Origin of the sequence: Streptomyces sp. NBC_00510, from assembly GCA_036013505.1 — a bacterium.
Classification (GTDB): domain Bacteria; phylum Actinomycetota; class Actinomycetes; order Streptomycetales; family Streptomycetaceae; genus Actinacidiphila.
In genome coordinates this window covers 8,093,691-8,147,534 of the sequence record CP107851.1, presented here as the reverse complement: position 1 = coordinate 8,147,534, position 53,844 = coordinate 8,093,691, and the positions used below count along the sequence as shown (strand labels likewise).

Annotated in this window: 62 protein-coding genes, 1 pseudogene and 1 riboswitch (1 of these 64 cut by a window edge); of the genes and pseudogenes, 38 read left to right on the top strand and 25 right to left on the bottom strand. The window is 73.8% G+C overall.

Annotated elements, in window-relative coordinates:
• Positions 1 to 19: 19 nt before the first annotated feature.
• From OG937_36890 to OG937_36880, 3 genes and pseudogenes are all read left to right on the top strand, one after another.
• Positions 20 to 2,098, top strand: coding sequence for an FUSC family protein (locus OG937_36890; protein WUD76882.1), 2,079 nt, complete (start codon positions 20 to 22; stop codon positions 2,096 to 2,098).
• 78 nt (positions 2,099 to 2,176) lie between these two features.
• Positions 2,177 to 2,359, top strand: a pseudogene (locus OG937_36885) (glucose-methanol-choline oxidoreductase).
• Positions 2,336 to 2,518: a GMC family oxidoreductase gene (locus tag OG937_36880; GenBank protein ID WUD79005.1), complete on the top strand. Its 183-nt coding sequence runs from the start codon at positions 2,336 to 2,338 to the stop codon at positions 2,516 to 2,518. The pseudogene OG937_36885 and the gene OG937_36880 overlap by 24 nt, the downstream one beginning before the upstream one ends.
• Before the next feature lie 12 nt (positions 2,519 to 2,530).
• Here the strand turns inward: OG937_36880 and OG937_36875 are convergent, their stop codons facing one another.
• Positions 2,531 to 3,754 (bottom strand): acyl-CoA dehydrogenase family protein, encoded by a 1,224-nt coding sequence (locus tag OG937_36875; GenBank protein WUD76881.1) that lies wholly within the window; start codon positions 3,752 to 3,754, stop codon positions 2,531 to 2,533.
• A 127-nt stretch (positions 3,755 to 3,881) separates the two neighbouring features.
• On the opposite strand from OG937_36875, the gene OG937_36870 reads away from it, so the two are divergent.
• On the top strand, positions 3,882 to 4,532 hold the full coding sequence (locus OG937_36870; GenBank protein WUD76880.1) for a TetR/AcrR family transcriptional regulator: 651 nt from the start codon (positions 3,882 to 3,884) through the stop codon (positions 4,530 to 4,532).
• Here OG937_36870 and def read toward each other — a convergent pair.
• Positions 4,529 to 5,077 carry a peptide deformylase gene (gene def / locus OG937_36865; protein ID WUD76879.1) on the bottom strand — a complete coding sequence of 183 codons (549 nt, stop codon included), beginning with the start codon at positions 5,075 to 5,077 and terminating at the stop codon, positions 4,529 to 4,531. The two genes, OG937_36870 and def, sit on opposite strands and share 4 nt — an antisense overlap.
• Before the next feature lie 163 nt (positions 5,078 to 5,240).
• Here def and OG937_36860 point away from each other — a divergent pair, with 163 nt between their 5' ends.
• The 6 genes from OG937_36860 (at position 5,241) to OG937_36835 (ending at position 10,881) form a co-directional block, all read left to right on the top strand.
• Positions 5,241 to 6,479, top strand: coding sequence for a MurT ligase domain-containing protein (locus OG937_36860; GenBank protein WUD76878.1), 1,239 nt, complete (start codon positions 5,241 to 5,243; stop codon positions 6,477 to 6,479).
• A 31-nt stretch (positions 6,480 to 6,510) separates the two neighbouring features.
• Positions 6,511 to 7,239, top strand: coding sequence for a glutamine amidotransferase (locus OG937_36855; GenBank protein ID WUD76877.1), 729 nt, complete (start codon positions 6,511 to 6,513; stop codon positions 7,237 to 7,239).
• A 187-nt stretch (positions 7,240 to 7,426) separates the two neighbouring features.
• The gene (locus tag OG937_36850; GenBank protein ID WUD76876.1) at positions 7,427 to 8,452 is read left to right on the top strand and encodes a 6-phosphofructokinase; all 1,026 of its coding nucleotides are present in this window, start codon (positions 7,427 to 7,429) and stop codon (positions 8,450 to 8,452) included.
• A gap of 140 nt (positions 8,453 to 8,592) precedes the next feature.
• Complete coding sequence (locus OG937_36845) at positions 8,593 to 9,546, top strand: cytochrome c oxidase assembly protein (GenBank protein ID WUD76875.1); 954 nt, start codon at positions 8,593 to 8,595, stop codon at positions 9,544 to 9,546.
• Between the two features lie 31 nt (positions 9,547 to 9,577).
• A complete protein-coding gene (locus OG937_36840) occupies positions 9,578 to 10,648 on the top strand; it encodes a hypothetical protein (GenBank protein ID WUD76874.1) in 1,071 nt (356 codons plus the stop codon).
• Positions 10,649 to 10,719: 71 nt separating this feature from the next.
• Positions 10,720 to 10,881, top strand: a complete 162-nt coding sequence (locus OG937_36835) for a hypothetical protein (GenBank protein WUD76873.1) — start codon at positions 10,720 to 10,722, stop codon at positions 10,879 to 10,881.
• A 24-nt stretch (positions 10,882 to 10,905) separates the two neighbouring features.
• Here the strand turns inward: OG937_36835 and OG937_36830 are convergent, their stop codons facing one another.
• The 5 genes from OG937_36830 to OG937_36810 form a co-directional block, all read right to left on the bottom strand.
• Positions 10,906 to 11,418, bottom strand: coding sequence for an SRPBCC family protein (locus OG937_36830; GenBank protein ID WUD76872.1), 513 nt, complete (start codon positions 11,416 to 11,418; stop codon positions 10,906 to 10,908).
• Positions 11,419 to 11,451: 33 nt separating this feature from the next.
• Positions 11,452 to 12,084, bottom strand: a complete 633-nt coding sequence (locus OG937_36825; protein ID WUD76871.1) for a TetR/AcrR family transcriptional regulator — start codon at positions 12,082 to 12,084, stop codon at positions 11,452 to 11,454.
• Entirely contained in the window at positions 12,084 to 12,827 is a 744-nt protein-coding gene (locus OG937_36820; protein WUD76870.1) for a hemerythrin domain-containing protein, read from the bottom strand. Before OG937_36820 ends, OG937_36825 begins: the two co-directional genes overlap by 1 nt.
• Before the next feature lie 73 nt (positions 12,828 to 12,900).
• Positions 12,901 to 13,305, bottom strand: a complete 405-nt coding sequence (locus OG937_36815; protein ID WUD76869.1) for a hypothetical protein — start codon at positions 13,303 to 13,305, stop codon at positions 12,901 to 12,903.
• A 98-nt stretch (positions 13,306 to 13,403) separates the two neighbouring features.
• Positions 13,404 to 14,111, bottom strand: coding sequence for a TetR/AcrR family transcriptional regulator (locus tag OG937_36810; protein ID WUD76868.1), 708 nt, complete (start codon positions 14,109 to 14,111; stop codon positions 13,404 to 13,406).
• 118 nt (positions 14,112 to 14,229) lie between these two features.
• Here OG937_36810 and OG937_36805 point away from each other — a divergent pair, with 118 nt between their 5' ends.
• A complete protein-coding gene (locus OG937_36805; protein WUD76867.1) occupies positions 14,230 to 15,675 on the top strand; it encodes an MFS transporter in 1,446 nt (481 codons plus the stop codon).
• Between the two features lie 22 nt (positions 15,676 to 15,697).
• On the opposite strand, the gene OG937_36800 is transcribed toward OG937_36805, so the two are convergent.
• A complete protein-coding gene (locus tag OG937_36800; GenBank protein ID WUD76866.1) occupies positions 15,698 to 16,888 on the bottom strand; it encodes a S1 family peptidase in 1,191 nt (396 codons plus the stop codon).
• Between the two features lie 244 nt (positions 16,889 to 17,132).
• On the opposite strand from OG937_36800, the gene OG937_36795 reads away from it, so the two are divergent.
• The 4 genes from OG937_36795 (at position 17,133) to OG937_36780 (ending at position 20,242) form a co-directional block, all read left to right on the top strand.
• Positions 17,133 to 17,849: a 1-acyl-sn-glycerol-3-phosphate acyltransferase gene (locus tag OG937_36795; GenBank protein ID WUD76865.1), complete on the top strand. Its 717-nt coding sequence runs from the start codon at positions 17,133 to 17,135 to the stop codon at positions 17,847 to 17,849.
• A gap of 93 nt (positions 17,850 to 17,942) precedes the next feature.
• Positions 17,943 to 19,013 carry an NAD-dependent epimerase/dehydratase family protein gene (locus tag OG937_36790; protein WUD76864.1) on the top strand — a complete coding sequence of 357 codons (1,071 nt, stop codon included), beginning with the start codon at positions 17,943 to 17,945 and terminating at the stop codon, positions 19,011 to 19,013.
• A 26-nt stretch (positions 19,014 to 19,039) separates the two neighbouring features.
• On the top strand, positions 19,040 to 19,870 hold the full coding sequence (locus tag OG937_36785; protein ID WUD76863.1) for a TIGR02452 family protein: 831 nt from the start codon (positions 19,040 to 19,042) through the stop codon (positions 19,868 to 19,870).
• A 9-nt stretch (positions 19,871 to 19,879) separates the two neighbouring features.
• Positions 19,880 to 20,242, top strand: coding sequence for a cupin domain-containing protein (locus tag OG937_36780; GenBank protein WUD76862.1), 363 nt, complete (start codon positions 19,880 to 19,882; stop codon positions 20,240 to 20,242).
• Between the two features lie 81 nt (positions 20,243 to 20,323).
• On the opposite strand, the gene OG937_36775 is transcribed toward OG937_36780, so the two are convergent.
• Positions 20,324 to 21,922, bottom strand: coding sequence for an alpha/beta hydrolase (locus OG937_36775; GenBank protein ID WUD79004.1), 1,599 nt, complete (start codon positions 21,920 to 21,922; stop codon positions 20,324 to 20,326).
• A gap of 106 nt (positions 21,923 to 22,028) precedes the next feature.
• The gene (locus OG937_36770) at positions 22,029 to 22,820 is read right to left on the bottom strand and encodes a hypothetical protein (protein WUD76861.1); all 792 of its coding nucleotides are present in this window, start codon (positions 22,818 to 22,820) and stop codon (positions 22,029 to 22,031) included.
• Between the two features lie 78 nt (positions 22,821 to 22,898).
• Between OG937_36770 and OG937_36765 the strand changes: the two genes are divergently transcribed.
• Complete coding sequence (locus OG937_36765) at positions 22,899 to 23,792, top strand: LysR family transcriptional regulator (GenBank protein WUD76860.1); 894 nt, start codon at positions 22,899 to 22,901, stop codon at positions 23,790 to 23,792.
• Between the two features lie 276 nt (positions 23,793 to 24,068).
• Entirely contained in the window at positions 24,069 to 24,380 is a 312-nt protein-coding gene (locus OG937_36760; protein ID WUD76859.1) for an antibiotic biosynthesis monooxygenase, read from the top strand.
• 60 nt (positions 24,381 to 24,440) lie between these two features.
• Here the strand turns inward: OG937_36760 and OG937_36755 are convergent, their stop codons facing one another.
• The 9 genes from OG937_36755 to OG937_36715 form a co-directional block, all read right to left on the bottom strand.
• On the bottom strand, positions 24,441 to 24,884 hold the full coding sequence (locus OG937_36755) for a type II toxin-antitoxin system PemK/MazF family toxin (protein WUD76858.1): 444 nt from the start codon (positions 24,882 to 24,884) through the stop codon (positions 24,441 to 24,443).
• Positions 24,881 to 25,684 carry an urease accessory protein UreD gene (locus OG937_36750; protein ID WUD76857.1) on the bottom strand — a complete coding sequence of 268 codons (804 nt, stop codon included), beginning with the start codon at positions 25,682 to 25,684 and terminating at the stop codon, positions 24,881 to 24,883. The genes OG937_36755 and OG937_36750 overlap by 4 nt, the downstream gene beginning before the upstream one ends.
• A complete protein-coding gene (gene ureG, locus OG937_36745) occupies positions 25,639 to 26,334 on the bottom strand; it encodes an urease accessory protein UreG (protein ID WUD76856.1) in 696 nt (231 codons plus the stop codon). The genes OG937_36750 and ureG overlap by 46 nt, the downstream gene beginning before the upstream one ends.
• An 11-nt stretch (positions 26,335 to 26,345) precedes the next feature.
• Complete coding sequence (locus OG937_36740) at positions 26,346 to 27,020, bottom strand: urease accessory protein UreF (GenBank protein ID WUD76855.1); 675 nt, start codon at positions 27,018 to 27,020, stop codon at positions 26,346 to 26,348.
• Between the two features lie 16 nt (positions 27,021 to 27,036).
• Positions 27,037 to 28,758, bottom strand: coding sequence for an urease subunit alpha (locus tag OG937_36735; GenBank protein ID WUD76854.1), 1,722 nt, complete (start codon positions 28,756 to 28,758; stop codon positions 27,037 to 27,039).
• On the bottom strand, positions 28,751 to 29,062 hold the full coding sequence (locus tag OG937_36730) for an urease subunit beta (protein ID WUD76853.1): 312 nt from the start codon (positions 29,060 to 29,062) through the stop codon (positions 28,751 to 28,753). The genes OG937_36735 and OG937_36730 overlap by 8 nt, the downstream gene beginning before the upstream one ends.
• A gap of 10 nt (positions 29,063 to 29,072) precedes the next feature.
• Complete coding sequence (locus tag OG937_36725) at positions 29,073 to 29,375, bottom strand: urease subunit gamma (protein WUD76852.1); 303 nt, start codon at positions 29,373 to 29,375, stop codon at positions 29,073 to 29,075.
• Between the two features lie 115 nt (positions 29,376 to 29,490).
• Entirely contained in the window at positions 29,491 to 29,670 is a 180-nt protein-coding gene (locus OG937_36720) for a hypothetical protein (GenBank protein WUD76851.1), read from the bottom strand.
• Between the two features lie 195 nt (positions 29,671 to 29,865).
• Positions 29,866 to 30,159 carry a type II toxin-antitoxin system Phd/YefM family antitoxin gene (locus OG937_36715; GenBank protein WUD76850.1) on the bottom strand — a complete coding sequence of 98 codons (294 nt, stop codon included), beginning with the start codon at positions 30,157 to 30,159 and terminating at the stop codon, positions 29,866 to 29,868.
• 84 nt (positions 30,160 to 30,243) lie between these two features.
• Here OG937_36715 and OG937_36710 point away from each other — a divergent pair, with 84 nt between their 5' ends.
• The 4 genes from OG937_36710 to OG937_36695 all read left to right on the top strand — a co-directional run bounded on the left by OG937_36710 (position 30,244) and on the right by OG937_36695 (position 32,904).
• The gene (locus OG937_36710) at positions 30,244 to 30,885 is read left to right on the top strand and encodes an ATP-dependent Clp protease proteolytic subunit (GenBank protein WUD76849.1); all 642 of its coding nucleotides are present in this window, start codon (positions 30,244 to 30,246) and stop codon (positions 30,883 to 30,885) included.
• Positions 30,886 to 30,891: 6 nt separating this feature from the next.
• Entirely contained in the window at positions 30,892 to 31,197 is a 306-nt protein-coding gene (locus OG937_36705; GenBank protein WUD76848.1) for a hypothetical protein, read from the top strand.
• A gap of 348 nt (positions 31,198 to 31,545) precedes the next feature.
• Positions 31,546 to 31,705: riboswitch (cyclic di-AMP (ydaO/yuaA leader) on the top strand.
• Positions 31,706 to 31,708: 3 nt separating this feature from the next.
• Complete coding sequence (locus tag OG937_36700) at positions 31,709 to 32,182, top strand: NlpC/P60 family protein (protein WUD76847.1); 474 nt, start codon at positions 31,709 to 31,711, stop codon at positions 32,180 to 32,182.
• Between the two features lie 77 nt (positions 32,183 to 32,259).
• Positions 32,260 to 32,904 (top strand): GNAT family N-acetyltransferase, encoded by a 645-nt coding sequence (locus OG937_36695; GenBank protein WUD76846.1) that lies wholly within the window; start codon positions 32,260 to 32,262, stop codon positions 32,902 to 32,904.
• Positions 32,905 to 32,916: 12 nt separating this feature from the next.
• Here the strand turns inward: OG937_36695 and OG937_36690 are convergent, their stop codons facing one another.
• Positions 32,917 to 33,351, bottom strand: a complete 435-nt coding sequence (locus OG937_36690) for an ATP-binding protein (GenBank protein ID WUD76845.1) — start codon at positions 33,349 to 33,351, stop codon at positions 32,917 to 32,919.
• Between the two features lie 288 nt (positions 33,352 to 33,639).
• On the opposite strand from OG937_36690, the gene OG937_36685 reads away from it, so the two are divergent.
• Together OG937_36685 and OG937_36680 are read left to right on the top strand one after the other, a co-directional pair.
• Positions 33,640 to 34,491: a helix-turn-helix domain-containing protein gene (locus OG937_36685; GenBank protein WUD76844.1), complete on the top strand. Its 852-nt coding sequence runs from the start codon at positions 33,640 to 33,642 to the stop codon at positions 34,489 to 34,491.
• Between the two features lie 15 nt (positions 34,492 to 34,506).
• On the top strand, positions 34,507 to 34,758 hold the full coding sequence (locus OG937_36680) for a DUF397 domain-containing protein (protein ID WUD76843.1): 252 nt from the start codon (positions 34,507 to 34,509) through the stop codon (positions 34,756 to 34,758).
• 2 nt (positions 34,759 to 34,760) lie between these two features.
• Here the strand turns inward: OG937_36680 and OG937_36675 are convergent, their stop codons facing one another.
• The gene (locus tag OG937_36675; protein ID WUD76842.1) at positions 34,761 to 35,909 is read right to left on the bottom strand and encodes an 8-amino-7-oxononanoate synthase; all 1,149 of its coding nucleotides are present in this window, start codon (positions 35,907 to 35,909) and stop codon (positions 34,761 to 34,763) included.
• Positions 35,910 to 36,056: 147 nt separating this feature from the next.
• On the opposite strand from OG937_36675, the gene bioB reads away from it, so the two are divergent.
• The 6 genes from bioB (at position 36,057) to OG937_36645 (ending at position 41,391) form a co-directional block, all read left to right on the top strand.
• Positions 36,057 to 37,292, top strand: coding sequence for a biotin synthase BioB (gene bioB, locus OG937_36670; GenBank protein WUD76841.1), 1,236 nt, complete (start codon positions 36,057 to 36,059; stop codon positions 37,290 to 37,292).
• Entirely contained in the window at positions 37,285 to 38,577 is a 1,293-nt protein-coding gene (locus tag OG937_36665; GenBank protein ID WUD76840.1) for an adenosylmethionine--8-amino-7-oxononanoate transaminase, read from the top strand. The genes bioB and OG937_36665 overlap by 8 nt, the downstream gene beginning before the upstream one ends.
• Positions 38,574 to 39,305: a dethiobiotin synthase gene (gene bioD, locus OG937_36660; GenBank protein ID WUD76839.1), complete on the top strand. Its 732-nt coding sequence runs from the start codon at positions 38,574 to 38,576 to the stop codon at positions 39,303 to 39,305. Before OG937_36665 ends, bioD begins: the two co-directional genes overlap by 4 nt.
• A 143-nt stretch (positions 39,306 to 39,448) precedes the next feature.
• Positions 39,449 to 40,126: a class I SAM-dependent methyltransferase gene (locus OG937_36655; GenBank protein ID WUD76838.1), complete on the top strand. Its 678-nt coding sequence runs from the start codon at positions 39,449 to 39,451 to the stop codon at positions 40,124 to 40,126.
• A gap of 46 nt (positions 40,127 to 40,172) precedes the next feature.
• On the top strand, positions 40,173 to 40,736 hold the full coding sequence (locus tag OG937_36650) for a TetR/AcrR family transcriptional regulator (GenBank protein ID WUD76837.1): 564 nt from the start codon (positions 40,173 to 40,175) through the stop codon (positions 40,734 to 40,736).
• A gap of 58 nt (positions 40,737 to 40,794) precedes the next feature.
• Positions 40,795 to 41,391, top strand: a complete 597-nt coding sequence (locus OG937_36645; protein WUD76836.1) for a DUF4865 family protein — start codon at positions 40,795 to 40,797, stop codon at positions 41,389 to 41,391.
• A gap of 4 nt (positions 41,392 to 41,395) precedes the next feature.
• Here OG937_36645 and OG937_36640 read toward each other — a convergent pair whose 3' ends face one another.
• The 3 genes from OG937_36640 to OG937_36630 form a co-directional block, all read right to left on the bottom strand.
• Positions 41,396 to 41,767 (bottom strand): fic family toxin-antitoxin system, toxin component, encoded by a 372-nt coding sequence (locus OG937_36640; protein ID WUD76835.1) that lies wholly within the window; start codon positions 41,765 to 41,767, stop codon positions 41,396 to 41,398.
• Positions 41,764 to 41,991 (bottom strand): toxin-antitoxin system HicB family antitoxin, encoded by a 228-nt coding sequence (locus OG937_36635; protein ID WUD76834.1) that lies wholly within the window; start codon positions 41,989 to 41,991, stop codon positions 41,764 to 41,766. The genes OG937_36640 and OG937_36635 overlap by 4 nt, the downstream gene beginning before the upstream one ends.
• 131 nt (positions 41,992 to 42,122) lie before the next feature.
• Positions 42,123 to 42,713, bottom strand: a complete 591-nt coding sequence (locus OG937_36630) for a hypothetical protein (GenBank protein ID WUD76833.1) — start codon at positions 42,711 to 42,713, stop codon at positions 42,123 to 42,125.
• Positions 42,714 to 42,955: 242 nt separating this feature from the next.
• On the opposite strand from OG937_36630, the gene OG937_36625 reads away from it, so the two are divergent.
• From OG937_36625 to mug, 9 genes are all read left to right on the top strand, one after another.
• A complete protein-coding gene (locus tag OG937_36625) occupies positions 42,956 to 43,741 on the top strand; it encodes an ABC transporter ATP-binding protein (GenBank protein WUD76832.1) in 786 nt (261 codons plus the stop codon).
• Between the two features lie 10 nt (positions 43,742 to 43,751).
• Complete coding sequence (locus OG937_36620) at positions 43,752 to 46,319, top strand: FtsX-like permease family protein (GenBank protein ID WUD76831.1); 2,568 nt, start codon at positions 43,752 to 43,754, stop codon at positions 46,317 to 46,319.
• Positions 46,320 to 46,378: 59 nt separating this feature from the next.
• The gene (locus OG937_36615) at positions 46,379 to 47,311 is read left to right on the top strand and encodes a TIGR03621 family F420-dependent LLM class oxidoreductase (GenBank protein ID WUD76830.1); all 933 of its coding nucleotides are present in this window, start codon (positions 46,379 to 46,381) and stop codon (positions 47,309 to 47,311) included.
• Positions 47,312 to 47,369: 58 nt separating this feature from the next.
• On the top strand, positions 47,370 to 47,801 hold the full coding sequence (locus OG937_36610; protein WUD76829.1) for a GNAT family N-acetyltransferase: 432 nt from the start codon (positions 47,370 to 47,372) through the stop codon (positions 47,799 to 47,801).
• A 180-nt stretch (positions 47,802 to 47,981) separates the two neighbouring features.
• On the top strand, positions 47,982 to 49,346 hold the full coding sequence (locus OG937_36605; GenBank protein WUD76828.1) for a hemolysin family protein: 1,365 nt from the start codon (positions 47,982 to 47,984) through the stop codon (positions 49,344 to 49,346).
• Positions 49,343 to 50,368 (top strand): hemolysin family protein, encoded by a 1,026-nt coding sequence (locus OG937_36600; protein WUD76827.1) that lies wholly within the window; start codon positions 49,343 to 49,345, stop codon positions 50,366 to 50,368. The genes OG937_36605 and OG937_36600 overlap by 4 nt, the downstream gene beginning before the upstream one ends.
• A 37-nt stretch (positions 50,369 to 50,405) precedes the next feature.
• Complete coding sequence (locus tag OG937_36595; protein WUD76826.1) at positions 50,406 to 51,176, top strand: SGNH/GDSL hydrolase family protein; 771 nt, start codon at positions 50,406 to 50,408, stop codon at positions 51,174 to 51,176.
• 224 nt (positions 51,177 to 51,400) lie between these two features.
• On the top strand, positions 51,401 to 52,834 hold the full coding sequence (gene purB / locus OG937_36590; protein WUD76825.1) for an adenylosuccinate lyase: 1,434 nt from the start codon (positions 51,401 to 51,403) through the stop codon (positions 52,832 to 52,834).
• A 68-nt stretch (positions 52,835 to 52,902) separates the two neighbouring features.
• The gene (gene mug, locus OG937_36585) at positions 52,903 to 53,391 is read left to right on the top strand and encodes a G/U mismatch-specific DNA glycosylase (protein WUD76824.1); all 489 of its coding nucleotides are present in this window, start codon (positions 52,903 to 52,905) and stop codon (positions 53,389 to 53,391) included.
• 212 nt (positions 53,392 to 53,603) lie between these two features.
• Here mug and OG937_36580 read toward each other — a convergent pair whose 3' ends face one another.
• Positions 53,604 to 53,844, bottom strand: partial view of an HAD family phosphatase gene (locus OG937_36580; protein ID WUD76823.1) — the 3' portion only. It continues 446 nt past the right edge of the window; only the last 241 of its 687 coding nucleotides appear in the window; its start codon lies beyond the right edge, outside the window; its stop codon occupies positions 53,604 to 53,606.

Below are 53,844 nucleotides of genomic sequence, written 5' to 3'. Positions count from 1 at the left end.
CCGTCCTATCCTCAGGCTCATGACCTGGTTGCGCGCCCTGCGCCGCAGTGCCCGCGAAGGGCTGCGGATCGAGCGCGCCGGGCTGGAACCGCTCGTCGCGCTGCGCGCCGCCGCGGGCGTCGCCATCGTCATCGGCCTCTCGCTGTGGCTGGCCGGCCCCTCGGTGGCCGCGTCCTCGGCCTTCGGCGCCTTCGCCTCCGGCATGGCCACCTTCCAGCGCAGTTGGCGGCCCCGGCCGGTGCTGGCGCTGGTCGCCGGTGCCGGTCTCGCCGTCAGCACCTTCCTGGGCTACCTGGCGGGCGCGCACTGGTGGGTGTTCGTGGTGCTGCTGGCGGTCTGGGCGTTCCTGGCGGGCATGGCCTGGGCGCTGGGGCCCACCGCGGGCATCGTCTCGTCCCTCACCGTCGCCGTCATGCTGGTCGTGATCACCCTGCCGACCTCCGTGCTGGGCGCCTTCGGCCACGCGCTGGTCATCGCGGCGGGCGGGGTCGTGCAGGCGGGGCTGATCGTGCTGTTCCCGGTGCGCCGCTGGGGCCGGCAGCGCGACGCGCTGGCCGACGCCTTCGCGGCGGAGGCGGACTACGCGCGCCGGCTGCGGCACGACCCGGTGGCGCCGTTCGACCCCCAGCCGCTGATGACCGCGCGCAACGCCGCCGTCATCACCGACCGGCAGGCGCGGCGGCGCCCGGCGGCGCTGCGCGGCAAGCGGGTGCTGGCCGAGCGCATCCGTCCCGTGCTGGCCTCGCTCGCCGATCCCGCGGTCGGCGCCGCCGTCGAGGGTCCGGAGCGCGACCGGGCCCGCGAGCTGCTGGCCGCGGCGGCCTCCGTGCTGGACGCGGTGGCGCGCGCGGTACGGGAGGCCCAGCCGGTGCGCGTACCACCGGAGGCGGACGCCGTGGTGCTCGTCGACCCCGTTCCGGAGGAGCGGCTGACCGGGCCCGCCCGGCGCACCGCGCTGCGGCTCGTCGCGCTGCTCAGCGAGGCGGTCTCCTCCGCCACCGGCCGCGGCGGCTCGGTGAGCAGCGACACCGCCCACCTGCGTCGCCCCGGCGTGGCCGAACTCCTGCCGCTCGCCACGCGCACCGTACGGGGCGAGGCCCGTTTCGACTCGCCCGTCTTCCGGCACGCCGTCCGGCTGGCCGCCGTCACCCCCGCGGGCTACGCCCTGGGCGTGGCCCTGCCGCTCGGGCACGGCTACTGGGCGCCCCTGACCTCGGTGCTGGTGATGCGGCCCGACTTCTCCCAGACGTACGGCCGCAGCGTGGCCCGCTTCATCGGCACCCTCGCGGGCGTCACCGTGGCGACCGCCGTGATGCAGTCCTTCGCCCCGGGGCCCTACCCCTGCGCCGTGCTGGCCGTGGTGTCGGTCGCCCTGATGTACGGCCTCCTGCGCACCGGCTACCTGGTCTCCCAGGTGGCCGCGTCGGCGTACGTGGTCTTCCTGCTCGGCATGGCCGGCTCCAGCTGGACGCAGACGGTGCCCGACCGCGTGCTCCTCACGCTGCTCGGCGGAATGCTGGCGATGGCCGCGTACGCGCTCTTCCCGGCCTGGGAGACACCCCGGCTGCGGAACCGGCTGGCCGACCGCATCAAGGCCACCGGGCGGTACGCCGCCGCCGCGATGGAGGCCCATGCCGCCCCCGCCCGGGGACGGCGCGAGGCCGTGCGCACGGCCCTGCTGGACGCCCGCGCGGCCGCGCTCGCCTGGGACCAGGCGGTCGCCCGCGCCGACGCCGAACCCGTCCGCGGCCGCGGCCTGTCCCGCCGCGCCGCCGACGGCGCCGACGCGGCCCTGTCGGCCATGGGCCGCGTCCCCATGCTCATGGAGGCCCACCTCCCGGCCCCCGACGCCGACCCGGTCCCGGACGCCGCCCCCTTCGCCCTGCACCTGCGCACGGCCACCGCGGACGCCGCCACCGCGGTCCGCGAACGGCGCCCCCCGGACTTCGCCCCCGTCCGCGCCACGCTCGACGCATGGCCCCCCTCGGACGCCGACCGCATCGTCCGCCGCAGCGCCGAACTGCTCATGGAAACCCTCGACGACCTCGAAACCGCCCTCCGCCCCCGCCCCCGCACCCGCCCCTCCCGCCGCCGCTGACGCCTCCCGGCGCGTTCCGGGTGAGCCGGTCCGGGGGCCGCGCCATCGGGTTCGGCCTGCTCACCCCCGTACAGCCGCCGCTCGGTACGCCTGGAGTCGCCCGACCCCTCGGTGCCGCCGGCGAACGACCCGGCGCTGCCGGCCGGCGAGCGGGACGTGGACCGCATGCCGACCGGGCTGCGCATCGCCCGTGCGGTCGGCGCAGCGGCTCCGCCGGCCCGCCGGTACGGCGGGGAGGTGTTGCCGGGGCCGGCCGTCCACGGGGCCGACGAGTTGCGGCGGTTCCTGCGGCGGCACGGTGTCGACCGGCTCCAAGTCGTCGACGCGTCCGTGAGGCCCGCCCCGCCCGCGGCGAACACCATCGCCGCCGTCCTCGCGATCGCCGAGCAGGCGGCCGGGTCGACCGGGACGGCGGCGTGAGCGCGCCGGGCGTCAGCGGATCGGCATGCCCGACAGGGTGCGGGCGATGACGAGGCGCTGGATCTCGCTCGTGCCCTCGAAGATGGTGTAGATGGCGGCGTCGCGGTGCATGCGCTCCACCGGGTACTCGCGGGTGAAGCCGTTGCCGCCGAGGATCTGGATGGCCTGGGCGGTGACCTTCTTCGCCGTCTCGCTCGCGTAGAGCTTGGACATCGAGCCCTCGGCGGAGGTGAAGGGCTTGCCCGAGATCGCCATCCAGGAGGCGCGCCAGACCAGCAGGCGGGCCGCGTCGATCTGGGTGCGCATGTCGGCCAACTGGAAGGCGACGCCCTGGTTGTCGATGATGGGGCGGCCGAACTGGGTGCGGGTCGTGGCGTAGTCGAGGGCGACCTCGTACGCGGCGCGGGCGGTGCCCACCGCCATCGCGCCGACGGCCGGGCGGGAGGCCTCGAACGTCGCCATGGCGGCGTTCTTCACGCGCTCGCCGCCCTTGGCCCGCTCGCGGGCCCTGGCGAGGCGCTCGTCGAGCTTCTCCTTGCCGCCGAGCAGGCAACTCCCGGGGATGCGGACGCCGTCCAGCACGACCTCGGCGGTGTGCGAGGCGCGGATGCCGTGCTTCTTGAACTTCTGCCCCTGGGAGAGTCCGGGGGTGCCCGGCGGCACGATGAAGGAGGCGTGGCCCTTGGAGCCGAGCTCCGGGTCGACGACGGCGACGACGACGTGGACGTTGGCTATGCCGCCGTTGGTCGCCCAGGTCTTGGTGCCGGTCAGCACCCACTCGTCCTTGGTCTCGTCGTACACGGCGGTGGTGCGCATCGAGCCGACGTCGGAACCCGCGTCGGGCTCGGAGGAGCAGAAGGCGGCGACCTTCACGTCGTTGACGTCGCCGTACATCTGGGGGATCCAGGTGCCGATCTGCTCCTCGGTGCCGTTGGCCAGGACGCCGACGGCGGCCAGGCCGGTGCCGACGATGGACAGGCCGATGCCCGCGTCGCCCCAGAAGAGCTCCTCCATGGCGATCGGGATGCCGAGGCCGGTCGGGTCGAAGTACTGCTGGGCGTAGAAGTCGAGCGAGTAGAGTCCGATCTTCGCGGCCTCCTGGATCACCGGCCAGGGGGTCTCCTCGCGCTCGTCCCACTCCGCCGCAGCCGGGCGCATGACGTCGGCCGCGAAGCCGTGGATCCAGTCGCGCACCGATTTCTGGTCGTCGTTGAGCTCGAGCGAGAAGTCGCCCATCGTCCCCTCCACGTGCTTGTTACTTGCGGTAACGCCAGTGTGTTACCGGCTGGTAAGGGATGTCAACCGGACGAGGGGTGTTACGTTGCGCAGGCGCGAGGAAATTCGAACGGGCGGGGAGGCTCGGGTGGACACCAGCCAGCGGCAGGAGCGGCGGACGCCATCCGCGGCGGAGGAGCGGCGCAGGGAGCTCCTCGAGGCCGCGGACCGCGTCGTGCTGCGGGACGGCCCCGAGGCGTCCATGAACGCCATCGCCGCCGAGGCGGGCATCACCAAGCCCATTCTGTACCGTCACTTCGGCGACAAGAGCGGGCTTTACCGAGCCCTGGCCAAGCGGCACACCGACGCCCTGCTCGCCAATCTGCGTGCCGCCCTCGACGCCCCCAACGAGCGCCGCGACCGCGTGGAGGCCACCCTCGACGCCTATCTCTCGGCCATCGAGGCCCGGCCGCAGGTCTACCGCTTCCTGATGCACCCCGCCGAGAGCACCGCGGACTCCGACCGCGGTTTCGACATCGGCCGCCACTCCGCCCCCGTGCTGCGCCGCATGGGCGAGGAACTGGCCGACGTCATCGCCGAGCGCCTCGACCTCGGCCCGGAGGGCCAGGTGGCGGCCCGGGTCTGGGGGCACGGCATCGTCGGCATGATGCACGCGGCCGGGGACTGGTGGCTGGGCGAACGTCCCGTCGCCCGTGACGTCCTCGTCCGCCACCTCGCGGACCTGCTCTGGGGCCGCCTCGCCGCCGTGGGCGACCGCCCGGGCGCGCCGCGTCTCTAGGCCCTGTCGGGCGCCCAGGGGGCCCGGCGGACGGCGCGCAGTGCGCGGCGGCGGCGCAGGCCGGTGAGCCGGTCGACGAAGAGGCCGCCGCCGAGGTGGTCGCACTCGTGCTGGAGGCAGCGGGCGAAGAAGCCGGTGCCCTCCACGCGCAGCGGCGCGCCGTCGGCGTCGACGCCCTCGACGGCGGTCTCGTCGTGCCGGGCGGTGCCCGCGTGGACGCCCGGCAGCGACAGGCAGCCCTCCTCGCCGGTCACCACGACCCCGTCGTTGTGCACGACGCGGGGGTTGACCACGTACCCGAGGTGCCGGACGTCCTCGTCGTCCGGGCAGTCGAAGACGAACACCCGCAGCGGCACGCCGATCTGGTTCGCGGCCAGCCCCACCCCGTCGTGCGCGTACATCGTGGCGAACAAGTCCTCGACGAGACGGGCGAGTTCGGCGTCGAAGACGGTCACGTCGCGGCAGGGCTCCCGGAGCCCGGGGTCACCCAGCAGCCGCATCGGGCGTACGGTCCCGGAGCTGCCGGGGATGGGGGCGTGTCGCATGCGGGCCAGCGTACGGGGGCGGCTCGTTTCAGCGCCGGTGGGGGAAGTGGATAGGCTGATCGGCGACCGATGCCTTCCGGCCGGTGCAACGGCCCGGGGCACGCACTCCGGCCCGACCGCCGGGGAGGTGCGCGGGGCCGGACGCGAGGAGGATGTGGAGACGATGGCAGGCAATGCGGAGCCACTGTCGCCGCGGGCGAAGCTGGCCGTGACGGCGGGCAAGGCCGCGGCGGCAGTGTCGCGTGCGGCGGGGCGCGGCAGCGGGTCGGTGATCGGCGGCCGGGTTGCCCTGAAACTCGACCCTGATCTGCTGGCCCGGCTGGCGACCCATCTCGACGTCGTGCTCGTTTCGGCCACCAACGGCAAGACCACCACGACGAGGCTGCTCGCCGAGGCGCTGCGTGCCAACGGCGAGGTCGTCTCCAACGCCCTGGGCGCCAACATGCCCGCCGGCATCACCTCGGCGCTCGCCGGCGGCTCCGAGGCCCGCTACGGCGTGATCGAGGTCGACGAGAAGTACCTGGCCGGCGTGGCCCGTGACGTCAAGCCCAAGGCCATCGCCCTGCTCAACCTCTCCCGGGACCAGCTGGACCGCGCCGCCGAGACCCGCATGCTCGCCGAGAAGTGGCGCGAGGGCCTGGCCGGCTCGGACGCCATCATCATCGCCAACGCCGACGACCCGCTGATCACCTGGGCCGCCTCCTCGTGCCCGACCGTCGTCTGGGTCGCGGCGGGCCAGGAGTGGAAGGACGACGCCTGGTCCTGCCCCTCCTGCGGCGGTGTCCTGCAGCGGCCGGCCGAGGACTGGTTCTGCGGCGAGTGCGGTTTCCGCCGCCCGACGCCGACCTGGGCGTTGTCCGGCGACCACGTGATCGACCCGTACGGGTCCGCGTGGCCGATCCAGCTCCAGCTGCCCGGCCGTGCCAACAAGTCCAACGCCGCCGTGTCGGCCGCCGCGGCGGCCGCGTTCGGGGTCGACCCCAAGGTCGCCCTGGAGCGGATGTACAAGGTGCAGGCCGTCGCCGGCCGCTACGACGTGGTGTCCTTCCAGGACCGCGACGTACGGCTGCTGCTGGCGAAGAACCCGGCCGGGTGGCTGGAGACCTTCTCGCTGATCGACGGCCCGCCCACCCCGGTGATCCTCTCGGTGAACGCCCGCGGGGCCGACGGCACGGACACCTCCTGGCTGTGGGACGTGGACTACACCCGCCTGGCCGGTCACCCGATCCGGGTCATCGGCGACCGCAAGCTGGACCTCGCGGTCCGGCTCGAGGTGGCGGGGCTGCGGTTCGAGGTGTGCCAGGACTTCGACGAGGCGGTGCGCACCTCGCCGGCCGGCCGGATCGAGGCCATCGCCAACTACACCGCCTTCCAGGACCTGCGCCGCCGCGTCGGCAACTGACCGAAGACCCGTTTCGACAGGAGAACACGCTGTGAGCGACTCCAGCCTGCGTCTGGTGTGGGTCTACCCCGACCTGCTGAGCACCTACGGCGACCAGGGCAACGTCCTGGTCACCGAGCGCCGGGCCCGCCAGCGGCGGGTGCCGGTCACCCGGATCGACGTCCGGTCCGACCAGCCCATCCCGACCTCGGGCGACATCTACCTCATCGGCGGCGGCGAGGACCGCCCGCAGCGGCTGGCCGCCGAGCGGCTGCGCCGCGACGGCGGGCTGAACCGCGCGGTCGACAACGGGGCCATCGTCTTCTCGGTGTGCGCCGGCTACCAGATCATCGGCCACGAGTTCGTCAACGACCTCGGCCGTCCCGAGCCGGGCCTCGGCCTGCTGGACGTCGTGAGCGTCCGCGGCGAGGGCGAGCGCTGCGTCGGCGACGTGCTGGCCGACATCGACCCCGCGCTCGGTCTGCCCCCGCTGACCGGCTTCGAGAACCACCAGGGCGTCACGCACGTCGGCAAGCAGGCCCGCCCGCTCGCCCGGACCCGCTTCGGCAACGGCAACGGCACCGGCGACGGGACCGAGGGCGCGTACAACGACACCGTCTTCGGCACCTACATGCACGGCCCCGTCATGGCCCGCAATCCCCAGATCGCGGACATGCTGATCAAGCTGGCGATGGACGTCAGGGCGCTGCCGCCGGTCGACGACCAGTGGTACGAGGCGCTGCGCGCCGAGCGCATCGCGGCGGCGTCCCAGCCCGCCTGAGGTCCGCAACGTCGCGGGTCCGACCGGGGGAAACGGGGCCAGGGCCGGGTTGTGTCCGCAGTGCGGGCGGCGTTTCCGCCGCCCGCGCCCGGCTCGATAACGTAGTGAGCAGCGGTGCGCGTCGCCGCGGGTCCATCCGGACGACGGCGTCCGGCGCCCGGATCGATCTTTCAGGAGTAACGAGCAAATGCGTATTGGTGTGCTGACGAGCGGCGGCGACTGCCCCGGCCTCAACGCCGTCATCCGGTCGGTCGTGCACCGCGCGGTCGTCGACCACGGGGACGAGGTCATAGGTTTCCACGACGGGTGGAAGGGCCTCCTCGAGTGCGACTACCGCAAGCTCGACCTCGACGCGGTCGGCGGCATCCTGGCCCGTGGCGGCACCATCCTCGGCTCCTCCCGGGTCCGCCCCGAGCACCTGCGGGACGGCGTCGAGCGCGCCAAGGGACACGTCGCCGACCTGGGTCTCGACGCGATCATCCCGATCGGCGGCGAGGGCACCCTCAAGGCGGCCCGGCTGCTGTCCGACAACGGCCTGCCGATCGTGGGCGTGCCCAAGACGATCGACAACGACATCGCCTCCACCGACGTCACCTTCGGCTTCGACACCGCCGTGACGGTGGCCACCGAGGCGCTGGACCGCCTGAAGACCACCGCCGAATCGCACCAGCGCGTGCTCATCGTCGAGGTCATGGGCCGCCACACCGGCTGGATCGCCCTGCACTCCGGCATGGCGGCCGGCGCGCACGCGATCGTCGTGCCCGAGCGTCCCTTCGACGTCGCGGAGCTGACCCAGCGGGTCGGCGAGCGCTTCTCCGCGGGCAAGAAGTTCGCGATCGTCGTGGTCTCCGAGGGCGCGAAGCCGCGCGAGGGCACGATGGACTTCGAGTCGGGCGTCAAGGACGTCTACGGCCACGAGCGCTTCACCGGCATCGCCACCCGGCTCTCGATCGAGCTGGAGGAGCGGCTGGGCAAGGAGGCCCGCCCGGTCATCCTCGGCCACGTGCAGCGCGGCGGCACCCCCACCGCCTACGACCGGGTGCTGGCCACCCGCTTCGGCTGGCACGCGGTCGAGGCCGCGCACAACGGCGACTTCGGCATGATGACGGCGCTGCGCGGCACCGACATCACGCTGGTGCCCCTCGCCACCGCCGTCGAGCACCTCAAGACCGTCCCCTCCGAGCGCTACGTCGAGGCCGAGTGCGTGCTGTGACGCGCTGATCGCACCCCTCGAACCGCCCCCGGTCGCGAGCGCGGCCGGGGGCGGTTCTAGTCTGGTGCGGGCGCACCCGCCCCAACCGGCACATTGCCGACGGCGCGGTGCGTGCGGCAGGCACGACAGGAGAGTGACGGATGGACCACGGCGGACACGGGATGACGGCGGAGCTCCCGCCGTTCACCCTCGGCCGGGGGCTCGAGTTCAGCGGGGATCCGGTCTTCCTGGCCGGCTGTCTGCTCGCGCTCGCGCTCTACGGCTGGGGCGTCGTACGACTGCTGCGGCGCGGCGACCGCTGGTCGGCCGGACGGATCGTCGCCTTCGTCGCCGGTGTGCTGTCCATCGCCCTGGTGATGTGCACCGCGCTGAACGACTACGGCATGGTCATGTTCAGCGTCCACATGGTGCAGCACATGGTCGTCAGCATGGTCTCCCCCATCCTCCTGCTGCTGGGCGCCCCCGTGACCCTGACGCTACGGGCGCTGCCGACGGCGGGACGCGGCCGCAAGGGCCCGCGGGAGCTGCTGGTGGCGCTGCTGCACAGCCGCTACCTGCGGGTGATCACGCATCCGGCGTTCACCATCCCGCTGTTCATCGCCAGCCTGTACGGGCTCTACTTCACCCCGCTGTTCGACACCCTGATGGGCAGCCGGACCGGGCACATCGCGATGATGGTCCACTTCCTCGCCGTGGGCCTGGTGTTCTTCTGGCCGATCATGGGCGTGGACCCGGGGCCGAACCGGCCGAGCCATGTGATGCGCATCCTCGAACTGTTCGCCGGGATGCCGTTCCACGCCTTCTTCGGCATCGCCCTGATGATGGCGAGCGAGCCGATGATCGGCGCCTTCGAGCACCCGTCCGCCTCGCTGGGGATCGACGCGCTGGACGACCAGACCGCGGCCGGCGGCATCGCGTGGGCGTTCAGCGAGATCCCGTCGGTGATCGTCCTCGTGGCGCTGCTGATCCAGTGGTACACCTCCGACCAGCGCCAGGCGCGTCGCAAGGACCGCGCCGCGGACCGCGACGGCGACGCGGAACTGGCAGCCTACAACGCGTACTTGGCATCCTTGGAGGCACGGGGTCGCGGCTGACGGGGCCGCCCGCCGCGAAGGGAGGCCCGCGATGGGCGACCAGGTACGGATATCGGGCGACGCGCTGCAGTTGCCGGGCGGCGTCACGGTGCGCTTCATGCGCACCCTGCGGCTGCCGGAGACGGGGACGCATCCGCTCCCACCCGGGATCGGCACCTTCCCGCTGCGCCGGGTCTCCGACCATCCCGACACCGCCCCCCAAGAATGGCTCGCACGGGGCGGGGTCATGCTCCCCGTCTACCAGCGCGAGGCCATGTGGCTCAGCTTCTCGGCCTCCGCGCCGGCCGCGCTCCAGGTGGGCGTCGGCAAGGTGTGCGCGGTGTCGGGGCGGCCGTGGAGCGACCGGCTGTCGCAGGACCCGCAGAACTACGTGGTGCTGCCGCGCCAGCCTTGGCTGGACGGCATCAACTCGGGCTCCGGGACGATCCGGCAGTTCGTGGCCGTGCCCCTGGGCCTGGGCGCGACCGTCGAGGGCCAGGTCACCGGCGAGGAGGTCTGGGGCGGGGTGCAGCTGCAGGTGTCCGAACTCGGCGAGGAGCAGTTGGCGGCGTGGCGGGCCGAGCAGCGGCGCCGGGAGAGCACGCGCCGCGCGGCCTTCGGCGGCTACGGCGGCGCCCCGGGGGCGATGCCGATGGCCGCCCCGGCGGCCGCCCCTCCGCCGGCCCCGGGGGGCGTCCCGCGTCCGGGGGGCGCCGCGCGCCGGGCGGGGGGCGCGGAACGGTCCCCGGTCTCCATGGGGCTGGGCGCCGGCGGCCGCATGCGGCAGGAGGTCTACCGCGACGACCGCAAGCCCTCCGACTGGCGCGCGCGGCCATCGGGCCGGGTCTACGTCCACCTGACGACGGTGCCGGAATGGCGCCGCATCACCGGCGAGCCGGCTCCCCCCTCCCCGGTCAACCGCGCCGCGTACACCGCCGCCGGACTGCCCTGGTTCGACTACTACGACGCCGACGCCGAGGACCTGGCGGCGCCCGGCACGCTCACCCAGGTGAAGCCGGTCGGCGACTGGCTCGGCGAGGACGAGTCGCCGTGGGTGGCGCCGCACCCGGGTCAGGTGCAGCAGCTGGGGGACGAGGGTCAGGTCACCGACGGCGACTGGTAGCGCACGGCGGGCGGCGGCGGGACCATGGAGTCCGGGCCGCCGCCGCGCGGCCCCCGGGGAGGAGGCCAGGGATGCCCACACCTGCCAAGGCGATGATCACGTGCACGGTGGCGTGTCTGGTCGCCGTGACCGCGTACACGGTGGCGCTCGGCCCCAACGGATGGGTGTGGTTCGCCTGGGTCGTCCTCACCCTGGCCACGATCGGGGTGTTCGCGATCCGCACGCCCCGCTGAGGCTTCCCGGCCGCCGGCCCGTCCTCAGGGCCGTGCCGCGGCGGTCCGCGCGTCGCGGGCGGCGATCGTCCCGATGCGGCGCAGGTCGTCGGTGAGGTCACCGCTGCGGTCGAGGTGGGCCGGGACCAGTCTGCCCACGAGCCACCGGAACCAGGCGGGCGTGTTCCTCATCCGGTAGGTCTGCACCACCCGTGTCCCCGTGCCCGCCGGCTCCACCGCGATGGTCCAGTCGGTGCTGTCGGGGAAGAGCGGGGTGGCGACGGTGCGCCACGTGATCCGGTGCGGGGCCTCGAACGCCACGATCTCGCAGACCCGGCTCCACCTCAGCCGGCCCGATCGGTTGCGGCCGCGGAAGCGGGCGCCCGGTGCCGCCGTGCTCGCCCCGCGCAGCCAGGTGACCCGGTGGCACTCGTGGCTCCACTCGCTGGTCCGGGTCACGTCCGCGACGACGCGCCACACGGCCTCGGGCGGCGCGTCGACGACCACCTCGGTGCGGCACGTCCGGGCGACGCCCCGCTCCCTCCCGTTACCCCTCATTGTTCCTCCCCCTCCAGATCATGTGTTCAGGTCTTACGCGTCGAGCAGCCGGTCGATGACACCGGCCACCCACTGTTCGTACTGCTGCGGTGTCCAGCCGGAGATCCCGGTCAGCAGGTGGTAGACCTCGACGCCGAGGACCGCCCACACCCCGTCGAGCTCCTCCCGGGTCACCGCACGGCCCGTGACGCCGGTCATGCCCTGCTCGACGCTGACGCGCCGGCGCCGCTGGTTGTCCCGCAGCTTCCCCGCCAGGTCGCCGTTGGAGGCGGCCGCCTCGCGCAGCGCGAGGTGCACACCGGCGGTGCGCCGGTGGATCGCGGTGACCAGCCGCGCGGCGGCGGCGATCCGCTCCTGCCGGGTCCCCGACGCGAGTCCGGCGAACTCCGGGCGTTCGGCGAGCGCTTCGGGCTCCGCGTCGCCGACGACGGCGACGTCGAGCGCGGCCATCAGCAGTTCGCCCTTGGACCGGAAGCCCGCGTACACCGTCTCGACCGACACCCCGGCCTCGCGGGCGACGTCACGCATCCCGGTCGCCGCCCACCCCCGCTCGCCGAACAGCCGGACGGCCGCGGCCAGCACGACGGCCCGGGTCTCCCCCGCCTGCTGCTCGCGTCGCGGTGAACGGTACGCGCGCCGTGCCCGGGGTTCCTCCTGCTCCGCCATCAGCGGACCGCCCCGCCCCGCTCGGGGTCCTGCGGCCGCCACCATTGCGCCAGGCGCCGCCGGTAGGCGCGGGCGAAGCCGTGCAGCAGGATGAAGCGCGGGACCGGGGGCACCAGAGCGACCACGATCCGGTGCCCCTCGGGGTCGATGCCGTCGAGCAGCCAGTGCCCCTCCATGCCGAGCTGCGTGAACGACTTGGACTTCACGTTGTACCGCTGGTCCCAGGCGTGCCACTCGGCCTGCGTGAGGGTGGCCGACACGACGGGCATGGCCTGCTCGACCTCGCGCTCCAGGTGCGGTACGAGGACGTCCGTCAACGCGTCGAGCGCCGCCAGCAGAATGACGCGCGCCTGGTCGGAGGCCGTCTCCGCGTACCGCCGGGCGGCGTCCGTCACGGTCACGGCCGCCGGGGTGATCCGGCGGTGGTCGGCGTCCAGCGAGTCCAGCAGCGGCCCGGTGGACGGGTCGCGCTCGCGCACCAGCGGCCACAGGCCCTCGTCCTCGCCGATGTGGTGCGCGTGGAGGAACTCCATCAGCCACACGACGTGCCGGCCGACCGCGCTCCCCTGCCCCGGCTGCGGATGCGGCTCGGTGGACAACACCGTCCGCGTGCGCTCCAGGTCACGGCGGAGCGCGCCGTGCACGATCCTCATCATCCGCGTGTCCGCGGGTGCGGAACCCGTCCCCATGTCGACCTCCCCGTCGCCGTCCTGCTCGGAGACTAGGGCCCGGGATGTTTTCATTACAACGTCGTTCCGGTGAATTCTGGCCCCGTGGGCACCACCACCCCTCATGCCCCGGCGTGGATGCAGTGCGTCAGGCCCTCGTCCTTCGTCCGTCCCCTGTCACGGAGGCGACCACCTTGGCGATGACGGCCGTCACGACGAGGCTCCCGGTCAGGACCATCCCGACGCCGACCACGAAGAGGCCGCTCGAGTCGTCCGACCAGTCGACGAAGGCGGCCGCGGTCAGGCCGAGCGTGGTACCGAGCACGGCGGCCATGACGAATCCGCGGGACGCGGCCCAGCACACGACCGCCAGGAGCGTCAGGACCAGCCCTGCGACCTGCCAGGCTTCGTAGGGACCGGTCACGGTGCCGTCGGGCTGCACATCACGGTGCCTGTCCCAGCCCAGCCAGGCAGCCCAGTCGGCCGACGCGACGACCGCCAGCAGGAGGATCGGCAACAACCGGGAAGCGGGATTCGCTGTTGATCGGCGCATGACCCGAGCGTCCCGCCCCGCCTGTGCACCGACCAGAGCGCACGTACTCAGCTCCGGCCGAGTACGTGCCCCCACGCGGCAGCCGCAAAGGCCCCGCGTCAGGCGGGGGCGTGGCGGGCGAGGCCGGAGACGAGGAGGTCGAGGCCGAACTCGAAGCGTTCGTCGCCCTCGTCGCGCATGAGGGCGTCGACCATGCCCGTGATGTGGGGGAAGCGCGCGGGGGGCAGCGAGCCGAAGTACTCGCGGATGCGGGCGATGTGCTCGTCGAGGGTGACGCCCGTCCCGCCGAAGCCCTGGCTGTTGCGCAGGCTCTCCTCGACCGCGGTGGCGGTGACGAAGAGCGCGAGGGCGTCCACGCCGTAGGCGCAGACCCGGTCGGACAGGCCGCCGGCCTTGAAGATCGCGAGCATGGCCTCGGCGTTGAGGAGGGCGTTGGGGCCGAAGGGGATGCCCTGGCCGATGGCAGCGCGCGCGAGGTCGCGGTGGGCGACGAGGACGCGGCGGCCCTGCCGGGCCATCTCCTTGATCTGCTCCTGCCACCGCTGCGGGTCGGGCTCGGGGCGGGTCACGTCGGCCTGGATGCGGTCGAGGAGCAGCTCCAGCAGCTCCTCCTTGTTGGCGACGTGCGCGTAGAGCGAGGCGGCGCCGGTGTCCAGTTCCTGGGCGACCCGGCGCATGCTCAGCGCGTCGAGGCCTTCGGCGTCGACGACGTGCAGGGCCGCGGTGACGATCGCCTCGCGGCTGAGGCTGCGGCGGGGGGCCTTCTTGCGCTCGGGGCGCCAGGGCGGGACGGGGACCGATGTCACGTGCTGCGTACCTCCGGGAGCGGAACACGAACAGCGTACTTGACACGAACACTGTTCGTCTTTTAGAACACTGTTCGTTCAAAGCGAACGCCGTTCGTCCGATCCCGCGGAGGCCCCCATGACCACCCAATCCCTCTCCCCGCCGGCGCCCCCGGCCACCGGCCACCCCCTGCGCAAGCTCGGGCTGGCCGTGATCCTCGCCGTCGAGATCATGGACCTGCTCGACGCCACGATCGTCGGCGTCGCCTCGCCCTCGATCCGCGCGGACTTCGGCGGCAGCTCCACCCAGATCCAGTGGATCACCGCCGCCTACACGCTGGCCTTCTCCGTGCTGATGATCACGGGGGCGCGGCTCGGCGACATCGTGGGCCGCCGACGGATGTTCCTCGTCGGGCTCGCCGGGTTCACGGTGTGCTCCGCGCTGTGCGCGGCCGCGGGCTCCGCGGGGATGCTGATCGGCGGGCGGGCAGCGCAGGGGCTGTTCGCCGCCATGATGGTGCCGCAGGGCCTCGGCATCCTGCGCCAGATGTTCCCGCCGAAGGAGCAGGGGGCGGCCTTCGGTGCGTTCGGGCCGATCATGGGGCTCGCCGCGGTCGCCGGGCCGGTGCTCGGCGGCTTCCTCACCGACGCGGACCTGTTCGGCTCCGGCTGGCGCTCGGTGTTCCTGATCAACGTCCCGATCGGCGTCGTCGCCTTCGCCGTCGCGCTGCGCATCCTGCCCGAGGGGCGCTCGCCGCACGCGCCGCGGCTGGACCTGCCGGGGTCGGCGCTGGTCAGCCTCGGGGTGCTCATGCTGGTGTACCCGCTGGTCCAGGGCCGCGACCTGGGCTGGCCGCTGTGGACGTACCTGTCGATGGCGGGCGCGGTCCCGGTGCTCGGCCTCTTCGCCTGGTACCAGCGGCGGCTGGTGGCGCGGGGCGGTTCCCCGCTCGTCGAGCCGGGGCTCTTCCGCCACCGCGGCTTCTCCGCCGCGCTCGTGGTGGGCGTCGCCTTCTTCGCGGCGATCAGCGGGCTGATGCTCGTGCTGACCCTGCACCTGCAGGTCGGGCTCGGCTACAGCGCCCTGCACGCCGGGGCGTCGATGATCCCCTGGTCCGCCGGCACGGTCGTCGGCGCGGTCCTCTCCGGTGCCGTCCTCGGCCCGAAGTACGGCCGGCGCACCATCCAGGCCGGCTTCGCGCTGTCGGCGGTGGCCGTCGCCGCGCTGGCGCTGACCGTGCACCTGGCGGGCCAGGGGGCCACCACCTGGCAGCTGCTGCCCGCCCTCCTGCTGAACGGCTTCGCGATGGGCCTGGTCATGGCACCGTTCTTCGACATCGCCCTCGCCGACGTCGAGGAGCGCGAGACCGGCTCGGCCTCGGGTGTCCTCAACGCCGTGCAGCAGCTGGGCGGTTCGGTCGGTGTCGCGGTGCTCGGCACGGCGTTCTTCTCGTACGCGGCCGACGGGGGCACGGTGCCCGCGACCCAGTGGACGGCGCTCATGGCCGCGGCCGCGTTCGTCGCGGCCCTGGCGGCCGCCTTCCTGATGCCCCGCCGCGCCCGCGAGGGCGCGACGGGACACTGAGGGTCCACCGGGGCCGGTGGCCTCAGGCGGTGTGCAGGGTCAGGCCGTAACGGGCCAGGATCGGGTTGACGGGCTGGAACCAGGTCTCGCCTCCGGAGGAGCAGTTGCCCCAGCCTCCGGAGGTGACGCCCTGGGCCTGGTCGCCGCTGATGAACGAGCCACCGGAGTCGCCCGGTTCCGCGCACACGTTCGTCTTCGTCAGGCCGTACACGCTGCCCTGGCTGTAGTTCACGGTCTCGTTCTTCGCCAGGATCGTGCCGCAGTGCCAGTGCGTGGTCGACCCGGAGCGGCAGACCGACGCCCCCACCGGCGCCTCGGCGGAGCCGCGCACCAGGGCGTCGGGAACGGTGCCCCAGCCCAGCACCACCGGGACCGTCCACCAGCCGCTGCCGACGTTGACCCAGCCGTAGTCGTTGCCGGGGAAGGTGCCGCCCTGGAAGGCGCCGACGTAGGAGCCGTCCCAGCCGTACACGGCGGCGCCGGCCTGGGCGCAGTGCCCGGCGGTGACGAAGCCGCCGTACACGGAGAAGCCGATGGAGCAGCGGATGTTGTGGCTGTAGTACGGGTCCCCGCCGACCGTCCCCGCGGCGAGCGTCGCCGGTGCCTGCGCGGCCCGGCGTACCGAGGTGACGACGGCGCCGGGTGCGGCCCGCCGGGCGGAGGCGACGAAGGCGCGCACCGCCGCGGTGTCCCGGGCGCCCGCGCGGACGTCGACGACGACACGGTTGGCCCGCGGGTCGACACGCCAGCCGGTCACGGCCGCCGGAGCGGCCCCCGCCCTGGCCCCGCGGTCCAGGACCGCCTTCGCCGCGTCGAGTTCGCCCGCGGAGTGCTCGACGACCCGTACGGCCGCCCCGGTCCCGCGGACGGCCGCGGCCTTGCGTTCGCCGGTCACGGCGACGACGAGGGTGCCCGTGCGCGCGTCGAACCAGGACCCGCCGTAGTCCGCGCCCGCGGCACGCCGGGCGGCGGGCTCCAGACGGGTGGCGGCGGCCTCGTCACGGAGGCGTTCGCGCGCCTGCGCCTCGCTCAGGCCCAGGTCGCCCGCGAGAACCCGGACGAGCCCGGCGGACGGCGTGCCGGCGGCGGACGCGGGTGCGCTCCCCGTGGCGGATGAGGCGGCGGCGGGAGTGGGCGCGGTGGAGGTCGCGCCCAGTCCCGCCAGTACGAGCAGCACGGACAGGGCGGCACGCGCGCTGATCCTGCGTCTCATGGCAGTTCCCCTAACTGGTGTGGGAGGAAGTGGTGCAGGGGAGGTCGTGAGAGCGCTCTCAAAACTGACGTCGCCGCGAGCCTAGAGGTGACGATTAGTCATGTCCATACCAATCACTCGGCGCGCGCGTGCGGGCCCGGTGACGCACGGCACCCCCCACGCCTAGACTGACCATCCTCGAACCGCGTTGTGACCTGGCAGAACGCCGTCCCGGAGCCGATCGGCGCCAGTTGGGAGTCAGTCCGTGTTCTACTACGTGCTCAAGTACGTGGTCCTCGGCCCGCTGCTGCGGGTGCTGTTCCGCCCGAGGATCGAGGGCATGGAGAACATCCCGGAGGAGGGCGCGGCGATCGTCGCGGGCAACCACCTGTCGTTCTCCGACCACTTCCTGATGCCCGCGATCCTGCCGCGCCGGATCACCTTCCTGGCGAAGGCCGAGTACTTCACCGGAACCGGCATCAAGGGACGGCTGACCGCGGCGTTCTTCCACAGCATCGGGCAGATCCCGGTCGACCGCTCCGGCGGGAAGGCGGGCGAGTCGGCGGTCCGCGAGGGGCTGAAGGTGCTCGCCAAGGGCGAGCTCCTCGGCATCTACCCCGAGGGCACCCGCTCCCACGACGGACGCCTCTACAAGGGCAAGGTCGGCGTGGCCACCATGGCCATCCGCGCCGGGGTCCCGGTGGTCCCGTGCGCGATGATCGGCACGTACGAGATCCAGCCCGCCGGCCGGCGGCTGCCGCGCATCAAGCCGGTGACGATCCGCTTCGGCGCGCCGCTGGAGTTCTCCCGCTTCGAGGGGATGGACAACGAGCGCTTCGTGGTGCGTTCGGCCACCGACGAGATCATGTACGCCATCCTCGGCCTGTCCGGCCAGGAGTACGTCGACCGGTACGCGTCCGAGGTCAAGGCGGAGCAGCAGGGCCAGTCCGGCATTGGCTCCCGGCTGCGCCGCAGCGCCTGACCGGTCGCACCCTGGGCGGTTGCGCCCTGGGCGGATCCGCGCACGGCGAACGAGCCTGGCCCCGCCGTCACCGGCCCGCCTAGCGTCGCCGTCATGACGAGAACTGCGTTCGTGATCGGGGCGACGGGACAGATCGGCCGGGCGGCGGTACGCGCCCTCGCCGAGGACGGCTGGGAGGTGCGGGCCGCCTCCCGCGGGGGCGGCGGTGACGTGGAGTGGCCCGACGGGGTCCGGCCGGTGGCCGTGGACCGCGAGGACACCCCGGCGCTGGCGGCGGCGCTCGGCGAGGGCTGCGACGTGCTGCTGGACTGCGTCGCCTACGGGCCGGAGCACGCGCGGCAGCTGACGGACCTGGCGGACCGGATCGGCTCCGCGGTCGTCGTGTCCAGCTGCTCCGTCTACGAGGACGGCCGGGGCCGCAGCCTGGACACCGACGGGGAGCCCGGCGGCGCGCCCGTCTTCCCGGTGCCCGTCGCGGAGACGCAAGCCGTGCTGGCCCCCGGCGAGGGCGGCTACTCCGCGCGCAAGGTGGCACTCGAGCGCGACCTCCTCGCGGCGGAGGAGCGGTTGCCCGTCACGCTGCTGCGCGCCGGGGCCGTCCACGGCCCGCACAGCCTGCGGCCGAGGGAGCTGTACTTCGTCAAGCGGGCCGTGGACCGGCGGCCGTTCCGGGTGCTCGCGTACAACGGCGCCAGCCGCTTCCACCCGGTGCACGCCGCGAACCTCGCCGAACTGGTGCGGCTGGCCGCCCGCCGCCCGGGCTCCCGGGTGCTCAACGCCGGTGACCCGTACGCCCCGACGGTGGCGGAGATCGCGGACGCCGTCGGCGCGCTGCTGGGCCACGAGACGCAGACGTACACCGTGGACGGCCCTCCCCCGGCGAAGAACGTCGGCGACACCCCGTGGACCACGGCCCACCCCTTCGTGCTCGACATGTCGGCCGCGGAGCGCGAGCTGGGCTACCGCGCCGTCACCGGCTACGCGCAGTCGCTGCCGGAGAACGTGGCCTGGCTGGTCGAGCGGCTCGGCGGGCGGGACTGGCGGGAGGCCTTCCCCGTCCTGGCGTCGACGTACGACCGGTTCGGCGACCTGTTCGACTACGAGGCCGAGGACCGCTGGCTGGCCGCCGGAAAACCGCTCGCCGGGCCCGGGGAGCCCCACTAGCCTCGGGGCGTGGGAAAGGACCGGACATGAGTGCGCGGCTGCGGGCCCTCGCCAAGGAGACGGAAGGCCTCGTCGCGACCGGCCGTTACCGCACGGCACGCGGCGTGGAGGTGGCGATCGGGGAGGCCGTCGCGCGGGCCGTGCGGGGGACGCGGATGTACGGCCCCGGGCCCGTCGATCCCGGCCCCCGCACGGCGCGCACCGGGCCCACGTCCTTCGAGGTGACCGGAGAGGACAGCCTGCAGGCGGCGCGCCGCCTGGTGCGGCAGGCACCGGGAGTCCCGGTCGCCGTGCTGAACTTCGCCTCGGCGCGCAACCCCGGCGGCGGCTACCTCAACGGGGCGCAGGCCCAGGAGGAGGCGGTGTGCCGCGCGTCGGCGCTGTACACGACGCTGCTCACGGCGAGGCGGTTCTACGACTGGCACCGGGCCGACCGCAGCCCCTTCTACAGCGACCGGGTGATCCACTCCCCCGCCGTCCCGGTCTTCCGCGACGAGCACGGCGTCCTGCTGGACGAGCCCTTCGAGGCCGGCTTCCTCACCTCCGCCGCGCCGAACGCGGGGGTGATCGCCCGCCAGGATCCCGGCGCCGCGGACCGGGTGCCGGCCGCGCTGACGGCGCGGGCGGGCAGGGTGCTCGAGGTCGCCGCGGCGCACGGCTACCCCTGCCTGGTGCTGGGTGCCTGGGGCTGCGGGGTGTTCCGCAACGATCCGGCGGCGGTCGCGGCCGCCTTCGGCGAGCACCTCGGGCCGGGCGGCCGGTTCGCGGACCGCTTCGGCCGGGTCGTCTTCGCCGTACTGGACCGGCGCGCGGACTCGCCCACCCGGGCGGCCTTCGCCGCCGCCTTCCCCGGGTAGAGGAATCACATGAGCGACAAGCGCAACATCGACACCGTGATGGACGCCGTGGACCAGAAGTGGATGCCGCACGTCCTCGCCGAGGTCAACGACTACGACGTGAAGGTGGCCAACGTCGAGGGCGACTTCGCCGAGCACGCGCACGCGGACACCGACGAGTTCTTCCTCGTCCTCGCCGGACGTCTGCACCTGGAGTTGCCGGACCGTACGGTGACCCTCGGCCCGCACGAGGTGTTCACCGTGCCCCGCGGCGTCCCGCACCGCCCGCGCGCCGAGGAGGGCACCCGCATCCTGATGTTCGAGCCGCGCGGCACGGTCAACACCGGCGACGGCAACGAGGGCACGGGCACGACCGGGGTGCGGCTCGGATAGCCGCCCGGGCCCGGAACGCCGGACGGCCCCGCCGCGCCCCTGTGGGCGCCGCGGGGCCGTCCGCCCGTGTACGGCGGAGGGTCAGCTCGTGGGCGGCACCGGCGTGGCGTGCGGGGCGCACGTCACGTCGGACCGGTCGAGCCTGCCCGTCACGAAGTAGCCGGTGACCCGGTCGTTGATGCAGGGGTTGACCAGGCCGGTGACGCCGTGCGAACCGGCGCCCTTCTCGGTGATCATGAGCGAGCCCTTGAGCCGCTTGTGCAGCTCCACGGCGCCGGTGTACGGGGTCGCCGCGTCACGGGTGCTCTGGACGATCATGACGCGCGGCAGGCCGTGGCCGGTCCGCACCTCCACGGGGTTCTGCTGCGGGACGCCCCACGTGGCGCACGGCAGGTTCATCCACGCGTTGGACCAGGTCAGGAACGGGTACTTGGCGTGCAGACGGGTGTTGTCGCGGTCCCAGGTGCGCCAGTCACGGGGCCACTTGGCATCGGTGCACTCCACCGCCGTGTAGACCGCGTTGCCGTTCTCCGAGGCGATGTTGCCCGCGGTGTCCGACAGGTCGGGCGCCGCGGCGTCGACCAGCGCCTGGGTGTCACCCCCGAGGTAGGCGCTCCAGATCCCGGCCACGGCCGCCCACGACGAGTCGTAGTACGGCGCGCTCTGGAAGAGGCCGAGCAGTTCGGCCGGGCCCACGACCCCGCCGATGGGGTGCGCCTTGGCGGCGGCCCGCAACTGTTCCCACTTCGCCTGGACCTTCGCCGGGGTGTTGCCGATGTGGTAGACGGAGTCGTACCTGGCGACCCAGGCCTTCCAGTCGTTCCAGCGGCCCTCGAAGGCGACGTCCTGGTCGAGGTTGTTCCGGTACCAGATCTGGTCGCGGTCGGGGTTGACGACGCTGTCGACGACCATGCGGCGCACGTGCGACGGGAAGAGCGTGGCGTAGACGGCGCCGAGGTAGGTGCCGTAGGACACACCGAGGTAGTTGAGCTTCCGCTCGCCGAGGGCGGCACGGATGACGTCGAGGTCGCGGGCGGTGTTGGCCGTCGTCATCTGCGCGAGCATGGCGGCGCCGGTGCGCTCCTTGCAGCCCTGCGCGTACTCGGCGGCCAGCTTGCGCTGCGCCCGCTTGTCGGCCTCGTCGTCCGGGACCGGGTCGGCCTTGGGGGCCTTCACGAACTCCTGGGGGTCGGCGCAGGAGATGGGCGCCGAATGGCCGACGCCGCGCGGGTCGAATCCGACGAAGTCGTAGGCCTTGGCGGTCGCCGCCCAGATCGGGTTCTTGGTCGTCACGCGGAGCGGGAACCGCATGCCGGAACCACCGGGGCCGCCCGGGTTGTAGATGAGGGCGCCCTGGCGCTCGGCGGCGGTGCCGGTGTTGCCGATGCGGTCCACGGCGATCTTGATCGTCTTGCCGGAGGGCTTGGCGTAGTCGACCGGCACGGTCACCCAGCCGCACTGGACGGGGTTCGCGATGCCCCAGTCGGCCGGGCACGCGGCCCAGTCGATGCCATTCTTCGCGGCGTGCGCGGCGGCGATCCGTACGCCGCGGGCCTCGGCGGCGCCGCTGTGTCCGTGGGCCTTCGGCGCGCTGCGGGCGACCGCGGTCTGCGGTGCCGCCGTGGCGACGGTGCCGGCTATCAGGGCCGCGGTCAGCCCGAGCACGGCCGTGCGTCTCACCATGAACTCCCCCTGCTGTTGATGCCGCTTGTGGCGGCCTGAACGCAACTGCAGGGGGATCCTTTCGTCCCGAAGGCCCCGGGGAGAAGATCTTATGAGTGTTTCTTTACCAACGCATAAGGCGGGAGCGCCGGTTGGCGGCGTGCTCCACGGCCGCCTCGGCGAGGCCCCTGACGAAGGGATGGGGTACGGAGCCGTCGCCGGCCAGCTCCGGCTGGAAGAGGCTCGCCAGGTAGAAGGGGTGGCCGGGGAGTTCGGCGACGCGGGGTTCGCCGTCGGGGTCGTGGCCGGTGAACCGCAGACCGTGCGCGGTCAGGTCGTCGAGCCGGCCGCGGTCGAGGCCGAACGCGCAGTGGTAGCGCTCGACGGTCTCCGCCGCGCCGAGCAGGCGGCGGGCGCGGGAGCCGGGGGCGAGCCGGAGGGCGCCCTCGTGGCCGACGAGCGAGCAGGCGAGCGGCACGATGAGCGCGCCGTCCCCGGCGGCGGGGTCGTTCTCGGCGTGACGGGCGCCGCTGTCGCCGCAGACGTTCCGGGCGAACTCCAGCAGCGCGTGCTGGAAGCCCGCGCAGGTACCGAGGAAGGGGATGCCGCGCTCCCGCGCGGTGCGGACCGCGGCGAGGGCGCCCGACTCGCTGCGGTACGGGCTGCCGGGCACCGTCCACACCGCGTCGAAGCCGTCGACCGCGGACTCCCCCGCCGCCGCGGCCTCCTCGGCGTCCTCGGTGGGGATCCAGCAGGCGTCCAGGACCAGGCCGTCGCGCTCGCGGAGCGCGTCGAGCAGGCGCGGGATCCGGCGGTGGGAACGGACGGACTCGGAGCGGTCCCCGACCAGGGCGAGGCGGGCGGTGGGCGTGGCGGTGGTGGCCGCGGCCGGGAGGCCGCCGGTTGCTTCGGTCATGGTCCGCATCCTCCGGCCCGGCCCGGCATCACGTCCAACGATGATGTGCGGACCGGTGATAAGGGATACTGATGAGCCATGGATCCGCACCTGCTGCGCACGTTCGCCGCCGTGGCCCGCCACGCGTCCTTCTCGGCCGCCGCGCGCGAACTGGGCTACACCCAGTCCGCGGTCTCCCAGCACATCGCCGCGCTGGAGGCGGATCTCGGCGTGGACCTGCTGGGCAGGCGGCCGGTGGTGCCGACGGAGGCGGGGACCCGGCTGCTGGAGCACACCGAGCCGCTGCTGCTGCGGCTCGCGGCGGCACGCGCCGCGGTGGTGCGCGCGGCCCGCTCCCCCTCCTCCCGGGTCGTGGCCGGGGCCTCGCCCCTGGCGGCCGGTGCCCGGACGGCGAGGGCCCTGGCACGGCTGCGGGAACTGCGCCCGCGAGCCCGGGTGACGCTGCGGGTGCTGGACCGCGCGGAGGTCGTCGCCGGGGTGGCGGCGGGAGAGCTCGACGTCGGGCTGGTCGACGGCGCGGCGGCGCCCAGCGATCCGCTGCGGCTGCCCGAGGCCGGCCCGCTGCACGCGGTGCGCTGCGCCGAGGAGGACCTGACGGTGGTCCTGGCTGAGGATCATCCGCTGGCCCGCCGGCGGGGAGTGCGGCTGACGGACCTCGCGGACGCCCTGTGGGTGGACGCGCCGGCCGCCGCGCTGCCACCGGCGCTGCTGCATCCGGCGGCGGCCGGGGAGGGCTTCCGGGCGGGGGTGCGGCACGAGGGGCCCGAGGTCCGGACGGTGCTGGAACTCGTCAGGTCGGGACTCGGCCTGGCGCTGCTGCCGCGTTCCGCGGCCGAGGGGGCGGCCGGCGTCGCCGTGGTGCCGCTCACCGCGCCGCGGCTGGTCCACCGTACGGAGGTGCTGCACCGCGGCGGCGCGGCCGGGGCGGCAGCGGTGCTGACCGGCCTGCTGACCGGGGCCCCCGTCCCGTAGCGGCGGATGGGGCTCACCCGTTCGGCCCAGCGCCTTTTGCCCCGCCCAGGTGACGGCCGCACAGTCGAGGGACGGCGGTAACTGGGCGCCCCATCCCCCCGGGATGGACGAGGCGATCCCCCGGGCGACCGTCCCGGGACCCGCGCTCGACGGCCCCTGCCACGCGACTCCCGCGCCGCCCCGTGCGATCGAGCGGCCCGCCCGGGCCCCACGCCACCGTCCTGAGCGCGGCTGCGGCGTGCGCACGGTCCTCGCGCCCCCAAGGATCGAGGTCCCATGGACAGCACACCGAAGACACGCGTCGTTCTGCGGATTCGGCTTCACGAGGGCAAGGGGGATCAGTATGCGGCGGCATACGACCTCGTGCACCAAGGCATCGTCACGGCAGACGGCTTCATCAGCTCGCAGCTGTGCCGGTCCCACGCGGACCCGGACAGCTGGATCGTGACCAGCGAGTGGCGGTCGCTCGACCAGTACCTCGCGTACTTGGCGAGCGAGGACTTCAAGGCGCGGCGGGTCGGGCTGCGCGAGTGCATCGTGGAGCACGAGTCGACGCAGTACGCGGTCGTCGCCGACGTGAAGCCGTGACGCCGTGAGGGCTCCGGCCCCGGGAGCGGTAGGCGCCCCCGGGGCCGTTGCGCGTGCGCGTCAGCGCCAGCGGTACAGCTCCTTGAGCCGGTTCACGACGATGTTGAAGCGGCCCCGGTCCAGCGCGCAGGCCTCGCGGCGCATGCCGTCGGGGTGGACGCGCAGCACGCGGTCGACGTTCACCCAGGACGGGCGGCCGGACTTGTCCCACGGGCCGGAGCCGATGGCGACCCACTCGCGGTCGTCGTTGTGCTCCTTGCTGGACAGCTGCACGGCGAGCAGCGTGTCGGTCCGCTCGCGCGCGACGACGAGGACCGGGCGGTCCTTGCCGCGGCCGTCGTTCTCCTCGTAGGGCACCCACGTCCAGACGATCTCGCCCGGGTCGGGGTCGCCGTCGTGGGCGGGTGCGTACTCGGTGCGGACGGGGCCGACCTGCTCCGGCTGGGCCTCGGTGGTCGCGCTGGGGCCGTGGCGGCCCGGATTCTCGGTGTCTATCGACGTCACGGGGCCACGCTAGCCGACAGGATGCGGCGCAGGCACAGCCCGTCCGGGGCGAGGGCGGTCAGCAGCGCGGCGGGACCGGCGAGCGGGGTCAGCACGGCCTCGCCCCGTTCGGCGTCCCGCACCGGCACTCGTGCCTCCACCGGCTTGTCCGTGAACGCGGGGTCCACGACCAGCAGTTGGCCCGCCGCCCGGTGCGTGTGCAGGACGGCGGGCCCGGCCCAGCCCGCCGCGCCCGGCCCGAAGGAGAGCTCCTGGTCCAGCAGCGGACGGCCGCCGATCCGTACCGTGAGGCGGGTGGTGAGCCGGCCCGGCCGCTCCCCCGCCCGGCCGAGGATCTGCTCCTCGCGCAGCACGAGGCGGGCGCCCGGGGCGAGTTCGGCCGTCGTGGTCATCAGCAGGTCGCTGCCCTGCGCGGCGATCAGCGGCTCCGGCAGCCAGTGCAGCACGGCGTCCTCGCCGACGGTGAGCCGTACGTCGTACCGCGCCTGCTCCCCGCCCCGGCCGGGCAGCGACACGGTGGCCGCCGCCGCGTCCACGTGGAGCACGGCGCCGGGCCGGGCGGTGACGTGCACGGCCAGCCGGTCGCCGCCGAGCGGCGCGCTCATGGCGCCGACGACCGTCACCCGGGCCGCCCGTTCGTCGGCGGAGCGCGTACGGCGCAGCGCGAGCGGCCCCTCGCCGGTGAGTTCGGGCAGCGCTGTGCCGCCGCGGCCGTCCGGGACGGCGGTGATCCGGGCGGTGGCGTGGACGCCGCTCACGCGGGGACCGCTGCCCAGGCCGCCAGCCGCGTACGGATCCACTCGGCGATGGGGGCGACGCCGTTCTCGGCGACGAGGGAGGTGAAGACCACCGGCAGGTCGCCGCGCTGCCGCTTGGCGTCGCGCGCCATGCGGCCGAGGTCCGAGCCGACGTACGGGGCGAGGTCGGTCTTGTTGACGACCAGCAGGTCCGCGGTGGTGACCCCGGGGCCGCCCTTGCGCGGGATGTCGTCGCCGCCGGCCACGTCGATCACGAAGACCTGGGCGTCGACCAGGCCCTTGGAGAAGGTGGCGGTGAGGTTGTCGCCGCCGGACTCCACCAGGACGAGGTCGAGCGGCCCGACGGTGTCCTCCAGGTCCTCGACGGCCTCGAGGTTGGCCGAGATGTCGTCGCGGATTGCGGTGTGCGGGCACGCGCCGGTCTCGACCGCGGCGATCCGCTCGGGCGGCAGGACGGCTTTGCGCAGCAGGAAGTCGGCGTCCTCGCGGGTGTAGATGTCGTTGGTGACGACGGCGATGGACAACTCCTCGCGCAGCGCGCGGCACAGCGCGGCCACGGTGGCGGTCTTGCCCGAGCCGACCGGGCCGCCGAGGCCGATGCGCAGGGCGCGGCGGCTGCCGTCGGGGCGGGCCGTGGGGGTGGCCCAGGTGTGCCGTTGCGGGAAGACGGTGTGGTCGTGGTCGAGGTGCATGAGGGGTCCCCCTAGGAGGCGAAGAGGCGGACGGGCCATCCGGCGTGGGCCTCGGCGTACACGTCGAGCAGCGGCGCGGAGGCGGCCGGCAGGGCGTCGGTGCCCTCGGTGAGGCAGCGGTGGGCGGCGTCGGCGGCCCGAGCGGCGACCTCGTCCAGGTCCGGGGCGAGCCGGGCCAGGACGGCGGTCACCGCGAACGGGTCGAGGCTCAGCAGGCGTACGGCGGCGGTGGCCGGGCCGGTCACGGCCTCGTACGCCGCCGCGTGGGCGGCGTCCAGCGGGGTGAGGCCGGCGGCCCGGGCGGTCACGCCGAGCACGACGGGCTGGTGGGCCCCCCGCGGCCGGGCGGCGGCGAGCGCGTCGAGCGCGGGTGACGGCCAGGCGGCGCGGGCGGCCCGCGTCATCTGGCGACCGAGGCGGCGGGCGGTCTGCCGCAGCGCGGGCGAGGGGGTACGGGCGTCGGCGGCCTCGTCCAGCGCGAGCGGGTCGGCGCCCGCGGCGGCCGCGGCGGCGAGCGCCGCGGCCACCAGGCCCGTGGTGTGCAGCCTGCCCCGGCAGAACTCCTCGAGCGTGCCGGGGCCGGTGATCCGGCCCGCCGTGACGGCCGCCTCGGCCCCTCCGGAGTGGGCGTGGCCCCCGGCGGGGAAGCGGCCGTCGGCGAGCAGCAGCAGTGCGGCGCGGTTCATCGTCCCCCTGCTCCGTTCAGAACAGGAAGTACCGCTGTGCCATGGGGAGTTCCACGGCCGGGGCGGGTTCGACGACGTCTCCGTCGATGCGGACGGTGAAGGTGTCGGGGTCGACCTCGACGCGCGGCATGGCGTCGTTCTCGCGCATGTCCGCCTTGGTGACGCGCCGGGTGTCGCGGATCGGGAGGAACCGCTTGCCGAGGGCGAGGCGTTCGGCGAGGCCGTCCTCGAGGGCGGTGTGCGTCACGAAGGTGAAGGAGTTGGCGGCGGGAGCGCCGCCGATCGCGCCGAACATCGGGCGGGGCAGGACCGGCTGCGGGGTCGGGATGGAGGCGTTGGCGTCGCCCATCTGCGCGTAGGCGATCTGGCCGCCCTTGAGCACGAGGTGCGGTTTGACGCCGAAGAACGCCGGGTCCCACAGCACCAGGTCGGCGAGCTTGCCGCTCTCGACCGAGCCGATCTCGCCGTCGAGGCCCTGGGCGACGGCGGGGTTGATGGTGTACTTGGCGACATATCGACGTGCGCGCAGGTTGTCGGCCCGTCCGTCGCCGGGCAGGGCGCCGCGCCGCCGCTTCATGACGTGCGCGGTCTGCCAGGTGCGCAGGACGACCTCGCCGACCCGCCCCATGGCCTGCGAGTCCGAGGAGATGATCGAGATCGCCCCCAGGTCGTGCAGGACGTCCTCGGCCGCGATCGTGCCGGGCCTGATCCGCGACTCGGCGAAGGCGAGGTCCTCGGGCACGGAGGGGTTGAGGTGGTGGCAGACCATCAGCATGTCGAGGTGCTCCTCGACGGTGTTGACGGTGTGCGGCCGGGTCGGGTTGGTCGAGGACGGCAGGACGTTGGGGTGGGCGACGACGGTCATGATGTCCGGCGCGTGCCCGCCGCCCGCGCCCTCGGTGTGGTACGCGTGGATGCCCCGGCCGGCGATGGCGGCGAGGGTGTCCTCGACGAAACCGGCCTCGTTGAGGGTGTCGGTGTGGACGGCGAGCTGGGCGCCGGTCGCCTCGCACACCGTCAGGCAGGCGTCGATGGCGGCCGGGGTGGCGCCCCAGTCCTCGTGGATCTTGAAGCCGACGGCCCCGCCCCGCAACTGGGAGAGCATCGCCTCGTGGGAGACGGTGTTGCCCTTGCCGAGCAGGCCGATGTTGACCGGGTAGTGCTCCAGCGCCGCGAACATCCGCGCCAGGTGCCAGGGCCCCGGCGTGATGGTGGTGGCCTTGGTGCCCTCGGCGGGACCGGTGCCGCCGCCGACGAGCGTGGTGATGCCGGAGGCCAGCGCCTCGTCCACGATCGTCGGGGAGATGAAGTGGACGTGCGCGTCGACGGCCCCGGCGGTGACGATCCTGCCGTTGCCGGCGATGACCTCCGTCTCGGGTCCGATGACGAGGTCCGGGTGGACGCCGTCCATGGTGTCGGGGTTGCCGGCCTTGCCCAGCGCCGCGATCCGCCCGTCGCGGATGCCGATGTCGGCCTTGACCACGCCCCAGTGGTCCAGGACGACGGCGCCGGTGATCACCGTGTCGGGGGTGCCCTCGGCCCGGGTGGCGCGGGCCTGCCCCATCGACTCGCGGATCACCTTGCCGCCGCCGAAGACGACCTCGTCGCCCGAGCCGTCGGCGCCGCCCGACAGGTCCCGCTCGACCTCGATCAGCAGGTCGGTGTCGGCGAGCCGTATACGGTCCCCGGTGGTCGGCCCGAACAGGTCGGCGTAGACGGCACGCGAGAGCTCAGCCATCGAGAGCACCTCCGGTCTCTCCGCGCAGCCCCGCCACGATCCGCGCGCCGCCCAGCGGCACGAGCTCGACCTCGACGGGGATGCCGGGCTCGAAGCGCACGGCCGTCCCGGCGGCGACGGCCAGGCGCTTGCCGCGGGCGGCGACGCGGTCGAAGACGAGACCCGGGTTGGCCTCGGCGAAGTGGTAGTGGGAACCGACCTGGACCGGCCGGTCGGCGGAGTTGAGCACGGTCAGCCGGGTGACCGGCTTGCCCGCGTTGAGCACGACGGGCTCGCCCGCGTGGAGGATCTCCCCGGGAATCACGCGGCGCCCCCTAGACGATCGGCTCGTGGACGGTGACGAGCTTGGTGCCGTCCGGGAAGGTGGCCTCGACCTGGACGTCGTGGATCATCTCCGGCACGCCCTCCATCACGTCGTCCCTGGTGAGCACCTTGCGCCCGGAGGCCATGAGTTCCGCGACGCTGCGGCCGTCCCGGGCGCCCTCGAGGAGGTGCGAGGTGATCAGGGCGATGGCCTCCGGGTGATTCAGCCTCAGGCCCCTGGCCCGCCGCCTCTCCGCCACGTCCGCGGCGACATGGACGAGCAGGCGTTCCTGCTCGTGGGGGGTCAGTTGCATGGCCACACCTCGCAGTCGTCCCGGGTGAACGGACCCGCGGGGGCGTCCCCGGCCGGCGGATCCGCTCTGCCGTTGTCCGGCAGCCGCAGGCTAGTTCGGCGGCGTTTCGTCCGCGTTAACTCCCGGGCTCCGGGGTGAAGCCGGCGAGCGCGCGTGGGATCGGGGTGCGGGCGACCTCGTCGGGCTCGGCGTCCTCCGGCAGCATGCCACGGCGTTTCGGCTCCTCCGCGTACGACACGAGTCCGGCGACCACCCGGGCGCACCCCTGCCCCGGCCGCTCGGCGAGCCCACACACGACCGTCTCCGGGAAGGCCGGCGTTCGGCCCCCACAGGTCCGCGCTGTGGGCCTTCGCCTGGCCCGCCGCCCGCGTCGCCCCGCGCGGGCTGCCGGCCGGCGGTGCGGGGCCCGCGGCCGCCACGGCGCAGAGCCGGCCGGGCGCACCGCGGGGTCGCCGCCCGGGGGCCGTGCGCGCCCGCCGCCACGAGTCGCTCAGGCCCCGTCGTGGTGGGCGTCCGTCGTACCGCGGTGCTCCGCGGCGATGCCGAACCGGCGGCGTTCGCCCGTGGCGGACACCGCCCCGCGCACCGAGGAGACCGTACTGACCACCGCCTCCTCGGGAGCGGCATCCAGTTCTTGGAGTCGTTGCAGGTCAGCGGCGGACACCAGGGCGACGAGCGGCTTGCCGTGACGCGTCACGACCACCCGCTCACCGCCGTAGACGACGCGGTTGATCAGTTCCGCCAGCTCCGCACGCGCTTGTGTCACCGGGACTTCGTGGGCCATGCTCCCCATCATAACGAGATGTACGTCCTGTACATTTTTTACAGCGACGGGCACCCCTGTCCGGGTGCCCACGGAGGTGCAGCGATGCTTCGACCGACCGCCCGCCACGTCCTGCCCGAGTTCACCGAGCGCACCAGCGAGGGCGTACGGACCATGGACCCGTACTCCAAGCTGCTCCAGGAGCGGATCGTCCTGCTCGGGACGCCCATCGACGACATCTCGGCGAACGACGTGATGGCACAGCTCATCCACCTGGAGGCCGCCGCCCCGGAGCAGGACATCTCGCTCTACATCAACTCTCCCGGCGGGTCCTTCACCGCGATGACCGCGATCTACGACACCATGCAGTTCGTCAGCTGCGACGTGTCGACGGTGTGCGTCGGCCAGGCGGCCTCGGCGGCGGCCGTCCTGCTCGCCGCCGGAGCGCCCGGCAAGCGGCTGATGACCCCCGGCGCGCGGGTGCTGATCCACCAGCCCTCGTTCGCGGAGGTGATCCAGGGCACCACCGCGGACCTGGAGATCCAGGCCCGGGAACTGCTCCGCCGTCGGGAGCAGTTGGAGGAGCTGCTGGTACGCCACACCGGCCAGGCACCGGAGCGCATCGGGGCCGACATCGAACGGGACACCATTTTTGACGCCCCGTCGGCCCTCGACTACGGCCTGGTGGACCGGCTGACGCTGAGCCGCAAGGACGGCGCCGGCCGCGCCCCGCGCGCCCTGCGGTGACCGGCCGTGGTGCCCGAACTGCCCCCGCTCCCCGCACTGACACGGGCCGAGGGCGAGCTGATCGACGCCTATCTGGAGGTCGTGGACCTGCTGGGCAGGATCAACCCGTCCCGCTCCCGGGACACCTACGGGGCGCTGCGCGCCGCGCAGGCCCTGGTGGGGAGGGCGGCGGAGCTGCGTGACGCGCTGACGCTGATGCACATGCGCGGGGAGAGCGAGGTGCACACGGCGACGATGGAACGGGCGCTGCGGGTGCTGGACGGCGAACGGCGCACCGGTCAGGTCACCTTGCCGTCGCCGCAGCCTCGCTGACGGAGCGTCACGACACACTGGTCCGTTCGGGCGGCGCGAACTCGAACCGAATGGACTCGCCCGATCGTTGTATCTGCCGTGGACGGCCGAGTGGCCCCGAGTTGCGCGAAATGGCCGTACACATGCGGAATCTGACGCTCCGTCCCTGGTGTTCGACTGCTTTCGAGTCGTCAGTCAGGGTCCCGTGTCGCGGAGTCCACCCGAATAGGTGAGTCGTGAACAGACTCACATTCGACCGGTTGCGCTGGGAATCGGCCGCTTCGGTGGGTGATCATCCCTTCGACGACAAGCCCCCGTCATCCCGGCGGGGCGGTCCGTGCGGACGCCGAATCCTGCCGCCGCGCGGATGCCAGGTCGACGACGACTCATCGGCAGGAGCGGAGGACCCGAGCAGTACGGGTCCGGCGCCGGTCGCCGGACCCTTGGGGTGAAGCCGCAGCCGCGGCCGGGCATCTTCGCCTGCCCGAACCCGACAGGTCATCCTTCGCAGGCGGACGACGAAGGGTTGCGCATGAGTGCGCCAACAGCCATGTCCGGGGTCCTGTGCCGGCTCGGAGCGGTCTCCGCCCTCACGGCGGCCGCCGTGGCCGGTCCCGCCGTACTGCCGGAGCTCGCCCAGCAGGCAGACGCGGCGGCGGTCTCCGCCAAGGCGCTGAAGATCGCGGCGTCCAAGAGGGGCGCGCCGTACCAGTACGGGGCCGCCGGCCCCGGCAGGTTCGACTGCTCCGGGCTCACCTTCTACTCCTTCAAGAAGGCGGGCAAGAAGCTCCCCCGCACCGCGGGCGCCCAGTACAACAGCGTCCGGCACATCCGGAAGTCCTCACGGACCCGTGGTGACCTGGTCTTCTTCCACTACGGGAGCAACGTGTACCACGTGGGGATGTACGCCGGGCACGGGAAGATCTGGCACTCCCCCAAACCCGGCGGGCGGGTGCGGCTGGAGAAGATCTGGAGCCGCAGCGTCTGGTACGGCCGGGTGAAGTGACCCCGGTCGCGTTGCCCGGGAGCCGGGGCTCCCGGGCAACGCGACCGGCGCCGCGGACGTGCCGGTAGCGTGCCGGTGTGTCCCTGATACGGATCCTCGCCGACGCCGCCGCGGGCGTCTTCCCGCCCGCCGACGGCTCGGTGACGGTCGTGCGGCAGCCCGCGCCGCGCGACGCCGGGGTGATCGCCTTCACCGCCCATGCCGTGGTCTTCGCGGACGCCGATCCGGAGCGGATCCGCGGGCTGCTGCCGCCCGGCGACCTCTCGGCGCCGCTCAATCCGCCGTTCCTCACCGCGCTGTGCGGCCTGCTGGACCGCACGGTGAACAACGTCGACCTGCTGACCGCCGCGCCGGCCCTGCCGGGGCCGCCGCCGGCCTCCCTGGGCCTGCCCCTGCGGGAGACCGCCGACCGGGATCATCCGCGGATCGTCCGGGCCCTGCGGCACCGTGACTGGGTACGGGCGTGGACGGTGCCCGGGGGCACCGTGCTGACGGGCCGGGGTGTGGCGGGCCGCTGGGAGGCGGCCGTGGAGGTCGATCCGGGGGCGCGCGGTGCGGGCCTCGGCCGCCGGCTTGCGCTCGCGGCACGTCATCTCGTCCCGGAGGGCGGGACGGTGTGGGCGCAGATCGCCCCGGGCAACGCGGCGAGCGTGCGGGCGTTCACGGCGGCGGGCTTCGTGCCGATGGGCGCCGAGGCGCTGCTGCTCACCCGGGAGGACTGAGGGCCACCGGGGTCACTCGACGGCGGCGGCGGTGGCCCAGGGCAGGCTGATCCACACCGTCTTGCCGCCCTCGGCGGTGGGGGTGACGAGCAGCGTGCCGCCCGCCTCCGCCGTGAGGTGACGGATAATCACCATGCCGCGTCCGTTGTCCTGCTGCACGGCGGCGGGCAGCCGCTGGGGCCACCGGGGGTGGCTGTCGGTGACCCCGATGCGCAGTTGCTCGTCCCGGTCCAGCTGGACGTCGAGGGTGAAGGTCGGGGACTGGCCGAGGGTGTGCAGCACCGCGTTGGTCGCGAGCTCGGAGACGATGAGCCGGACGGAGTCGGCGGGGTCCGAGTCCTCGGGCATGCCCCACTCCACCAGCAGCTCGCTCACGTAGCGACGTACCGCGGGGACCGAGGCAGGGTCGCTCGGCAGGGTGACGGATGCTTCCTGGTGGTCTGCCATGGCGACGCTGTCCCTTTCCCGCCGTGACCAGGACGCCGGCGCCTGCCGCGCCCGTGGCCGCACGCGCGACGGCCGGCGGCGCCGTGCCCCGCCTTCCGCGCGGCACGTCCCCGTTCGGCACTCACGCGCCAGAGTGTCACTCATCGTGCCCTTAATCGGGTGTCACCACAGCTATATGCATATATCTGTCGCCCAAAGCGGTGAACTCTGCTACGAGAGAACGTATTTGCGCGGCAGACTTCGCCCGGGGACCGGCGGGGGTGCCGGGAACCGGGAGGTGCACACACCATGCAGCAGGTGCCGGCGGTACGCCGCCGCAAGATCGGCTCGGAATTGCGCCGTCTGCGCGACACGGCGGGGCTCACGAGCGGTGAGGCCGCCCAGCGCCTGGGATGGCACCAGTCCAAGGTCAGCCGGATCGAGACCGGCCGCAGCGGAGTGCGCCCCGAGGACGTCACGGCACTGCTGGACGTGTACGGGGTGCGCGACCAGCGGTTGCGGGAGATGCTCTCCGCACTGGCGGGCGAGGTCGACCGGCGCGGCTGGTGGCATGAGTTCCGCGAGGAACTCCCGTCCGCCTACCGGGACTTCATCTCCCTGGAGACCGACGCCTGCCGGGCGCGGACCCTGGAGACCACGGTGGTGCCGGGACTGCTGCAGACCCCGGACTACGCCCGCGAGCTCACCCGGTCCGTCCTGCCGCAGCTCGGTCCGCGGCAGATCGCGACCCTGGTGCAGGTGCGGATGGCCCGCCAGGCGGTGCTGCGCGCCGATCCGCCGCTGGAGCTCTGGGCGGTGCTGGACGAGGCGGTGCTGCGCCGCAGGGTCGGGGGTCCCGGAGTGATGGCGGCGCAATTGAGCCATCTTGTGGAGCTGGGTTCACTGCCTCATGTGCATCTGCAGGTGCTGCCTTTCTCGGCCGGTGGGCATATAGGCGTCACAGGCCCTTTCGTAATCTTCTCATTTCCGCGCATTGCTGATCTCGACGTGGTTGTTCTCGACCATTTGACGAGTAGTCTCTATCTAGATCAGCACGAGGACGTCAGGGCGTACGGTGCTGCCTTCAATCGGTTGCGCTCCCATGCCCTGTCGAGTGAGCAGTCGCTGTCCTTCATCTCCGGCATCGGCAAAGGCGCGTAAGGAGGCACACCCCCCATGTCCAACGCTCTGCCTCAGTACGTCACCTCCAGTGCGTCCCTCTCAGGTGTGAATTGGCGACGCAGCAGCTACAGCACGGCGGCGAACAACTGCGTCGAGACGGCCCTCATCGGGGACGGGCCGCTCTCGGGTCAGCTCGCCGTACGCGACTCCAAGGATGTGCGCGGTCCCGCCCTGCTCTTCCCCCCGGCGGCCTGGGCGGAGTTCCTCGCCGCCGTGGCGACGGGGAGCCTGACCGAACACCCCTGAACTCAGGGGCGCGGCGGCGCCGTACGGACGATCGTCCCCACGGCGTCGCCGATCTCACGGCCCGTCAGGTCCGCCCGAGCGGTGAGCCGCAACCGCGAGATCCCGTCGGGCACGGACGGTGGCCGGAAGCAGCCCACGGCGAGACCCGCCTCACGGCACGCCCCGGCCCACGCGACGGCCGCCTCGGGCGACGGTGCCCGCACCGACACCACGCACGCGTCCGGCGCGGTGGCGTCCAGCCCCGCCCCCGCCAGCCGCTCGTACAGCTCGCGGGCGACCGCCCGGGCCCGTACGGCACGTTCCGGCTCGCGCCTGAGCAGGCGCAGCGCACCGAGCGCCGCTCCGGTGGCCGCCGGGGCGAGGCCCGTGTCGAAGATGAACGTCCGCGCGGCGTTGACCAGGTGCTCGATGACGCGGGCCGGTCCCAGCACCACGCCGCCCTGGCTGCCCAGGGACTTGGAGAGCGTGGCGGTGCACACCAGTCCGGGCGCGCCCGCCAGACCCGCCTCCGCGGCCGCCCCCCGGCCCCCGGGACCGAGCACCCCGAGCCCGTGTGCGTCGTCCACCAGCAGCGCGGCGCCGTGCTCGCGGCAGGCGGCGGCCAGCGCGCCGAGCGGGGCCGCGTCGCCGTCCACCGAGAAGACCGAGTCGGTGACGGCCACGGCAGGGCCTTCGTGGCCGGTCAGCGCCTTGCGCAGGGCGTCCGGATCGGCGTGCCGCACGACCTCGGTGGTGGCGCGGGAGAGCCGGCAGCCGTCGATGAGCGAGGCGTGGTTGCCGCTGTCGGAGACGAGGAGCGTGTCCGGCTCGGTGCTGAGCGCCGTGACGGCGGCGAGGTTGGCGGCGTAGCCGGAGGCCAGGACCAGCGCCGCCTCGAAGCCGCAGAAGGCGGCCAGTTCGGCCTCCAGCTCGGCGTGGAGCTCGGTGCTGCCGGTGACCAGCCGTGAACCGGTCGAGCCGGCGCCCCAGCGCAGGCAGGCGTCCGCACCGGCCCGGGTCACCTCGGGGTGGTGGGCGAGCCCCAGGTAGTCGTTGGAGGCGAGGTCCAGCAGGGGCGACCGCGCGGGCCGCGGGCGCAGGGTGCGCACCAGCCCGGCCGCGCGACGCCGTTCGGCGTGCGCGTCGATCCAGTCGAACGGGTCGCGGGTCATGGTCGTCCCCTGGGGTCGGCGGAGGGTTCGGCGCCACCGTAGTGTGCCGGATCGTCTCGCACGGTGTGGTGATGCACACACCCTGAGCGAGCGGTCTTGTGGGATGCCCCATTGGCCCGGGCCCGCGCGGTACGCCAGGATCGCGACATGGATCTGCTGAATGCTTTGGTCGAGAAGGGCCTGCGCCGCGAGCTGCCCACCCGTGAGGAGGCGCTCGCCGTGCTGGCGACCTCCGACGACGAACTCCTCGACGTGGTGGCCGCGGCCGGCAAGGTGCGCCGTGCGTGGTTCGGCCGCCGGGTGAAGCTGAACTACCTGGTCAACCTCAAGTCGGGGCTGTGCCCGGAGGACTGCTCGTACTGCTCGCAGCGGCTCGGCTCGGAGGCCGGGATCCTCAAGTACACCTGGCTCAAGCCCGACCAGGCGGCGGCCGCCGCGGCGGCGGGGGTCGCCGGCGGTGCCAAGCGGGTCTGCCTGGTGGCGAGCGGACGCGGCCCGACCGACCGCGACGTGGACCGGGTCTCCAAGACCATCGAGGCCATCAAGGAGCAGAACGAGGCCGTCGAGGTCTGCGCCTGCCTGGGCCTCCTCTCCGACGGACAGGCCGAGCGGCTGCGCGGCGCGGGCGCCGACGCGTACAACCACAACCTCAACACCTCCGAGGCCACCTACGGGGACATCACCACCACGCACACCTACGCGGACCGGGTCGAAACGGTGCAACAGGCCCAGGCGGCGGGCCTGTCGGCCTGCTCCGGACTGATCGCGGGCATGGGCGAGAGCGACGAGGACCTGGTCGACGTGGTCTTCGCGCTGCGCGAGCTGGACCCCGACTCCGTCCCGGTGAACTTCCTCATCCCCTTCGAGGGCACCCCGCTGGCGAAGGAGTGGAACCTCACCCCGCAGCGGTGCCTGCGGATTCTTTCTATGGTGCGGTTCGTCTGTCCCGATGTGGAGGTCCGCATCGCGGGCGGCCGCGAGGTACACCTGCGGAGCATGCAGCCGCTCGCGCTGCACCTGGCGAACTCGATCTTCCTGGGCGACTACCTCACCAGCGAGGGCCAGGCCGGCAAGACCGACCTCGACATGATCGCGGACGCCGGTTTCGAGGTGGAGGGCGCCGGCGAGGTGACCCTGCCCGAGCACCGGGCGGACGTGGCGGCCCCGGCCGGGGGCTGCGGTTCCCACGCTTCCGCCGGCTGCGGCTCGCACGGCGAGGGTGAGGGCGGCGGCTGCGGCCCCTGCGGCGGCCACACCCACGGCGACACCCACGGCGACACCCACGGCGACCTCGCGCAGCCCGCGGCGGCCGGTGCCGCCCGCACCGACCTGGTGGCCGTGCGCCGCCGCGGCACCGGCACGGACCTGCCGCCCAATGCCTGAGCCGCTCACCCCGGGCGAGCTGCTGGCACTGGACCGGGAGCACGTCTGGCATCCGTACGGGCCCATGCCGGGCCGTCAGGAACCGCTCGTCGTCGAGTCCGCGGCCGGGGTCCGGCTGCGGCTCGCCGAGCCGTTCGAGGGCGCGGGCGAACTCGTCGACGGCATGTCGTCGTGGTGGTCGGCGATCCACGGCTACAACCACCCGGTGCTCAACGAGGCGGCCCGCGGCCAGCTGGACCGGATGAGCCACGTGATGTTCGGCGGGCTCACCCACGAGCCCGCCGTGCGGCTCGCCGCCCGCCTGGTCGAGATCACCCCCGATCCGCTGCGGCACGTCTTCCTCGCCGACTCCGGCTCGGTGTCGGTCGAGGTCGCGGTCAAGATGTGCCTGCAGTACTGGCGTTCGCTCGGGCGGCCGGAGAAGCAGCGCCTGATGACCTGGCGCGGCGGCTACCACGGCGACACGTGGCAGCCGATGTCCGTCTGCGACCCCGAGGGCGGCATGCACGGGCTGTGGTCCGGCGTCCTGCCCCGGCAGGTCTTCGCGGACGCGCCGCCGGCCGCGTACGAGGAGGCGTACGCCGGCCACCTGCGGGAGACGATCGCCGCTCACGCGCACGAGCTCGCCGCGGTCGTCGTCGAGCCCGTCGTGCAGGGCGCGGGCGGCATGACCTTCCACTCCCCCGCCTACCTGCGGGTGCTGCGCGAGGCCTGCGACGAGCACGACGTGCTGCTGGTGTTCGACGAGATCGCCACCGGCTTCGGGCGGACCGGGACGCTGTTCGCCGCCGACCAGGCGGGCGTCTCGCCGGACGTGATGTGCGTCGGCAAGGCCCTGACCGGGGGCTACCTCACGATGGCCGCCACCTTGTGCACCGCGCGCGTCGCCGACGGGATCTCCCGGGGCGAGGTGCCGGTGCTCGCCCACGGCCCGACCTTCATGGGCAACCCGCTGGCCGCGGCCGTCGCCTGCGCCTCGCTCGACCTGCTGCTCGGCCAGGACTGGGCTCAGGAGGTCAAGCGGATCGAGGCCGGGCTGCGCGAGGGGCTCGCGCCCGCCGCCGGCCTCCCCGGGGTACGCGACGTGCGGGTGCTGGGCGCGATCGGTGTCGTCCAGCTCGACCACCAGGTCGACCTCGCCGCCGCGACGCGGGCCGCCGCCCGCAGCGGGGTATGGTTGCGGCCGTTCCGGGACTTGATCTACACGATGCCCCCGTACGTCACGGGGGACGAGGACGTCGCGCGCATCTGCGCGGCGGTGCGCGCGGCGGCGGAGGCGGCATGACGGTGTTGTTCGTGACCGGTACGGGCACGGAGATCGGCAAGACGGTGACGACGGCCGCGATCGCGGCGACGGTGCTGCTCGGCGAGTACAGCGTCGCCTACCTGAAGCCCGCGCAGACCGGGGTGGGCCCCGGCGAGCCGGGCGACGCCGCCGAGGTCACCCGGCTCGCCGGCCCCGAGGTCACCGGCGTCGAACTGGCCCGGTACCCCGAGCCGCTGGCGCCCGCCACGGCCGCACGGCGCTCCGGACTCGCCCCGGTGGGCCCGGCCGACATCGCGGAGGCGGCGGCGAAGCTGGCGGCGGTGCACGACATCGTCCTCGTCGAGGGCGCGGGCGGGCTGCTCGTCCGTCTCGACGACACGGGCTCGACGCTGGCGGACGCGGCACGGATGCTCGCGGCCCCGGTGCTCGTGGTCGCCCCGGCCGGGCTCGGCACCCTCAACGGTGCCGCGCTGACGGCGGAGGCGCTGAAGGCACGGGACCTGAAGTGCGCGGGCGTCGTCATCGGCAGCTGGCCGGACGAAGCGGACCTGGCCGCCCGCTGCAACCTCCTCGACCTGCCCGAGGTCACCGGCGCCCCGCTCGTGGGCGCCCTGCCCGCCGGCGCGGCCGCCCTCGACCCCGCCGACTTCCGGCAGGCGGCACCCGGTTGGCTCTCCCCCCGCATCGGCGGCATCTGGGACGCCTCCGCCTTCACCTCGTACTGGGCACCCGCCGACCCCGCCTGACCCGCACCGCCGTCCGGCCCCGACGGCTTCCCGGGGCGGACGGTGGGCGACACGCCGGATGTGCCCCGGAACGGGGAGGCTTGGGGCGGGCTCCGAAGCGGCAGAATCGGAGTGAGGGGTGCCGAGACGAAGGGGGTCCGGCCATGAGGAGCCGTACCGGCGTGACGGGCGAAGCCGTCCACCACCCGCTGTTCGCCCGCTTCTACGCCCGCTGCGGCCCGGTGATGGACGCCCGCGCGGGCTTCGGCGCGCACCGGCGGGCCGTGCTCGCGGGACTCACCGGCCGGGTCATCGAGATCGGCGCGGGCTCGGGGCTGAACTTCCGTCACTACCCGCGCACCGTCGCCGAGGTCGTGGCGATCGAGCCGGAACGGCATCTGCGCCGGCTGGCCGTCGACGCCGCGCAGCACGCCGAGGTGCCGGTGGACGTCGTACCCGGGGTCGCCGAGGCGCTGCCGGTCAAGAGCGAGGCCTTCGACGCGGCGGTCGCCTCGCTGGTGCTGTGCTCCGTACGCGACCAGAAGCGCGCCCTGGCCGAGCTCCACCGGGTACTGCGCCCGGGCGGGGAACTGCGGCTGCTGGAGCACTGCCGGGCCGAGGGCCGAGCGCACGCGGCGCTGCAGTGGGCGGTGGACCGCACCGTGTGGCCGCTGCTGTTCGGCGGCTGCCGGACCGGGCGGGACACGCTCACCGCGGTCGAGGCGGCCGGCTTCGAGGTGCTGGAGCTGCGCCGCTTCCGTGTTCCGGAGCGCGCCAAGGGCCTCACCCTGCCCGTGCCGAGCGCCCCGCACATCCTGGCCACCGCGCGCCGCCCCGCTTGAGCGCTGGCTCCACCGCTCTGTACCTACTGGTATGTACACTGCCGGCATGGAGACGACGTCGGAACGCCTGATCGAGAGCACCCGCGAACTGCTCTGGGAGCGCGGCTACGTCGGCACCAGCCCGAAGGCCATCCAGCAGCGCTCCGGCGTCGGCCAGGGCAGCATGTACCACCATTTCTCCGGCAAGCCGGACCTCGCGCTCGCCGCCGTGCGCCGTACCGCCGAGCAGATGCGGCAGACCGCCGAGCGCGAACTCGCCGACCCGGGCACGGCGGTCGAGCGGGTCTCGCGCTATCTGCGCCGCGAACGCGACGTGCTGCGGGGCTGCCCGATCGGGCGGCTCACCCAGGACCCGGAGGTCGTGGCCAGCCCGCAGCTGCGGGCGCCGCTCGACGAGACCTTCGAGTGGCTGCGCGGCCGGCTCGCGGACGTGCTCGCCGAGGGCCAGGCGCGCGGGGAGATCGCGCCCGGTCTCGACACCGGCGACATCGCGGCCGCGCTCGTGGCCGTGCTCCAGGGCGGCTACGTGCTCGCCCGGGCGGCCGGCTCGGCCGCGCCCTTCGACCAGGCGGTCAGCGGCGCGCTGGCCCTGCTGACACAGCGCGCCTGAGCGGGCCCCACCGGCCCTCCGCCGATCCGGCACACCGGTACGACACCCAGGGGGACACATGTACGCGATGCAGTACGGGATCACGCTGCCCGCCGACTACGACATGAAGGTCATCCGCGACCGGGTCGCCGGGCGCGGCCGGCTCACGGACGCCTACGAGGGCCTGGGCTTCAAGGCCTACCTGATCCGCGAGCGCGGCACGGAGGGCTTCCCTGTCAACGAGTACGCGCCCTTCTACCTCTGGGACGACACCGGCGGCATGAACCGCTTCCTGTGGGGCGGGGGCGGCTTCGGCGGCATCGTCGACGACTTCGGACGCCCGGACGTCAGCCACTGGACGGGCGTCGCCTACCGTCCGGGGCCCGCCTTCGGGACCCCGCCGGGCGCGGCGAGCCGCCTGCGCCGCCGGATCCCCGCCGGGGCCGACCCGCGCGAGCCGGTGGCCCGGGAGCTGGAGGCGTGGGAGGAGCGCGCCGCCACGGCGGGCGTCCACGCCACCGTCCTGGCCGTGGACCCGCGCCACTGGGAGACCGTGCTCTTCACGCTCTGGGACCGGACGCCGCCCGCCGACGTCACCGATCCGGACCGCTACGAGGTGCTGCACCTGTCGGCCCCGCACCTGTCCGAGGTGCCGGTCGGACGCCAGTGGGCGTAGCCCCTCAGACGCACCAGGAGCGCAGCTCGTCGGCGATCTCGTGCACGTCGGCGGTGCCGCCCTTGACCAGCCGGGCCAGGTCTCGGACCCGTTCGGGGGACGTGGCGACCTTCAGGCCGCTGGCCACCAGGTAGGCGTAGGCGACCGCGGAGGCGAAGAGCGCGTTGGACCGCTCCAGGGCCGGTACGTGGACCAGCAGTTGCAGCAGGCACGCGGCTCGCTCGTGGGGGTCGGCGTAGACGGGGACGCCGAATATCTCCGCCTGGTGGCGGCCGACCGCGGCGACGAGGGCGCCCCAGTCGGTCACCTGGGGGTCACCGGGGGTGTTGTGCTCCGCGACCATGAGCAGCCAGGCGAGGTCGATCTGCAGGGTCAACGGCGTCCTTCGCGCTCCGCGCCGAACTCCTCGGCGAAGACGGACTCGTAGCGCTGCATGAAGTCGGCGGCGGCCTCGACGAAGCTGCGGCCCGCTTCCCCCGCGTCCTTCCGGACGAGTTCCTCGATGTACCGGTTGACGCTGACGCCCCGCTGCGCGGCCCGCTCACGGGCGGCCGCGGCGGTGGTCTCGTCCACCCGCACGTTCAACTGCGTCTTGGCCATACCCTCAAGCTAGCGCCGATGCACTAGCAGTGACAAGCGGCTCCCGGGCGCATCCACCCGGGGCCCGTGCGCCCCGGGGCCCGACGGGGCTCCGGGGCGCACGGGAAGCGCGGGGAGCGCGGGGAGCGCGTTCAGAGGCGGCCCGCCACCGTGCGTGCCAGTTCCTCGAGCGGCTTGTCGAACCGGGACGGCTCCTCGTTGCGGACCAGCCGGATCGCGACCCACTGCCCGGACACCCGCAGGAAGACCGATCCGTCCTCCAGCCAGGCCTCGTCGCCGATGCCGTCGAGCGGCTTCAGTTCGTGGCCGAGCCCGCGCTCGGCGTCGTAGTAGTTCTTCCCCGACTCCCCCGCGAAGATCTCGACCTGGGCCGTCGGGCCGGACTCCGGCGCGGGGTAGGTGCAGGTCCCCTCCAGGTCCTGACCGGGTTTGAGGGCCGTACCGGCGAGCCGCTCGGCCTCCTCCTGCGTCACCAGGGCGCACGGGTCGCCGGCCGTCCCGCCCGGCGGCGACGCGGACGGCTGCCCCCCGGACGCCGCGGACGACCCCGCCGCGCCCGGGGTGCCCGGCGCGGTCGCGGACGGCTTGTCGCCGGCGTCGTCGGCCGCCGGGTCCTGACACCCCTGGAGCGCCAGGGCCAGCAGCGCCACCACGGGCGCCACCGCCCGGGCCCGCGTGCGCCTGCGGTCACCGGACCCGGTCCGGATACGTGCGTGCACCATCGATTCGGTCCCCCCTCGGTACTGGTCCTCGTCCCCGTCCCGGCCACACCGTGCCCGGGACGGGTGCACCTACAGACGTACCGGGACGGCCGGCCGGTTTCGGCCGGACGAACTCGCGGTCGCACGGCGGCCGCCCGCGCGCCCCGGCGCTCACCCTCCGGGACGATGCGGCACCGCACCCGACGACCTACGCTCGGGTCGCATACGGACAAGTACGCACTTCCTCATCTTGGGGGGCAAGCGTGTCGACATGGACGGCAGCGGACACAGAGGGCATCGAGGCGGGAGCGGAGCCCGCAGCGCGGGCGACCGCGCTGACGAAGGCGTACGGGACGGGCGAGACACAGGTGGTGGCGCTGGACGCGGTGGACGTGGAGATCGCCCGCGGCCGCTTCACGGCCGTCATGGGGCCCTCCGGCTCCGGCAAGTCCACGCTCATGCACTGCCTGGCGGGGCTGGACTCGGTCACCTCGGGGCAGGTCTGGATCGGCGAGACCGAGATCACCCGTCTGGCGGAACGCGAACTGACCCGGCTCCGCCGCGATCAGGTCGGCTTCGTCTTCCAGGCGTTCAACCTGCTGCCGACGCTGACGGCCGCCGAGAACATCACGCTGCCCATGGACATCGCCGGCCGCAAACCCGACCGGGAGTGGGTGGACCGGGTGATCGACACCCTGGGTCTGCGCGACCGGCTGGGGCACCGTCCCGCACAGTTGTCGGGCGGCCAGCAGCAGCGTGTGGCGTGCGCGCGCGCCCTGGCCTCCCGGCCGCAGCTGATCTTCGCCGACGAGCCGACCGGCAACCTGGACTCGCAGGCGGGCGCCGAGGTGCTCGGCTTCCTCCGCGAGGCCGTGGACGCCCTCGGCCAGACCGTGGTGATGGTGACCCACGACCCCACCGCGGCGGCCTGGTCGGACCTGGTGCTCTTCCTGGGCGACGGACGGATCGTCGACGAGATGCACGGGCCCACCGCGGACGGCGTCCTGGAACAGCTCAAGCGGTTCGACGCGCTGCGGAAGCACGGCTAGGCACCGGCCAATGCTCCGGGCGACGCTGCGCAGCTTCCTGGCCCACAAGGGCCGGCTGCTGCTCAGCGCGCTCGCCGTCCTGTTGTCGGTGGCCTTCGTCACCGGCAGCATGATCTTCTCCGACACCGTCAACCGCACCTTCGACCGCCTGTTCGCCTCGACGGCCGCCGACGTGACGGTGGGCCCCCCGGAGGCCTTCAGCGAGGACCAGCAGTTCGCCTCCGGCCAGGTGCGCACCCTGCCGGCGTCCCTGCTGGACCGGGTGAAGGCGGTACGGGGCGTCGCCGACGCACGGATCGACGTCACCGTCCGCAACACCACCGTGGTCGACGCCGAGGACCAGCCGGTCGGCCCGACCACGGGCGCGCCCACCCTGGCCACCAACTGGTCGGGGAACCCGCGCAGTCCCGTCCGGCTGACCAGCGGGCACGCGCCGCACGGCCCCGACGAGGCGCTGATCGACGCCGACACCGCGGCGAAGCGTCACCTGGAGATCGGCGACCGGCTGCGGGTACTGGCGCAGCCGGGCGCGTTCCCGGTCCGCCTCGTGGGCATCGCCACCTTCACCACGACCAATCCCGGCGCCGCCCTGCTGTTCGTCGACACCCCCACCTCGCAGTCGCGCCTGCTGGGCCGGACCGGTGTCGCCACCTCGGTGCAGGCCGACGCCGCGCCCGGGGTCTCCGACGACGTGCTGAAGAACCGGATCGCCGCCGCGCTCGGTCCGCGCTACACGTACACGACCCAGGCCGAGCAGGCGAAGTCGGCGGTGGAGAGCCTGGCGACCTTCCTGGACGTGATCAAGTACGTGATGCTGGGCTTCGCCGGGGTCGCGGTCCTGGTCGGCGTCTTCCTGATCGTCAACACCTACTCGATGCTGATCGCCCAGCGCACCCGGGAGCTCGGCCTGCTGCGCGCGCTCGGGGCGGACCGCGGGCAGGTGCGGCGGTCGGTGCTGGTGGAGGCGCTGCTGCTCGGGCTGGTCGGCTCCACCCTGGGCCTGCTGTGCGGGGTCGGCACGGCGGCGGGGCTGATCCGGCTGCTCGGGGTGTTCGGGATGAACGTCGACACCGCCGAGATGGTCATCCGCTGGCGCGTGCCGGTCGCCGCGTACGCCGTCGGCCTGCTGGTGACGCTGGTCGCGGCCTACCTGCCGGCGCGCCGGGCGGCACGGGTCTCCCCCATGGCGGCGCTGTCCGACGCCGAGGTCGCCGGGAGCGCGCGGAGCCTGCGGTCGCGGGCGGTGGGCGGCACGGTCGCGACACTGGTGGCCGCGGGGGCGCTGAGCGGGGCGGCGGTGGCCGGGAGCACCGGTGACGCCGCGACGTTCCTGGGGATCGGCATCGGTCTTTCGCTGATCGCGGCGGTGGTCGTGGGGCCGCTGCTGGTACGGCCGGTGATCCGGGTGCTGGGCGGGGCGTTCCCCCACGTGTTCGGGCCGGTGGGGCGGCTGAGCCAGCGCAACGCGCTGCGCAACCCGCGCCGCACCGGCGCGACCGCCGGCGCGCTGATGATCGGGCTGGCCCTGGTCACGGGCATGTCCATCGCCGGCACCTCGATGGCGAGCTCCTTCGACCACGAGATCGACCGGGCCCTGGGCGCGGACTACGTCGTGCAGGGCGACCAGTTCGCGCCGTTCTCCCCGGAGATCACCGACCGCGTGCGGAAGGTGCGCGGGGCCGGGGAGGTGGTGCGGGTGCGGTACGTCTCCGTCCTGATGACCCTGCCCGACCACCGCACGACCGAGCTGACGGGGACCGCGATCGGCCCCGGCGCGGACCGGGCGCTCAACCTGGACTACGCCGCGGGCGACACGGCGCACGCCCTGGCCCGCGACAGCCTCTCGCTCTCCGCGACGTACGCCGCCCACCACGGTCTGCGCGTGGGCAGCCGCATCCCCGTGCGCTTCGTCGACGGCCGCTCCACGACGTTCACCCTGCGCGCGCTGACCACCAGCCAGAGCACCCTGCTCGGCGACGACGCCACCCTCACCATGGGCCTGGCAACCGCCGAGCGGTTCCTCCCCCGCGGCCAGGACGCCGCGCTCTACGTGAACGCCGCCCCCGGCACCGACAAGCCCACGCTGCGGGCGAACCTGGAGCGGGCCCTGAAGCCGTACCCGCAGGTGGAGGTCCGTGACCAGGCCGACTACAAGAAGCTGGTGCGCACCCAGATCTCCGTGCTGCTGAACCTGGTGTACGCCCTGCTCGGGCTGGCGATCATCATCGCCGTGCTGGGCGTCGTCAACACCCTCGCCCTGTCGGTGATCGAGCGCACCCGGGAGATCGGGCTGCTCAGGGCGATCGGGCTGTCGCGGCTGCAACTGCGCCGGATGATCCGGCTGGAGTCCGTGGTGATCGCGGTCTTCGGGGCGGTGCTGGGGCTCGCCCTGGGGCTGGTCTGGGGTCTGGTCACGCACGAGGTGCTGGCGCTGGAGGGCATGCGGGCGTTCACCGTCCCGTGGACCACGGTGGGTGCGGTCATGGCCGGTTCCGTGGTGGTCGGCCTGGTCGCGGCGTTGCTGCCGGCCCTGCGCGCCTCCAGGATGAACGTCCTCGCCGCGATCGCCCACGAGTGAGCGGCCCGGGGGCGGGGAAGGTCGTCGACCGGCGGACGGGTGCGGACGAGGGGGCGGTCATGGCGCGACGGTTCCGGTTCGGTGTGAATCTGCTCGAGCCCGCGCAGGGCGACGCGTGGGAGCGCAAGTGCCGCCGGGTGGAGGCGCTCGGCTACGACGTCCTCCAGGTGCCGGACCACCTGGACTGGCCCGCGCCGTTCCCCTCGCTGGTCGCGGCGGCGAACGCCACGCGGCGTCCACGGCTGGGGACCTTCGTGCTCAACGCGGCGTTCTGGAACCCGGTCCTGCTCGCCCGCGAGGTCGCCACCACCGCCCGGCTCACCGGCGGCCGCCTGGAGCTGGGCCTCGGCGCGGGCTACGTGCGCGCCGAGTTCGAACGCGCGGGCCTGGCCTACGGCACCGCCCGCGACCGGGTCGACCACCTGGAACGCACCGTCGAGGTGCTGACCGGGCTGCTCGCGGGACCGCACGAAACGGATGGAACGGGAACGGGCGGAACGGACGGCGCCGGTGCGCCGCCGACCCCGCTGCTCCTGGGCGGGAACGGCCCGCGCATGCTGCGCCTCGCGGCACGGCACGCGGCCGTCGTCGCCTTCACCGGCGCCGAGGCCGACCCGGCCAAGGACGACGGCTCGCTGCGGCTGCTGTCCGCCGCGACCGTGGAGGAGCGGGTCGCCACCGCGCGCGGCTTCGCCACGTCGTACGGCACCGACCCGGAGTTCAACGTCCTCGTCCAGCGGGTCGTGATCACCGAGGACCGCGGGGCGGCGGCCGGGGGGTTCGCCCCGCACGCGCCGCACCTGGACGAGAAGGAGCTGCTCGACCTGCCGACGCTGCTCGTCGGCACGGTCGCGGAGATCGCGGAACAGCTGCGGCGGGGCCGCGAGCGCTTCGGCTTCAGCTACGTCACGGTGCTGGAACCCTCCATGGAGGCGTTCGCCCCGGTGATCGAGGAACTGCGCCGCGACGAGCCGCGCGAAGGGCACGGGTAAGAGCGGGGAAGCGTAATACGCTCGCCGCCCGGGCCGGGGGGCTGGTTGGCTGACCCTCATGGACGATCTCGGGATACGCAGCGCGGTACCGGCCGACGCCGAACGGGTGCTGGACTTCTGGAAGACGGCCGCCGAGGGCACCAGCGTCAGTGACGACCCGGAGGGTGTGGCGCGCCTGATCGCACGCGACCCCGAGGCCCTGCTGCTCGCCGAGGACGGCGGCGTGCTCGTCGGCACGGTCATCGCGGGCTTCGACGGCTGGCGCTGTCATCTGTACCGGCTGGCGGTCCACCCCGAGCGGCGGCGGCAGGGCATCGCCCGGGCCCTGCTGGCGGCGGCCGAGGAGCGCTTCACCGCGCTGGGCGGCCGGCGCGGCGACGCCATGGTGCTGGAGCGCAACGAGCGCGCCCACCACGCCTGGCGCTCGGCGGGCTACGCGCCCGAGCACCACTGGCGCCGCTGGACCAAGCCCTTCCAGCGCACCCGGTAGCGCGCCGGGCGGGTCGGGGCGCACCCCCTGGCCGCGTTCCCGGGCTGTCCGTTGCGCCCGCGCTTCCTACGATGGGCGTATGGACGACCCTGCGAGTCCGTCACGTCTCCGGTCCCGTCGCCCACGCCTGCAGCGCGCGGTCCACCCCGGCCTGACCGATCATGGGACCGAGGTGTCCCGATGACCGAAGTGCTGCTCCTGGCCGTCGCCCTGCTGCTGACCCTGGCCTGCGCCGTCTTCGTCGCCGCGGAGTTCTCCCTGACCACGGTCGAGCGCACCGACCTGGAACGGGCCGAGAAGGCGGGCGAGCGCGGTGCCTCCGCGGCCCTGCGGGCCGTGCGCAGCCTGACGGTGCAGCTGTCGGGCGCCCAGCTCGGCATCACCGTCACCGGCCTGGTGATCGGCATGCTCGCGCAGGCCTCCATCGCCGAGCTGCTGGCGGGACCGCTGCGCGCCCTGGGGATGTCTGCCGGCGGCGCAGCGTCACTGGGCCTGGTGCTCGGCACCGGCATCTCCACGGTGGTGCTCATGGTGGTGGGCGAGCTCGTCCCCAAGAACTGGGCGATCTCCCGGCCGCTGCCGGTGGCCAAGGCCGTCGCCCCGCCCCAGACGGTCTTCACCGCCGCCTTCGGCCCGCTGATCCGCCACCTGAACAACACCGCCAACCGTGTGCTGCACCGCCTGGGCATGGAACCCACCGAGGAGCTCGCCTCGGCCCGCAGCCCCGAGGAGCTGGTGGCCCTCGCCCGGCACTCCGCCCGGGCGGGCGCGCTGGAGGCCGACACCGCCGAGCTGTTCGTACGGACGCTGAGCCTGGCCGGGCTGACGGCCGAGAACGTGATGACCCCCCGCGTCCAGGTCGTCGCCCTGGAGGAGGGCGCCACCTGCCAGGACGTCGCCGACATCACCCGCGCCACGGGGCTGTCCCGCTTCCCCGTGCACCGGGGCGGCCTGGACAACGTCATCGGCATCGTCCACATCAAGGACGTCCTGGCCGTGCCCTACGAACGCCGCGAGGGCCACCCCATCACCCCGCTGCTGCGGGAGCCGGTGCCGGTCCCCGAGACGCTCAGCGTGGACCGGCTGCTGGACCGGCTCTCCGGCTCGATGAGCATGGCCGTCGTCATCGACGAGTACGGCGGCACCGCGGGCGTCGTCACCCTGGAGGACATCGTGGAGGAGGTCGTCGGCGAGGTCCGTGACGAGCACGACCCGCAGGAGACCCCCGACCTGGCCTTCATCCACCAGGACCGCACCGGCCGCCGCGTCTACGACGCCGACGGCGCGGTGCGGACCGACCGGCTCGCGCACATCGGCCTGCGGGCCGGGAACGGCCCCTACGAGACACTGGCCGGCCTGGTCGCCGAGCGGCTCGGGCGGATCCCCGCCACCGGCGACACCGTCGAGGTGAACGGCTGGATGGTCGAGGTCACCGACGACTCGCACCACCGCGCGGCGCACGTACGGCTGATCTCGCCGGCGCCGCGCGCGCAGAACGGGCTCGCCCCGCAGGACGCGGACGACGGGACGGCGGGTGCGCGATGATCTTCCTGCAGTTGTTCATCGGCGCGCTGACCCTGGTCGTGAACGCCTTCTTCGTCGGCGCCGAGTTCGCGATGATCTCCGTCCGGCGCAGCCAGATCGAGCCCCGCGCGGAGGCCGGGGAGCGCGGGGCGCGCCACGTGCTGTGGGGGTTGCAGCACCTGTCGCCGCTGATGGCCGCCGCCCAGCTGGGCATCACGCTGTGCACCCTGGTGCTGGGCATCGTCGCGGAACCGGCCATCGAGCACCTGCTCGCGCCGCTCTTCCACCTGCTGCACGTACCGCAGGGCGCCATCCACGCCCTGTCGTTCGCGATCGCCCTGACCCTGGCCACGTACGCGCACATGCTGCTCGGCGAGATGGTGCCGAAGAACATCGCGCTCGCCGCCCCGGAGCGGACCGCCCTCGTCCTCGGTCCCCCGCTGGTCACCCTGGCGCGGGCGCTGCGCCCGGTGATCTTCACGGTCAACGCCTTCGCGAACGGGCTGCTGAAGCTGCTGCGGGTCGAGCCGAAGGACGAGGTCGCGGCGGTGTTCTCGGACGACGAGCTGGCCCGGATGGTGACCGACGCCGGCCAGGCCGGGCTGCTGGACGAGCGTGCCGCGATCCGCCTGCAGGACGCCCTCGAACTGGGCCGCCGCCCGGTCCGCGCGGTCGTCGTCCCGTGGGAGCGCGTGGTGTCCGCGCGCTTCGGGATGACCCCGGCGGGGCTGGAGCGGCTGGCCGCGCGGTCCGGCTTCTCGCGCTTCCCCGTGACCGACGACGCCTGCCGCATCCTGGGCTACCTCCACGTGAAGGACGCCCTGGCCCTCGGCCCCAGCCGCCACGACCAGCCCTTCCCGCGGGGCGCCCTGCGCCGGATCACCCGGGTCGTCGCGGCCACCCCGCTGGACGACGTCCTGGCGGCGATGCGGGCCAGCGGCGCGCACCTGGCGGCGGTCGTCGACGACCAGGGCCGCGGCATCGGCCTGGTCACCATGGAGGACGTGCTGAAGGAGCTCGTGGGCCACGCACCGGCCGCCTGAAGCGACGGTCCGCGGGCCCGGTAGGATCACGCGCGCCATGCAGATGAACGCCACCCACACCAGCTTCGTCGCGCTCGGCGACTCCTTCACCGAAGGCATGTCCGACGCGCTCCCCGACGGCTCCTACCGGGGCTGGGCGGACCTCCTCGCCGGACGCCTGTCCGCCCACGCGCCGGGCTTCCGCTACGCCAACCTGGCGGTACGCGGGAAGCTCATCCAGCAGATCGTGGACGAGCAGGTGGAGACCGCCGCCTCGATGGACGCCGACCTGGTGACCCTGGTGGGCGGGCTCAACGACGTGCTGCGCCCCAAATGCGACGTGGCGAGGGTGTGCGCGCTGCTGGAGGAGGCCGTCGAGCGGCTGACGCCGAACTGCCGGCAGCTGGTGCTGATGCGCAGCCCGGCCCGCCGGGGCCCGGTCGCGACGCGGTTCCTGCCCCGCATGGAGCAGCTGTTCGGCTTCGTCGACGACCTCGCCGCCCGGCACGGCGCGCTCGTCGTGGACCTGTACGGCGCCGATGTGCTGGGCGACCCGCGGCTGTGGGCGGACGACCGGCTGCACCTGGACGGCGAGGGCCACCGCCGCGTCACCGAGGCGGTCTGGCAGACCCTCGGGCACACCCCGCAGTTCGACTGGACCGAGGCGCTGCCCACGTACGTGCCCCTGTCGTGGCCCGCCCGCCGCACCGCCGACCTGCGCTTCACGCGCCGGCACCTCGTTCCGTGGATCGGCCGCCGCCTGACCGGCCGCTCCTCCGGCGACGGCCTTCCGCCCAAGCGCGCCGAACTGGTGCCGTTCGAGCTCTGAGCCAACGTCCGGCGGCGCCTGACGACGGGCGGACCCACGGCTCGCCGCTCGGCGTCCGCGCGCCGGGCCTTCTCACGGCGGAAGGATAGAGCCGGACGATCTCCGCCGACGGACTTCCGGGTGGCCCTCGGCGGTCGGCTCGGCGACGGATGGACCCACGGCGCTACGCGCATAGACCGGTGTGGGGCGCTGACCTGCGCCGACGCGCAGTAGAATCTCGCTACGTGACTTCCAAGCCCCGCATCCCCAACGTCCTGGCCGGCCGCTACGCCTCCGCGGAGCTCGCCACCCTGTGGTCCCCCGAGCAGAAGGTGGTGCTGGAGCGCCGTCTGTGGCTGGCTGTGCTGCGGGCCCAGAAGGACCTGGGGATCGAGGTGCCGGAGCAGGCCCTCGCGGACTACGAGCGGGTGCTGGAGCAGGTCGACCTGGCGTCGATCGCCGAGCGGGAGAAGGTCACCCGGCACGACGTCAAGGCGCGCATCGAGGAGTTCAACGCCCTCGCCGGGCACGAGCACGTCCACAAGGGCATGACCTCGCGCGACCTCACCGAGAACGTCGAGCAGCTGCAGATCCGGCTCTCCCTGGAGCACGTGCGCGACCGCACCGTCGCCGTGCTGACCCGGCTCGGCAGGCTCGCCGCCGAGTACGCGGAGCTGGTCATGGCCGGCCGTTCGCACAACGTGGCCGCCCAGACCACCACCCTCGGCAAGCGCTTCGCGACCACGGCCGACGAGCTGCTGGTGGCCTTCGCGCGGGTCGAGGACCTGCTGGGCCGCTACCCGCTGCGCGGCATCAAGGGCCCGGTCGGCACCGCGCAGGACATGCTCGACCTGCTCGGCGGCGACACCGCCAAGCTCGCCGAGCTGGAGCGGCGGATCGCCTCGCACCTCGGCTTCTCCGAGGTCTTCACCTCCGTCGGCCAGGTCTACCCGCGCTCGCTGGACTACGACGCCGTCACCGCGCTGGTACAGCTGGCCGCCGCGCCGTCCTCGCTCGCCAAGACGATCCGCCTGATGGCCGGCCACGAGCTGGTCACCGAGGGCTTCAAGCCCGGCCAGGTCGGCTCCTCGGCCATGCCGCACAAGATGAACACCCGCTCCTGCGAGCGCGTCAACGGCCTGGCGGTCATCCTGCGCGGCTACGCGTCGATGGTGGGCGAGCTGGCCGGCGACCAGTGGAACGAGGGCGACGTCTCCTGCTCGGTCGTGCGCCGGGTGGCCCTGCCGGACGCGTTCTTCGCCTTCGACGGCCTGCTGGAGACCTTCCTGACGGTCCTGGACGAGTTCGGCGCCTTCCCGGCCGTCATCGCCCGCGAGCTCGACCGCTACCTGCCGTTCCTCGCCACGACGAAGGTGCTCATGGGCGCGGTGCGGGCCGGCGTCGGCCGCGAGCTGGCGCACGAGGTCATCAAGGAGCACGCGGTCGCCTCCGCGCTGGCCATGCGCGAGAAGGGCGTGGAGCGCAACGAGCTGCTGGACCGGCTCGCCGAGGACGAGCGCATCCCGCTGGACCGCGCCCAATTGGACGCGCTCATGGCCGACCGCCTCTCCTTCACGGGTGCGGCCGCGGACCAGGTCGCGGAGGTCGTGCGCCGGGTCGGCGAGGTCGCCGAGCGCCACCCGCAGGCGGCCGCCTACACCCCCGGGGCCATCCTCTGACCACGGTCAGGCGCACCCGCCCCACCCGGGACGAGCTGGAGGCCGCCCGCGACCGCGTCATCCCCGACGTGATCGCCGGCGGCCTGCGGGTGCTCTTCTGCGGCATCAACCCCGGGCTGATGTCGGCCGCCACCGGTCACCACTTCGCCCGCCCCGGCAACCGCTTCTGGCCCGTGCTGCACGCCTGCGGCTTCACCCCGCGCCGGCTCGACCCCGCGGAGCAGGGCGAACTCCCGGCATACGGGCTGGGGATCACCAACGTCGTCGCGCGCGCCTCCGCCCGGGCCGACGAACTGACCCGCGACGAACTGCTGGAGGGCGGGCGGCTGTTGACGGAGAGGGTCCTGCGGTACGAGCCGCGCTGGCTCGCCGTCGTGGGCGTCACCGCCTACCGCGTCGCCTTCGCCGAGCCCCGCGCCCGCATCGGCCCCCAGGAGCGCACGATCGGCGGCACCCGGATCTGGGCCCTGCCCAACCCCAGCGGCCTGAACGCCGGTTGGTCGACGCAGGCGATGACGGAGGAATACGGCCGCCTCCGCGACGCGTCGCAGGAATGATCCTCGCGCCGACGAACTCCCGATAACGCCGAGGGCCGGGTGCGGTCGGCGTCCGCGGCTGCCGGAGGTCCTCGTCGACTCCTGGGTGACCTGCCGGATCCGCACGGCCCGCCGGGGACCCGAAGGTCCCCGGCGAGCCCGCCCGTCGCGTACGCCTCGTCCCGGCCGCAGGCCTCACGAGCCATGACCGCCCGCCCGGTCCCCAGCGCCGCTCACGGGGTGCCCCCGGGCACCAGGGGGCCGGGGGCACCGGCGAGCAGGCGGGTCAGGAGGGGGAGGGCGGCGGCGGTGGTGGGGGCCTGGGCTGCGGGCAGGTGGGCGACGTCGGTCGGCAGCGGCATGCCGCCCCGGGGGACGGCGAGGACGCGCATGCCGGCCGCGGTCGCCGAGCGGATGCCGTTCGGGGAGTCCTCGACGGCCAGACAGCCGGACGGCGGCACGCCGATCTCGGCC

What these genes read in the sequence shown, in the direction of transcription:
- OG937_36610 (WUD76829.1), top strand. Translation starts at nt 47,370, where the DNA reads ATGGACGATCTCGGGATACGCAGCGCGGTACCGGCCGACGCCGAACGG.
- OG937_36710 (WUD76849.1), top strand. Translation starts at nt 30,244, where the DNA reads ATGCTTCGACCGACCGCCCGCCACGTCCTGCCCGAGTTCACCGAGCGC.
- ureG (WUD76856.1), bottom strand. Translation starts at nt 26,334, where the DNA reads ATGCACCTCGACCACGACCACACCGTCTTCCCGCAACGGCACACCTGG.
- OG937_36890 (WUD76882.1), top strand. Translation starts at nt 20, where the DNA reads ATGACCTGGTTGCGCGCCCTGCGCCGCAGTGCCCGCGAAGGGCTGCGG.
- OG937_36715 (WUD76850.1), bottom strand. Translation starts at nt 30,159, where the DNA reads ATGGCCCACGAAGTCCCGGTGACACAAGCGCGTGCGGAGCTGGCGGAA.
- OG937_36635 (WUD76834.1), bottom strand. Translation starts at nt 41,991, where the DNA reads ATGGCCAAGACGCAGTTGAACGTGCGGGTGGACGAGACCACCGCCGCG.
- OG937_36595 (WUD76826.1), top strand. Translation starts at nt 50,406, where the DNA reads ATGCAGATGAACGCCACCCACACCAGCTTCGTCGCGCTCGGCGACTCC.
- OG937_36830 (WUD76872.1), bottom strand. Translation starts at nt 11,418, where the DNA reads ATGAGGGGTAACGGGAGGGAGCGGGGCGTCGCCCGGACGTGCCGCACC.
- OG937_36790 (WUD76864.1), top strand. Translation starts at nt 17,943, where the DNA reads ATGACGAGAACTGCGTTCGTGATCGGGGCGACGGGACAGATCGGCCGG.
- OG937_36835 (WUD76873.1), top strand. Translation starts at nt 10,720, where the DNA reads ATGCCCACACCTGCCAAGGCGATGATCACGTGCACGGTGGCGTGTCTG.
- OG937_36665 (WUD76840.1), top strand. Translation starts at nt 37,285, where the DNA reads ATGCCTGAGCCGCTCACCCCGGGCGAGCTGCTGGCACTGGACCGGGAG.
- bioB (WUD76841.1), top strand. Translation starts at nt 36,057, where the DNA reads ATGGATCTGCTGAATGCTTTGGTCGAGAAGGGCCTGCGCCGCGAGCTG.
- OG937_36820 (WUD76870.1), bottom strand. Translation starts at nt 12,827, where the DNA reads ATGAAAACATCCCGGGCCCTAGTCTCCGAGCAGGACGGCGACGGGGAG.
- OG937_36600 (WUD76827.1), top strand. Translation starts at nt 49,343, where the DNA reads ATGATCTTCCTGCAGTTGTTCATCGGCGCGCTGACCCTGGTCGTGAAC.
- OG937_36725 (WUD76852.1), bottom strand. Translation starts at nt 29,375, where the DNA reads ATGCAACTGACCCCCCACGAGCAGGAACGCCTGCTCGTCCATGTCGCC.
- OG937_36675 (WUD76842.1), bottom strand. Translation starts at nt 35,909, where the DNA reads ATGACCCGCGACCCGTTCGACTGGATCGACGCGCACGCCGAACGGCGT.
- OG937_36840 (WUD76874.1), top strand. Translation starts at nt 9,578, where the DNA reads ATGGGCGACCAGGTACGGATATCGGGCGACGCGCTGCAGTTGCCGGGC.
- OG937_36815 (WUD76869.1), bottom strand. Translation starts at nt 13,305, where the DNA reads ATGCGCCGATCAACAGCGAATCCCGCTTCCCGGTTGTTGCCGATCCTC.
- OG937_36685 (WUD76844.1), top strand. Translation starts at nt 33,640, where the DNA reads ATGCAGCAGGTGCCGGCGGTACGCCGCCGCAAGATCGGCTCGGAATTG.
- OG937_36800 (WUD76866.1), bottom strand. Translation starts at nt 16,888, where the DNA reads ATGAGACGCAGGATCAGCGCGCGTGCCGCCCTGTCCGTGCTGCTCGTA.
- OG937_36860 (WUD76878.1), top strand. Translation starts at nt 5,241, where the DNA reads ATGGCAGGCAATGCGGAGCCACTGTCGCCGCGGGCGAAGCTGGCCGTG.
- OG937_36735 (WUD76854.1), bottom strand. Translation starts at nt 28,758, where the DNA reads ATGGCTGAGCTCTCGCGTGCCGTCTACGCCGACCTGTTCGGGCCGACC.
- def (WUD76879.1), bottom strand. Translation starts at nt 5,077, where the DNA reads ATGCGACACGCCCCCATCCCCGGCAGCTCCGGGACCGTACGCCCGATG.
- OG937_36845 (WUD76875.1), top strand. Translation starts at nt 8,593, where the DNA reads ATGGACCACGGCGGACACGGGATGACGGCGGAGCTCCCGCCGTTCACC.
- OG937_36605 (WUD76828.1), top strand. Translation starts at nt 47,982, where the DNA reads ATGACCGAAGTGCTGCTCCTGGCCGTCGCCCTGCTGCTGACCCTGGCC.
- bioD (WUD76839.1), top strand. Translation starts at nt 38,574, where the DNA reads ATGACGGTGTTGTTCGTGACCGGTACGGGCACGGAGATCGGCAAGACG.
- OG937_36760 (WUD76859.1), top strand. Translation starts at nt 24,069, where the DNA reads ATGGACAGCACACCGAAGACACGCGTCGTTCTGCGGATTCGGCTTCAC.
- OG937_36785 (WUD76863.1), top strand. Translation starts at nt 19,040, where the DNA reads ATGAGTGCGCGGCTGCGGGCCCTCGCCAAGGAGACGGAAGGCCTCGTC.
- OG937_36630 (WUD76833.1), bottom strand. Translation starts at nt 42,713, where the DNA reads ATGGTGCACGCACGTATCCGGACCGGGTCCGGTGACCGCAGGCGCACG.
- OG937_36615 (WUD76830.1), top strand. Translation starts at nt 46,379, where the DNA reads ATGGCGCGACGGTTCCGGTTCGGTGTGAATCTGCTCGAGCCCGCGCAG.
- OG937_36700 (WUD76847.1), top strand. Translation starts at nt 31,709, where the DNA reads ATGAGTGCGCCAACAGCCATGTCCGGGGTCCTGTGCCGGCTCGGAGCG.
- OG937_36780 (WUD76862.1), top strand. Translation starts at nt 19,880, where the DNA reads ATGAGCGACAAGCGCAACATCGACACCGTGATGGACGCCGTGGACCAG.
- OG937_36850 (WUD76876.1), top strand. Translation starts at nt 7,427, where the DNA reads ATGCGTATTGGTGTGCTGACGAGCGGCGGCGACTGCCCCGGCCTCAAC.
- OG937_36655 (WUD76838.1), top strand. Translation starts at nt 39,449, where the DNA reads ATGAGGAGCCGTACCGGCGTGACGGGCGAAGCCGTCCACCACCCGCTG.
- OG937_36825 (WUD76871.1), bottom strand. Translation starts at nt 12,084, where the DNA reads ATGGCGGAGCAGGAGGAACCCCGGGCACGGCGCGCGTACCGTTCACCG.
- OG937_36690 (WUD76845.1), bottom strand. Translation starts at nt 33,351, where the DNA reads ATGGCAGACCACCAGGAAGCATCCGTCACCCTGCCGAGCGACCCTGCC.
- OG937_36765 (WUD76860.1), top strand. Translation starts at nt 22,899, where the DNA reads ATGGATCCGCACCTGCTGCGCACGTTCGCCGCCGTGGCCCGCCACGCG.
- OG937_36620 (WUD76831.1), top strand. Translation starts at nt 43,752, where the DNA reads ATGCTCCGGGCGACGCTGCGCAGCTTCCTGGCCCACAAGGGCCGGCTG.
- OG937_36740 (WUD76855.1), bottom strand. Translation starts at nt 27,020, where the DNA reads ATGAACCGCGCCGCACTGCTGCTGCTCGCCGACGGCCGCTTCCCCGCC.
- OG937_36645 (WUD76836.1), top strand. Translation starts at nt 40,795, where the DNA reads ATGTACGCGATGCAGTACGGGATCACGCTGCCCGCCGACTACGACATG.
- OG937_36805 (WUD76867.1), top strand. Translation starts at nt 14,230, where the DNA reads ATGACCACCCAATCCCTCTCCCCGCCGGCGCCCCCGGCCACCGGCCAC.
- OG937_36875 (WUD76881.1), bottom strand. Translation starts at nt 3,754, where the DNA reads ATGGGCGACTTCTCGCTCGAGCTCAACGACGACCAGAAATCGGTGCGC.
- OG937_36650 (WUD76837.1), top strand. Translation starts at nt 40,173, where the DNA reads ATGGAGACGACGTCGGAACGCCTGATCGAGAGCACCCGCGAACTGCTC.
- OG937_36680 (WUD76843.1), top strand. Translation starts at nt 34,507, where the DNA reads ATGTCCAACGCTCTGCCTCAGTACGTCACCTCCAGTGCGTCCCTCTCA.
- OG937_36770 (WUD76861.1), bottom strand. Translation starts at nt 22,820, where the DNA reads ATGACCGAAGCAACCGGCGGCCTCCCGGCCGCGGCCACCACCGCCACG.